This window comes from Methylobacterium sp. NEAU K (assembly GCF_030700285.1).
GTDB lineage: Bacteria > Pseudomonadota > Alphaproteobacteria > Rhizobiales > Beijerinckiaceae > Methylobacterium.
Map to the genome: position 1 here is coordinate 115,344 of NZ_JAUYZJ010000004.1, position 55,056 is coordinate 170,399.

Annotated in this window: 54 protein-coding genes (2 of these 54 running past the window's edge); 29 read left to right on the plus strand and 25 right to left on the minus strand. The window is 71.3% G+C overall.

Going from position 1 to position 55,056, the window contains the following annotated elements:
* On the minus strand, positions 1–204 hold the 5' end (the start) of the coding sequence (locus Q8W67_RS04895; protein WP_305541564.1) for a DUF1489 family protein. 237 nt of this gene lie to the left of the window's left edge; 204 of the gene's 441 nt are visible here — the first part of the coding sequence; the start codon lies at positions 202–204; its stop codon lies off the left edge, out of view.
* Between the two features lie 70 nt (positions 205–274).
* Complete coding sequence (locus Q8W67_RS04900) at positions 275–1,207, minus strand: hypothetical protein (protein ID WP_305541567.1); 933 nt, start codon at positions 1,205–1,207, stop codon at positions 275–277.
* A gap of 231 nt (positions 1,208–1,438) precedes the next feature.
* Here Q8W67_RS04900 and Q8W67_RS04905 point away from each other — a divergent pair, with 231 nt between their 5' ends.
* The 5 genes from Q8W67_RS04905 (at position 1,439) to Q8W67_RS04925 (ending at position 6,521) form a co-directional block, all read left to right on the plus strand.
* Positions 1,439–2,623 (plus strand): MFS transporter, encoded by a 1,185-nt coding sequence (locus Q8W67_RS04905; RefSeq protein ID WP_305541570.1) that lies wholly within the window; start codon positions 1,439–1,441, stop codon positions 2,621–2,623.
* A gap of 51 nt (positions 2,624–2,674) precedes the next feature.
* A complete protein-coding gene (locus Q8W67_RS04910; protein ID WP_305541854.1) occupies positions 2,675–3,814 on the plus strand; it encodes an MlaE family lipid ABC transporter permease subunit in 1,140 nt (379 codons plus the stop codon).
* A gap of 10 nt (positions 3,815–3,824) precedes the next feature.
* Positions 3,825–4,637, plus strand: coding sequence for an ABC transporter ATP-binding protein (locus Q8W67_RS04915; protein WP_305541572.1), 813 nt, complete (start codon positions 3,825–3,827; stop codon positions 4,635–4,637).
* Between the two features lie 98 nt (positions 4,638–4,735).
* Positions 4,736–5,818, plus strand: coding sequence for an MlaD family protein (locus tag Q8W67_RS04920; protein WP_305541575.1), 1,083 nt, complete (start codon positions 4,736–4,738; stop codon positions 5,816–5,818).
* A gap of 121 nt (positions 5,819–5,939) precedes the next feature.
* A complete protein-coding gene (locus Q8W67_RS04925; protein WP_305541577.1) occupies positions 5,940–6,521 on the plus strand; it encodes an ABC-type transport auxiliary lipoprotein family protein in 582 nt (193 codons plus the stop codon).
* An 18-nt stretch (positions 6,522–6,539) separates the two neighbouring features.
* Here the strand turns inward: Q8W67_RS04925 and Q8W67_RS04930 are convergent, their stop codons facing one another.
* The 3 genes from Q8W67_RS04930 to thiE form a co-directional block, all read right to left on the minus strand.
* The gene (locus tag Q8W67_RS04930; RefSeq protein WP_305541580.1) at positions 6,540–7,166 is read right to left on the minus strand and encodes a helix-turn-helix domain-containing protein; all 627 of its coding nucleotides are present in this window, start codon (positions 7,164–7,166) and stop codon (positions 6,540–6,542) included.
* A 99-nt stretch (positions 7,167–7,265) separates the two neighbouring features.
* Entirely contained in the window at positions 7,266–8,081 is an 816-nt protein-coding gene (gene thiD / locus Q8W67_RS04935) for a bifunctional hydroxymethylpyrimidine kinase/phosphomethylpyrimidine kinase (RefSeq protein ID WP_305541582.1), read from the minus strand.
* Positions 8,078–8,788: a thiamine phosphate synthase gene (gene thiE / locus Q8W67_RS04940; RefSeq protein ID WP_305541586.1), complete on the minus strand. Its 711-nt coding sequence runs from the start codon at positions 8,786–8,788 to the stop codon at positions 8,078–8,080. The genes thiD and thiE overlap by 4 nt, the downstream gene beginning before the upstream one ends.
* A gap of 312 nt (positions 8,789–9,100) precedes the next feature.
* Between thiE and Q8W67_RS04945 the strand changes: the two genes are divergently transcribed.
* A complete protein-coding gene (locus tag Q8W67_RS04945; RefSeq protein WP_305541589.1) occupies positions 9,101–10,096 on the plus strand; it encodes a hypothetical protein in 996 nt (331 codons plus the stop codon).
* A 186-nt stretch (positions 10,097–10,282) separates the two neighbouring features.
* On the opposite strand, the gene panB is transcribed toward Q8W67_RS04945, so the two are convergent.
* The 4 genes from panB to Q8W67_RS04965 all read right to left on the minus strand — a co-directional run bounded on the left by panB (position 10,283) and on the right by Q8W67_RS04965 (position 13,812).
* Positions 10,283–11,101: a 3-methyl-2-oxobutanoate hydroxymethyltransferase gene (panB, locus tag Q8W67_RS04950; protein ID WP_305541592.1), complete on the minus strand. Its 819-nt coding sequence runs from the start codon at positions 11,099–11,101 to the stop codon at positions 10,283–10,285.
* Positions 11,102–11,357: 256 nt separating this feature from the next.
* Entirely contained in the window at positions 11,358–11,954 is a 597-nt protein-coding gene (locus tag Q8W67_RS04955; protein ID WP_305541594.1) for a rhodanese-like domain-containing protein, read from the minus strand.
* A gap of 2 nt (positions 11,955–11,956) precedes the next feature.
* Positions 11,957–12,796, minus strand: coding sequence for a quinoprotein dehydrogenase-associated SoxYZ-like carrier (locus Q8W67_RS04960; protein WP_305541858.1), 840 nt, complete (start codon positions 12,794–12,796; stop codon positions 11,957–11,959).
* Positions 12,797–12,840: 44 nt separating this feature from the next.
* A complete protein-coding gene (locus Q8W67_RS04965) occupies positions 12,841–13,812 on the minus strand; it encodes a quinoprotein relay system zinc metallohydrolase 2 (RefSeq protein ID WP_305541598.1) in 972 nt (323 codons plus the stop codon).
* A 129-nt stretch (positions 13,813–13,941) separates the two neighbouring features.
* Between Q8W67_RS04965 and Q8W67_RS04970 the strand changes: the two genes are divergently transcribed.
* Positions 13,942–14,508, plus strand: a complete 567-nt coding sequence (locus Q8W67_RS04970) for a TetR/AcrR family transcriptional regulator (RefSeq protein WP_305541601.1) — start codon at positions 13,942–13,944, stop codon at positions 14,506–14,508.
* Here Q8W67_RS04970 and queC read toward each other — a convergent pair.
* The 3 genes from queC to cobT form a co-directional block, all read right to left on the minus strand.
* Positions 14,495–15,214 (minus strand): 7-cyano-7-deazaguanine synthase QueC, encoded by a 720-nt coding sequence (gene queC / locus Q8W67_RS04975; RefSeq protein WP_305541604.1) that lies wholly within the window; start codon positions 15,212–15,214, stop codon positions 14,495–14,497. The two genes, Q8W67_RS04970 and queC, sit on opposite strands and share 14 nt — an antisense overlap.
* On the minus strand, positions 15,204–15,560 hold the full coding sequence (gene queD, locus Q8W67_RS04980; protein WP_305541608.1) for a 6-carboxytetrahydropterin synthase QueD: 357 nt from the start codon (positions 15,558–15,560) through the stop codon (positions 15,204–15,206). Before queD ends, queC begins: the two co-directional genes overlap by 11 nt.
* A 232-nt stretch (positions 15,561–15,792) precedes the next feature.
* Entirely contained in the window at positions 15,793–16,830 is a 1,038-nt protein-coding gene (cobT, locus tag Q8W67_RS04985) for a nicotinate-nucleotide--dimethylbenzimidazole phosphoribosyltransferase (protein ID WP_305541611.1), read from the minus strand.
* A 141-nt stretch (positions 16,831–16,971) separates the two neighbouring features.
* Here cobT and cobS point away from each other — a divergent pair, with 141 nt between their 5' ends.
* Genes cobS through Q8W67_RS05000 form a run of 3 tightly spaced genes read left to right on the plus strand, consistent with a single transcriptional unit; the run spans position 16,972 to position 18,750 of the window.
* The gene (gene cobS / locus Q8W67_RS04990) at positions 16,972–17,796 is read left to right on the plus strand and encodes an adenosylcobinamide-GDP ribazoletransferase (RefSeq protein WP_305541614.1); all 825 of its coding nucleotides are present in this window, start codon (positions 16,972–16,974) and stop codon (positions 17,794–17,796) included.
* A gap of 52 nt (positions 17,797–17,848) precedes the next feature.
* A complete protein-coding gene (locus Q8W67_RS04995; protein ID WP_305541625.1) occupies positions 17,849–18,061 on the plus strand; it encodes a DUF1289 domain-containing protein in 213 nt (70 codons plus the stop codon).
* Positions 18,058–18,750 carry a TIGR02281 family clan AA aspartic protease gene (locus Q8W67_RS05000; RefSeq protein WP_305541628.1) on the plus strand — a complete coding sequence of 231 codons (693 nt, stop codon included), beginning with the start codon at positions 18,058–18,060 and terminating at the stop codon, positions 18,748–18,750. The genes Q8W67_RS04995 and Q8W67_RS05000 overlap by 4 nt, the downstream gene beginning before the upstream one ends.
* Before the next feature lie 15 nt (positions 18,751–18,765).
* On the opposite strand, the gene dusA is transcribed toward Q8W67_RS05000, so the two are convergent.
* The gene (dusA, locus tag Q8W67_RS05005) at positions 18,766–19,767 is read right to left on the minus strand and encodes a tRNA dihydrouridine(20/20a) synthase DusA (RefSeq protein ID WP_305541859.1); all 1,002 of its coding nucleotides are present in this window, start codon (positions 19,765–19,767) and stop codon (positions 18,766–18,768) included.
* A gap of 639 nt (positions 19,768–20,406) precedes the next feature.
* On the opposite strand from dusA, the gene Q8W67_RS05010 reads away from it, so the two are divergent.
* Positions 20,407–21,984: a methyl-accepting chemotaxis protein gene (locus Q8W67_RS05010; protein WP_305541631.1), complete on the plus strand. Its 1,578-nt coding sequence runs from the start codon at positions 20,407–20,409 to the stop codon at positions 21,982–21,984.
* A gap of 80 nt (positions 21,985–22,064) precedes the next feature.
* Here the strand turns inward: Q8W67_RS05010 and Q8W67_RS05015 are convergent, their stop codons facing one another.
* Complete coding sequence (locus Q8W67_RS05015; protein ID WP_305541634.1) at positions 22,065–22,940, minus strand: SDR family oxidoreductase; 876 nt, start codon at positions 22,938–22,940, stop codon at positions 22,065–22,067.
* A gap of 527 nt (positions 22,941–23,467) precedes the next feature.
* On the opposite strand from Q8W67_RS05015, the gene Q8W67_RS05020 reads away from it, so the two are divergent.
* Positions 23,468–23,680, plus strand: a complete 213-nt coding sequence (locus Q8W67_RS05020; protein WP_305541637.1) for a hypothetical protein — start codon at positions 23,468–23,470, stop codon at positions 23,678–23,680.
* A gap of 139 nt (positions 23,681–23,819) precedes the next feature.
* Here Q8W67_RS05020 and Q8W67_RS05025 read toward each other — a convergent pair whose 3' ends face one another.
* The gene (locus Q8W67_RS05025; RefSeq protein WP_305541640.1) at positions 23,820–24,629 is read right to left on the minus strand and encodes an outer membrane protein; all 810 of its coding nucleotides are present in this window, start codon (positions 24,627–24,629) and stop codon (positions 23,820–23,822) included.
* Between the two features lie 357 nt (positions 24,630–24,986).
* Positions 24,987–25,571, minus strand: a complete 585-nt coding sequence (locus Q8W67_RS05030; protein WP_305541642.1) for an urease accessory protein UreE — start codon at positions 25,569–25,571, stop codon at positions 24,987–24,989.
* 210 nt (positions 25,572–25,781) lie between these two features.
* On the opposite strand from Q8W67_RS05030, the gene Q8W67_RS05035 reads away from it, so the two are divergent.
* From Q8W67_RS05035 to Q8W67_RS05045, 3 genes are all read left to right on the plus strand, one after another.
* Complete coding sequence (locus Q8W67_RS05035; RefSeq protein ID WP_305541645.1) at positions 25,782–26,051, plus strand: hypothetical protein; 270 nt, start codon at positions 25,782–25,784, stop codon at positions 26,049–26,051.
* 258 nt (positions 26,052–26,309) lie between these two features.
* Positions 26,310–27,050: a TerB family tellurite resistance protein gene (locus tag Q8W67_RS05040; RefSeq protein WP_305541648.1), complete on the plus strand. Its 741-nt coding sequence runs from the start codon at positions 26,310–26,312 to the stop codon at positions 27,048–27,050.
* Entirely contained in the window at positions 27,047–27,808 is a 762-nt protein-coding gene (locus Q8W67_RS05045) for an N-acetylmuramoyl-L-alanine amidase (protein WP_305541651.1), read from the plus strand. The genes Q8W67_RS05040 and Q8W67_RS05045 overlap by 4 nt, the downstream gene beginning before the upstream one ends.
* A 7-nt stretch (positions 27,809–27,815) precedes the next feature.
* Here the strand turns inward: Q8W67_RS05045 and Q8W67_RS05050 are convergent, their stop codons facing one another.
* The 3 genes from Q8W67_RS05050 to Q8W67_RS05060 form a co-directional block, all read right to left on the minus strand.
* Positions 27,816–28,850: a TerC family protein gene (locus Q8W67_RS05050; RefSeq protein WP_305541654.1), complete on the minus strand. Its 1,035-nt coding sequence runs from the start codon at positions 28,848–28,850 to the stop codon at positions 27,816–27,818.
* Between the two features lie 158 nt (positions 28,851–29,008).
* Positions 29,009–29,329 carry a multidrug efflux SMR transporter gene (locus Q8W67_RS05055; RefSeq protein ID WP_305541657.1) on the minus strand — a complete coding sequence of 107 codons (321 nt, stop codon included), beginning with the start codon at positions 29,327–29,329 and terminating at the stop codon, positions 29,009–29,011.
* Positions 29,330–29,339: 10 nt separating this feature from the next.
* Complete coding sequence (locus Q8W67_RS05060) at positions 29,340–30,851, minus strand: MDR family MFS transporter (protein WP_370693815.1); 1,512 nt, start codon at positions 30,849–30,851, stop codon at positions 29,340–29,342.
* A 341-nt stretch (positions 30,852–31,192) separates the two neighbouring features.
* On the opposite strand from Q8W67_RS05060, the gene Q8W67_RS05065 reads away from it, so the two are divergent.
* The gene (locus Q8W67_RS05065) at positions 31,193–32,410 is read left to right on the plus strand and encodes a TIGR03862 family flavoprotein (RefSeq protein WP_305541660.1); all 1,218 of its coding nucleotides are present in this window, start codon (positions 31,193–31,195) and stop codon (positions 32,408–32,410) included.
* Between the two features lie 15 nt (positions 32,411–32,425).
* Here Q8W67_RS05065 and Q8W67_RS05070 read toward each other — a convergent pair whose 3' ends face one another.
* Positions 32,426–33,325, minus strand: coding sequence for a collagen-like protein (locus Q8W67_RS05070; RefSeq protein WP_305541663.1), 900 nt, complete (start codon positions 33,323–33,325; stop codon positions 32,426–32,428).
* Between the two features lie 232 nt (positions 33,326–33,557).
* Here Q8W67_RS05070 and Q8W67_RS05075 point away from each other — a divergent pair, with 232 nt between their 5' ends.
* The 6 genes from Q8W67_RS05075 to Q8W67_RS05100 all read left to right on the plus strand — a co-directional run bounded on the left by Q8W67_RS05075 (position 33,558) and on the right by Q8W67_RS05100 (position 41,490).
* Positions 33,558–34,337: an ImuA family protein gene (locus tag Q8W67_RS05075; protein WP_305541665.1), complete on the plus strand. Its 780-nt coding sequence runs from the start codon at positions 33,558–33,560 to the stop codon at positions 34,335–34,337.
* The gene (locus tag Q8W67_RS05080) at positions 34,264–35,862 is read left to right on the plus strand and encodes a DUF6504 family protein (RefSeq protein WP_305541667.1); all 1,599 of its coding nucleotides are present in this window, start codon (positions 34,264–34,266) and stop codon (positions 35,860–35,862) included. The genes Q8W67_RS05075 and Q8W67_RS05080 overlap by 74 nt, the downstream gene beginning before the upstream one ends.
* Positions 35,859–39,179 (plus strand): error-prone DNA polymerase, encoded by a 3,321-nt coding sequence (locus Q8W67_RS05085; protein WP_305541670.1) that lies wholly within the window; start codon positions 35,859–35,861, stop codon positions 39,177–39,179. Before Q8W67_RS05080 ends, Q8W67_RS05085 begins: the two co-directional genes overlap by 4 nt.
* A gap of 234 nt (positions 39,180–39,413) precedes the next feature.
* Entirely contained in the window at positions 39,414–40,535 is a 1,122-nt protein-coding gene (locus Q8W67_RS05090; RefSeq protein WP_305541673.1) for a histidine kinase dimerization/phosphoacceptor domain -containing protein, read from the plus strand.
* Entirely contained in the window at positions 40,532–40,981 is a 450-nt protein-coding gene (locus Q8W67_RS05095; RefSeq protein WP_305541676.1) for a response regulator, read from the plus strand. Before Q8W67_RS05090 ends, Q8W67_RS05095 begins: the two co-directional genes overlap by 4 nt.
* Positions 40,982–41,025: 44 nt before the next feature.
* Positions 41,026–41,490, plus strand: a complete 465-nt coding sequence (locus Q8W67_RS05100; protein ID WP_305541679.1) for a hypothetical protein — start codon at positions 41,026–41,028, stop codon at positions 41,488–41,490.
* On the opposite strand, the gene fae is transcribed toward Q8W67_RS05100, so the two are convergent.
* A complete protein-coding gene (gene fae, locus Q8W67_RS05105) occupies positions 41,491–42,030 on the minus strand; it encodes a formaldehyde-activating enzyme (protein WP_305541682.1) in 540 nt (179 codons plus the stop codon).
* A gap of 355 nt (positions 42,031–42,385) precedes the next feature.
* Between fae and Q8W67_RS05110 the strand changes: the two genes are divergently transcribed.
* Complete coding sequence (locus Q8W67_RS05110; protein WP_305541863.1) at positions 42,386–42,601, plus strand: hypothetical protein; 216 nt, start codon at positions 42,386–42,388, stop codon at positions 42,599–42,601.
* Positions 42,602–42,639: 38 nt separating this feature from the next.
* Here the strand turns inward: Q8W67_RS05110 and Q8W67_RS05115 are convergent, their stop codons facing one another.
* Positions 42,640–43,095, minus strand: a complete 456-nt coding sequence (locus Q8W67_RS05115) for a hypothetical protein (RefSeq protein ID WP_305541865.1) — start codon at positions 43,093–43,095, stop codon at positions 42,640–42,642.
* A gap of 252 nt (positions 43,096–43,347) precedes the next feature.
* On the opposite strand from Q8W67_RS05115, the gene lexA reads away from it, so the two are divergent.
* Positions 43,348–44,067, plus strand: a complete 720-nt coding sequence (gene lexA / locus Q8W67_RS05120; protein ID WP_305541685.1) for a transcriptional repressor LexA — start codon at positions 43,348–43,350, stop codon at positions 44,065–44,067.
* Here lexA and Q8W67_RS05125 read toward each other — a convergent pair.
* The gene (locus tag Q8W67_RS05125) at positions 44,061–46,334 is read right to left on the minus strand and encodes a ComEC/Rec2 family competence protein (RefSeq protein WP_305541687.1); all 2,274 of its coding nucleotides are present in this window, start codon (positions 46,332–46,334) and stop codon (positions 44,061–44,063) included. The two genes, lexA and Q8W67_RS05125, sit on opposite strands and share 7 nt — an antisense overlap.
* A 175-nt stretch (positions 46,335–46,509) precedes the next feature.
* On the opposite strand from Q8W67_RS05125, the gene gltX reads away from it, so the two are divergent.
* From gltX to Q8W67_RS05140, 3 genes are all read left to right on the plus strand, one after another.
* Positions 46,510–47,937, plus strand: a complete 1,428-nt coding sequence (gene gltX / locus Q8W67_RS05130) for a glutamate--tRNA ligase (protein WP_305541690.1) — start codon at positions 46,510–46,512, stop codon at positions 47,935–47,937.
* Positions 47,938–48,158: 221 nt separating this feature from the next.
* On the plus strand, positions 48,159–49,448 hold the full coding sequence (gltA, locus tag Q8W67_RS05135) for a citrate synthase (RefSeq protein WP_305541693.1): 1,290 nt from the start codon (positions 48,159–48,161) through the stop codon (positions 49,446–49,448).
* Positions 49,343–50,404: a DNA-3-methyladenine glycosylase gene (locus tag Q8W67_RS05140; protein WP_305541696.1), complete on the plus strand. Its 1,062-nt coding sequence runs from the start codon at positions 49,343–49,345 to the stop codon at positions 50,402–50,404. Before gltA ends, Q8W67_RS05140 begins: the two co-directional genes overlap by 106 nt.
* A 261-nt stretch (positions 50,405–50,665) precedes the next feature.
* Here Q8W67_RS05140 and parC read toward each other — a convergent pair whose 3' ends face one another.
* Together parC and recO are read right to left on the minus strand one after the other, a co-directional pair.
* Positions 50,666–52,912, minus strand: a complete 2,247-nt coding sequence (gene parC / locus Q8W67_RS05145) for a DNA topoisomerase IV subunit A (RefSeq protein WP_305541699.1) — start codon at positions 52,910–52,912, stop codon at positions 50,666–50,668.
* Between the two features lie 251 nt (positions 52,913–53,163).
* On the minus strand, positions 53,164–53,883 hold the full coding sequence (recO, locus tag Q8W67_RS05150; RefSeq protein WP_305541701.1) for a DNA repair protein RecO: 720 nt from the start codon (positions 53,881–53,883) through the stop codon (positions 53,164–53,166).
* Positions 53,884–54,029: 146 nt separating this feature from the next.
* On the opposite strand from recO, the gene Q8W67_RS05155 reads away from it, so the two are divergent.
* The gene (locus Q8W67_RS05155) at positions 54,030–54,431 is read left to right on the plus strand and encodes a hypothetical protein (protein ID WP_305541703.1); all 402 of its coding nucleotides are present in this window, start codon (positions 54,030–54,032) and stop codon (positions 54,429–54,431) included.
* A 19-nt stretch (positions 54,432–54,450) separates the two neighbouring features.
* A protein-coding gene (locus Q8W67_RS05160; protein WP_305541706.1) for a gamma-glutamylcyclotransferase crosses the window boundary here: on the plus strand, positions 54,451–55,056 show its 5' portion. Its footprint extends 90 nt past the window's final position; 606 of the gene's 696 nt are visible here — the first part of the coding sequence; the start codon lies at positions 54,451–54,453; its stop codon lies off the right edge, out of view.

Sequence of the window (55,056 nt, forward strand, 5' to 3'; positions counted from 1 at the left end):
GCAGGACAGCGTCCCGCGGATCACCCAGTAGATCGAGCCGCGGCCCGCGATCTCGCGATGGCGCTTGGGCAGCGTGCGCGTGACGTGGAACGGGTCGGCCGGCCGGCCGTCACGGAGCGCCTCGGTCCGGAACCGCTCCTGCCGCACTTCGAGATCGGCGATGGAGGCGGGGCCGACACAGAGCTTGATCAGGTGCAGGGCCACGGAAGCGCTTGTCTGGAGGCCCTCGGGGGGCGGGCGCCCCTGATAGCAGGGTCCGGGACCGTGCGCGCGGTCAGGCGAACAGGGCGAGCCGCCGCTCCGGCGGCAGCGCATCGATCTCGGCGAAGCCCAGGATAGGCCTCTCCGGCTCCCCCGGCGTCCGGGCGCGTTCGGCGACGGCGGCGACGAGGCCGGCCCAGTCATCCGCGGCCGCGTCGTCCGCGGGCAGATCGTCCGCCGAAGCGACCGCCTCGGACGCGTCGGCTTCCGCGACCGTCTCACACCCCTCCCCGTCCGAGGCGGGCAGGAACATGATGTCCTCGTGCAGCGCCGGGCTGCCGGGGCGGGCGACGAGGGCCGCCGCCGTGACGGCCGGAACCTCCATGGCGATGTAGCGGTCGATGTCGCTCTGGCAGAGATCGAAGGGCGGGGCATCCCGGCGCGTGCCGGCTGCCCGCTCGCCCGGCATGGGCGGGATCCGCTCGGCTTCGCTGCCCCAGATCGCGATCATCGCCGAGAGGCGATCCTCCAGGTAGCGCAGGGTGTAGACGATCCGGGCGGTGCGCTGGGCGGTGAGATCCTGGAACGAGCAGGCGGTGTAGATCGCCGTCGCGTGCCGGTCGAGGGTATCGCAGGTCGCCGCGTCGCAACCCCGCTCGCGCAGGGTCCAGGCCGCCTCCTGGATGGCCTCGGCCGAGCCGAGGATGTCCGATGTCGCCTGCTCGGTCTCCCGCACGATGGCGTCGAGGGCGAGCGAGGCCTGGGAGAGCCTGGTCTGCTCGTTGTCCGGAGCGTTGATCGCCGCGATCTCGTCCTTGGTCCGGCTGATCGCCTCGGCCATCTCGACGAGGTTCCCGCGCAGGTGCCCGAACGCACCCGCGCTCCGGTCGGCGGTCATCGTGTTCTCGAGCCGCGCGATCGCCCCGAGCAGCATCTCAGTGTCGGCGGCCCGGTTGCGGCGGGCATATTCGGCCAGGAACCAGCGACCGCGTTCGCTGGCGCACATCGTCGCCTCGATCGCCTCGTATTCGGCCGAGGCGTTCGCGCTCAGGGAGGCTGAACCCTACATCGAGACTCTTCCCAACGCCGATGGCCGGCGCGGCGACGGCCGGCACGCGGCGCGACCCGGACGCAGTCAATTTGACAGGGACGGTTTAACGGGCGCTTACGGCGTCCAGGCCCCGCGCTCCGGACGCCCCCGAATCCGCTCCGCCGCCCCTCCCGGAAACCTCCGTCCTTGCACCGCCCCTCCGGCCCGGCGCGCCTGTCGCTGCTCTACGCCGTCGTCTTCACCGAGATCGGCATTGCGATGCCGTTCATGCCGGTCTGGCTCGACGCCCTCGGCCTCGAAGCCGGGGTGATCGGCGTGCTGCTGGCGCTGCCGATCGCCACGCGGATCGCCGCGACGGCGCCCCTGATGAGCCTGCTGGACCGCGGCCTCGGCCCGCGTCGCCTGATCCTGCTCGGCAGCCTCGCCCTCAGCCTGACCTACGCGCTGATGCCCGGCGCCGCGGGGATCGGCTGGCCCTGGCTCGCCGTGCTCGTGGTGCTCAACGCGGTCGCCGGCGCGCCGCTGGTCCCGTGCATCGACTACCTCACCCTGGCGGCCGTCCGCCGCGACGCCCGGCTCGCCTATGCGCGCATCCGGATGGCAGGCTCGATCGCCTTCCTGCTCGCCAACCTGGCGGGCGGCCTCCTGCTCTCGGCCCTGGGCGGGCGGCTCGCCGTGCCGCTGCTGCTCACCGGCCTCGCCCTGGCGGCGGGCCTCGTGGCCTGGCGCAGCCGCGCGGTGGCGACCCCGCCGCAGATGGCGGCGGGCGCTGTGCGGCCACGGCTGCCTCTGACGCTGTGGCTGTGCATCGGCGCGGCGGCCGCGATCCAGGCGAGCCACGGTGCCATCTACGGTTTCGGCAGCATCTACTGGACGAGCCACGGTATCTCGGCGGCCTGGGTCGGATCGCTCTGGGCCACCGGCGTGCTCGCCGAGATCGTGCTGTTTGCCGGCGTCTCCGCCCTGCCCGCGTCCTGGCGCAGCCCGGTGCGGCTCCTCGCGATGGGCGCCGGCGCGGCGATCCTGCGTGCGGTCGGCTTGTACGTCCTCGGCGACCGCCTCGCCGCCCTGGTGCCGCTTCAGTGTCTGCACGGCCTGACCTTCGGGGCGACGCAGCTCGGCGCCATGGCGGCGGTCTCGGCCTTCGCCCCCGAGGGCGCCCGGGGCCGGGCGCAGGGGACGCTCAGTGCGGTCAACGCGGGCATCTCCGTGGTGGCGACCCTGGTCAGCGGACTGGCCTACCAGGCCGGCGGCCCCCTCGCCTTCCTGCTGATGGCGCCGCTCGCCGCCTGCGGCCTGGGGCTGGCGCTGGCCTCCGGGCGCACCGGCCTCTTCCGCGGGGTGACGTTGGACACGGATCGTCAACCGTAATGTCGACATAACCGCACCTCAGGGTGGTGCCTCGATCGAGGAGTGAGGGTCTTGCTGAGCGAGGGCATCGCCGCCGGCGCATCGCTGCGGGACCGGTCGGCCGACGGTCGGCTGGCGCTCGACGGGCGCTGGACGGCCGATCAGGCGCCGACCGTGGAAGCCGCCGCCGCGCGCATCGCGGCGGCCGGGCTTGCCGGTCCCGTGGCGGTCGATCTGTCGGGGATCGAGCGCCTCGATACGCTGGGCGCCTGGGTGCTGGAGCGGACCCGCGCCGAGGTCGAGCAGGCGGGAAGCACCCTCACGTATCTCGGGGCGCGACCGGAGCACCGCACCCTGCTGGGCGAGGTCCGCCTGCGCGAGCCCGAAACGGCGGCGGCGCCTCGGCACGGTCCCGTCGTCGGCTTCCTCGATGGGGTCGGCCGCCAGATGGTGCGCGGGAGCCAGGAATGCGTCATCGCCCTCGCCTTCCTGGGCGAGGTGATCGCCGCGTGCGGGCGCGTCGCCCTGCGGCCGGGTACCTTCCGGGGCACCGCCCTCGTCAACCAGATCCAGCAGGTGGCGTTCAACGGCACGCCGATCATCGTGCTGATCTCGTTCCTGGTCGGCGGAATCGTCGCGCAACAGGGCATCTTCCAGCTCCAGCGCTTCGGCGCCCAGACCTTCGTGGTGAACCTGATCGGGCTCCTGATCCTGCGCGAGATGGGCGTGCTGCTCACCTCCATCATGGTCGCCGGCCGGTCCGGCTCGGCGATCACCGCCGAGATCGGCTCGATGCGCATGCGCGAGGAGGTCGATGCCCTGCGGGTCATGGGCCTCGACCCGGTCGAGATTCTGATCGTGCCGCGGGTGCTCGCCCTGATGGTCGGCCTGCCGATGCTCACGCTGATCGGCGACTTGGCCGCGCTCACCGGCGGCGGTCTCACCGCGATGCTCTACGGCGGGCTGACCCTCGATCAGTTCCTGGCCCGGCTCCAGGCGGCGGTGGGCGTGCACCACGTCATGGTGGGTCTCATCAAGGCGCCGTTCATGGCGCTCATCATCGGAATCCTCGCCACCATCGAGGGCTTCGCCGTCGAGGGCTCTGCCGAATCGCTGGGCCGCCACGTCACCGCCTCAGTCGTGAAGTCCATCTTCATGGTCATCGTCCTCGATGGATTGTTCGCGGTGTTCTTCGCTGCGATCGACTTCTGAGCCCGTCCTGATGATCGACCCCGCACTTCCCGAGACCGCCCCCGCGGGCCCAGCACCCATCATCCGCGTGCGCGATCTCGTGGTCGGATTCCGCGACCGGAACATCCTGAAGGGTCTAAGCCTCGACATCAGGCCCGGCGAGATCCTGGGTTTCGTCGGGCCGTCCGGCCAGGGCAAGTCGGTGCTGACCCGGACGATCCTCGGCCTCAACCCGAAGCGGGCCGGCACGATCGAGGTGTTCGGCCGCGACGTGGACGGCATGACCTACGCCGAGCGGCGTCGGATGGAGCAGCGCTGGGGCGTGCTGTTCCAGCAGGGCGCCCTGTTCTCGGCCCTCACCGTCAAGCAGAACATCCAGGTGCCGATGCGCGAGCACCTGAACCTGTCCGAGCGCCTGCTCGACGAGTTCGCCCGGCTCAAGATCGAGATGGTCGGGCTCAAGCCGGATGCGGCCGACAAGCTGCCCTCGGAACTGTCCGGCGGCATGATCAAGCGCGCGGCGCTCGCCCGCTCGCTGGCGCTCGATCCCGAGATCCTGTTCCTGGACGAGCCGACCTCGGGCCTCGACCCGATTGGCGCGGGCGAGTTCGACGACCTCGTCTCGACGCTCAAGGAGACGCTGGGCCTGACCGTCTTCATGGTCACCCACGACCTCGACAGCCTCTATACCGCCTGCGACCGCATCGCGGCTTTGGGCGACGGCCAGATCATCGCCGCCGGCACGATCGACGAGATGCTGGCGAGCGACCATCCCTGGCTGCGCTCGTATTTCCACGGCAAGCGGGCCCGCGCCATGACGACGGGCGTGCCGGCGCATGCCTGACCGTTTCACCTTTCTGATCCCATCTCCCTCCCGCCCGGGAGCGGGGACCCGAGGCTCGGCCGGACCCCGTCCGCCGAGCGGAACCGCAGGCTGACCGCATGGAAACCCGCGCGAACTACGCCCTCATCGGGGCCTTCACCCTCGCCGTGATCCTGGCGGGCTTCGGCACCGTGCTGTGGCTCTCCGGCGGCTCGTCGCGGCAGGTAAGCCAGACCATCCGCATCGTGTTCTCCGGCTCCGTCGGGGGGCTCTCGCGCGGTTCGAGCGTGAACTTCAACGGCATCAAGGTCGGCGAGGTCACCGATATCCGCCTCGCCCCGCAGGACCCGCGCCGGGTGCTCGCCCAGATCAAGGTCGATCCCTCGACGCCGCTCCGGGCCGACACCCGCGCCCGGCTCGATTCGGCGATGCTCACCGGCGTGTCGGTGATCTCCCTGTCGGGCGGCAACGCCGACGCGCCCGTGCTCGTCCCGATGGCCAACGGCGAGCCGCCGACGATCTTCGCCGATTCCTCCGACATGCAGGACATGATGGCGCTGGCGCGCCAGGTGGCACAGCGGGCCGACGACATGATGGCCCGTCTCGACCGGCTCGTCTCCGGCAACGAGGGCGCGATCAATCGCGCGCTCGCCAATGTCGAGACCTTCTCGAAGACCCTGGCCGATGCCGGCCCGAACATCGCGACCCTGGTCAAGGCTGTGGACGGGGCGAAGCTCGGGCGCGTGATCGACAACGCCGACCGTTTCTCGGCGGCCCTGTCCCACGCCAGCCCCGACATCGAGGCCGGCCTGCACGATGCCCGCTCGCTGGCGGCCAAGCTCAACGCCTCGGCCGACAAGATCGATGCTGTACTCAACGGCGCCGAGGGCTTCCTGGGCTCCGCCTCCGGTCAGGAGGGCTCCAGCACCTTCACGGAGATCCGCGCGGCGGCGGTCTCGGTGCGCGACGCCGGCAAGGCCTTCCGCACCATGTCGGAGAATCTCGACAAGCGCACCGCCAGCATCTCGGCCAATTTCGGCCGCCTCAGCGGCACCGGCCGCCGTGAGGTGGAGGCCCTGTCGGGCGACGGGCAGCGGACCCTCAACACCCTGAATCGCACCGTGCGCAGCCTGGAGCGCGACCCGAGCCAGGTGATTTTCGGCGGCAAGCCGTCGTTGCCCGAATACAACGGCAGCCGCTGAAATCGCCGCCCGCCGGGCCGATGTGTCCCGGCGCACGGCACGGATACGGGCGAGGCATAGTTTCTGCTGCATAGCTTTTACAGCTCCGCCGCCCGTCGGCGGGGCTCCTCAGGTTGTGCGTATGGCCCGTTCGTCCCACCTCGTAGCCGCCACGCTGCTCGCCGCCGTTCTCGGCGGCTGCGGCGGTGGCGCCACACCCCTCACCTTCGATCTCGCGGCGCTCCCCCCAGCCGGGCGACCGGTGACCGCGGGCCGCTCGATCGCGGTCTCGGAGCCGGTGGGCATCCAGCCGTTCGAGGCTGACCGGATCATCGTGCGCGAGCCCGGGGGCGCCCTCTCCTTCCTGGGCGGCGGCCAGTGGGCCGACCGGCTGCCGCGGCTGATCCAGACGCGGCTGATCCAGAGTCTGGAGAATTCCGGGCGGCTCCGCTCGGTCAGCCGACCCGGCGACAAGGTCATGGCCGACTACCAGCTGATCAGTGAGATCCGTGCCTTCGACCTCCAGGCGGGGACCGGCGAGGCGGTGGTCGACCTCTCGATGAAGCTCGTGGCCGACGGCACCGGCAAGGTGGTGGCCGCCCGGATCTTCACGGCCCGCGTGCCGGTGGCCAAGATCGACGCCGGCAACGGTGCCAGGGCCCTCGATCAGGCGCTGATCACCGTGCTGGCCGACGCGGTGCGCTGGGTGAACACGGGACGGTGACCTCCGGCCCCCGCAGCCTCACTCCATCACGGCAGCCTTCATGATCACCACCATGGTGGCCCGGGCCGGGCCTTCGGTGCAGCGCACCAAGTGGGGCCGGTCGCAGCGGTAGCGCAGGGTCTCGCCGGCCCGGGCCCGCTGCACGCTGCCGCCGATCTCGACCTCGAACGCCCCTTCCGAGACCGAGAGCGATTCCACCGAGCCGCGCTGGTGCGGGTCCGAGTCGAGCACGCCGCCGAGATCGGCCGTGACCTCGTACCATTGCAGCCACTCGATCGTCTTGACCCAGCCGATGATCGCCAGCCGCACCTTGCCGTCATCCGAGACCAGGATCGGCGTGTCCGCCCGGGAGGTCTTCTCGATGAACGGCTCCTCGTCGCCCGCCGCCAGGACCCGCTCGATCGACACGTCCAGCGCCTGGGAGAGCCGCCAGATCGTGGCGAGCGTCGGGTTGGTCTCGTTGCGCTCGATCTGGCTGATGATCGACTTGGCCACGCCCGACTGCTCGGCGAGTTCCGAGAGCGACAGATTGTAGGCCTTGCGCAAGCGCTGGATGGTCTTGCCGAGCTGGCCGGAGAGCACCTGCGCTCCGGTCAGCAGGTCGCGCCCGCGACCCCGTTCGGCCCGTTCCGCCTGATCCTGCATCGTCCCAGATCCACTGACGCCGTTCCGTTATCCGAACGAACGTGCGCTTCTTCAAACGCAATCGCCGCCCGGACGCAAGACGGACGCCCGCCCCAGAGCCTAGCGCCAGACGGCGTGGAAGTGGTGGACCGGGCCGTGGCCCGCGCCGATCGCGAGCCGATCCGCCGCCCCGAGCGCCGCCGTGAGGTAGGCCTTGGCGGAGGCAACCGCCTCGGGCAGCGGCCGGTGCATCGCGAGTCCCGCCGCGATCGCAGCCGAGAGGGTGCAGCCGGTGCCGTGGGTATTTTGAGTGGCGATCCGCGGGGCGGAGAAGGTCCGCGCCACGCCGTCGGCCGTCACGAGGTGGTCGACGCTCTCGGCACCGATCCCATGGCCGCCCTTGATCAGCACGGCGCGGGCGCCGAGCGCCACGAGCCGCCGGGCCTGGGCCTCGGCCTCCGCGTCATCCGCGGCCAGACCCTCCCCGAGCAGCACGGCGGCCTCCGGCAGGTTGGGGGTGATCAGGTCGGCGCGCGGCAGAAGCCGGTCCCGGAGCGTGGCCACGGCGTCGTCCGAGATCAGCCGGTCACCGCTGGTGGCGACCATCACGGGGTCGAGGACCACCGGGATCGTCCCGGCATGCCGCGACAGTCCGTCCGCCACCGCGGCGATCACCGCGGCCCGGGACAGCATGCCGATCTTCACGGCGTCGACCGCCAGGTCGGAGAAGACGCTGTCGATCTGCCGGGCCACGAACTCCGCCGGCACGTCGTGAATGGCCTGGACCCCGAGGGTGTTCTGGGCGGTGAGCGCCGTGATCACGCTGGCGCCGTAGATGCCGAGCGCCGAGAAGGTCTTGAGGTCGGCCTGGACGCCGGCGCCGCCACCGGAATCCGAGCCGGCGATCGTCACGGCGATCGGGCTGCGGGCACTCACCGGGTGCCCGCCCGCGCCGCCAGGGCGGCGTCGATTCCGGCGCGCAGCTCGCGGGCGCGCTGCCGCACCGGCTCCGCGCCGAACAGCGCGGTGATCACCGCCACGCCGTCCGCCCCCGCGGCGATCACCTCGGCAGCGTTGTGCAGGCCGATGCCCGCGATGGCGCCGAGCGGTAGGTCCGCACCCCGAGCGAGCCGGGCCCTGAAGGCGATGCGGGCGAAACCGTCGAGGCCGACCGGCGGGTCGGGATTGTCCTTGCTGGTGGTGGCGAACACCCCGCCGATGCAGGCATAGTCGATCGGGAGCCGGTACAGTTCGTCCGCCTGGGCGGCAGTCTTCACGGTCAGGCCGATGATCGCGCCCTCCCCCAGAAGCCGACGCGCATCGGCCGGGTGAAGATCGCTCTGGCCGAGATGCACGCCATCCGCGCCCGCCGCCAGGGCGAGATCGACCCGGTCGTTGACCAGCACCGGCACCCGGCCGCCCACGGCGGCCTGGATCGCCCGGATCCGGACGAGGGCGGCGCGGGCATCCGGGATGTCCTTCTCGCGGTACTGGAGCAGGGTGGCGCCCCCGGTCACCGCGTCGGCGGCGAGCCGTGCCAGATGCTCCCCGTCCGCGCCGCAGATCCCGACATCGAGGAGGCCGTAGAGCCGCAGGTCGACCGCCCGGGTCCCGGCCGTCGCGGAGTTCGCGCTCGCTGCCATCGTGGTCGCCTGATCCGCCCCGGCCGGCCCCGTGCCGGCCCATCTCGGGCGGCCCTGTTTGGGCAGCCGCGGCTTCGTTGGCAAGCGCGCCGCATTACCGGCCGCCCCCCCGGGCCGCGCCTGTCACGCGGCTGCGGGTCGAAACGCCCGGCCGCCCGTGCTGGGTCGCCGCGCTCCGCTCGAGAAGACGGCGAGCCCCCTCAACCGGAAGCCGGATCACACCGCCGCGTTGACGCGCGGCGATCCTGTGCCCCTATAGGCCGTGATCCGCTTTGGGACCCCGCCCCCGGCGGGAGAGGTTTTCGAGGGACGATGACGGTCGGCGAGGCGCAGACGGGTGCGCGCGGGGCGCAGGCCCTGCCGGAGCGCTCCTCCGTGGGCCTCGTCGCGGTGATCGTCGCGGCGACCAAGGGAGAGCCGCGCGCCCTGACGATTCGGGTCCCGGACCAGGCGCCGGGCCGCGGCGACGGCCTGCCGGCGGGGCCCCTCGTGCCCGAGCACGCCACCCTGGAGCGCGGCCTGCGCGCCTGGGTTGAGCGGCAGACGCACCAGCGCCTCGGCTACGTCGAGCAGCTCTACACCTTCGGCGACCGCGACCGCTCCGGGAGTTCGGACATGTCGGGCGTGCACTCGCTCTCGGTGGCCTATCTCGCCCTGGTCCGCGAGGAGCGCCCGGCCGGCCTCGCCGAGGCCGCGTGGCAGAACTGGTACCGCTACCTGCCCTACGAGGATTTCCGGCAGGGCCGGCCGCCCCAGCTCGACGCCATCGAGCCGCGGCTCGCGGCCTGGGCGGCCGAGCCCGCGGATTGCGCCACCCGGACCCGCCGCCTCGACCGTCTCGGCCTCACCTTCGGGATGAACGGCGGCACCTGGAACGAGGAACGCGTGCTGGAGCGCTACGAATTGCTGTTCGAGGCCGGCCTGATCCCCGAGGCCCGGGGCAATGCCGGTCCGGCGGTGCCGAACGACCCGGCCGGCGTGCCCATGGCCTTCGACCACCGCCGGGTGCTGGCGACCGCGATCGGGCGGCTGCGCGGCAAGATCAAGTACCGCCCGGTGGTGTTCGAGCTGATGCCGCCGGCCTTCACCCTGCTCCAGCTCCAGCGCACCGTCGAGGCGCTGTCGGGCACGCAGCTGCACAAGCAGAATTTTCGACGGCTCGTGGCCCAGCAGGGGCTGGTGGAGGAGACGGAGGCGATCACCAGCGGCACCGCCGGCCGCCCGGCGCGCTTGGTGCGCTTCCGGCGGGAGGTTTTGCTGGAGCGCCCGGCGCCGGGGCTGCGGCTGCCGTCGCGGCGGGTGGGGTGATGCGGAGCGGTTGAGGATCGGGAGCGGCTTCTAAAGTGCCGATCGGCAGCTCGACGGTGCCACGGCTGCTATGGGCGGGTTTCGGACCGTCTGCCGCAGCCGCTTTGCGACCTGTAGCAGGCCCCGGCTTACGCACCGATCCGCGTCGACGACGGCGGATCGAATACGAGCGTCGCCCGGCCGCCCCTAACCATACGTATGATCCTCAGCAGGGAACCGCCCGGCCCGCACCTCGTCCGCGTAGGCCTTCACGGCCTCCTCGATATGCGCCCGCAGCGACCCGAACTGCCGGACGAATTTCGGCGTGCGCTCGGAGAGGCCGAGCATGTCCTCCAGCACCAGGATCTGCCCGTCGCACACCGCCGAGGCGCCGATGCCGATGGTGGCGGCGGTGACCCGCGGCGAGGTCGCGATGGCCCGGGCCACCGGCTCGACGATGCCCTCCAGCACGATCGCGAAGGCCCCCGCCTCGGAGATCGCGCGGGCATCCTCCAGGAGGCGGCGCTCGTCATCCGGCGCTCGGCCCTGCACCTTGAAGCCGCCCATCGTGTTCACCGCCTGGGGGGTGAGGCCGATATGGCCCATCACCGGCACGCCGCGCTGGACCAGGAACGCCACCGTCTCGGCGAAGTGGGCACCCCCCTCCATCTTGATCGCGCCGGCGCCGGTCTCCTTGAGGACCCGGGAGGCGCTGAGAAAGGCCTGCTCCCGGCTTGCCTCGTAGGAGCCGAACGGCATGTCGACCACCACCAGCGCCTTCTCGGTGCCGCGGATCACCGCCTGGGCCTGCAGGATCATCATCTCCAGGGTCACGGGAATGGTCGATTCCATCCCGTGCATCACCATGCCCAGCGAGTCGCCCACGAGGATGAAGTCGCAATAGGGATCGACGATGCCGGCGGTGTGGGCATGGTAGGCGGTGAGCGCGATGATCTTGCGCCCCTCGGCCTTGCGCTTGCCGATATCCACCGCCCTCAGCCGGCGCGACTGAACGACCTGCGACATGCTTCAGTCCTCTTTCGGCTCATCGGGGTCGGGCGCGGGGTCACTCTCCCGTTCGAGCCACCGGATTCACACACCGGGTTCGGCAGCGAGCGTCTGAAGCCACCACGCCGTTTCCTCCCCCGAGAGGCCGGACGGAGACGCGCGTGTTCGGCCGCTGTGCCTATCCGTCGACGGCGTGAGACTCCGCTGTCCCGCACAGGAGAAGGCGGCACGTCCCGCCTCTTGAGCCCTCTCTTACAACGCCCAGACCCGCGGGTCAGCGCCCCGTCTGCGGATCGGCTCCCACCTTCCAGGCTGGATCCTCGCGCAGGTTCGCAGTCTCGCGCTTGTCCTGCCAGCCCTCGACGCCCTCGGGGAACCAGCGCACGCCGGTATACCCCTTCCGCACGAGCCGCTTGCCGGCGTTCCAGCTGCCCCAGCACTCCACATGGCAGAACACGACGACCGGCCTGCCCGTGTCGCCGCCGGTCAGCTGGGCCACACGGGCGTAGAACAGGGCCTCGCGCTCCGGGGCCAGCGGCTCGGCCCCGGCCTCCGGCATCCAGACCGCCCCGGGGATCGAGGGATGCACCGGCAGCCAGAGGCGGCCGGCGGGGAAGTTCGACGGCTTGCGGTCGGGTGCGGCCACGTCGATCAGCACCGGCTTGTCCGGCCCCGCGACCAGGGCGGCCAGCGCCTCGGCATCGATCACCGCGGCACCCTTCAGGGTCGCCGGCGTGTAGCCCTTCGGCGGCCCGGCATAGAGCCCCTCGGGCTCCGGCACGTTCACGGGGGAATCGGCCGGCGCGGCGGCGAGGCAAGTGGCGGCGGCCAGCGCCGCCGCGAGCCGGCCGATCAGGGACGCGCGTCGCATGCTCAGTTCGTCGGGCTCGGCGGGTTGAAGCTGTGCTGCCAGCTCCCCCCGGCATTGTCGCTCGCCGAAACCCGGATCGGCTTGCCGTCGGGCTTGAACGCGAAGTTGATCACCGGGTTCGAGGCGATCGAGATGTCGCCCGTCATGGTGAACACGGTCCGGTCGCCCGCCGACACGGTCAGCTTGTCGATGTAGCGGGCCGGCGTGTAGTCGCGGGTGACCTGGTTCATCTGCATGCCCGAGAAGTTCGGGTGGCGGATCATCAGCGTCGCCTCGACGGGCTTGCCGGGCTGGGAGTCGGCGAACTTCATGCGCATGTCGCCCATGCCCTTCATGGCCTCCTCGTCGCTCATGCCCATCGGGGCGGAGCAGCCGCCCGACGCCTTCACGAACTGCTTGGCCTCGTAGAGCTTGCCGTCCTGGGTCTCCACCACGGCGTGCATGTCGGTGTAGTTGTTGACCCGCACGCGCAGCTTCAGCTCCGCCGGGTCGGCGGCCGGGCCGAACTCGAACTTCGCCGCATAGGGGGCCGGGTTGTCGTCGATGATCAGCGACACCGCCTTGATCCGCCCGTCATCCGGCATGGTCAGGGTGATCGGCACCAGGGCGGCGTCCAGTGCGCGGCCCGGCGCGTCGATCTTCACCAGGCTGTCGGTGGTCTCGATGCGGCGGTCGCCGAAGATCGACTTGGCGATCTCCTGCCAGCGGGCAGCCCGCTCCTGGTCGGAGTCGGAGGCGCCGGCGGCCCGCGCGGCTCCGGCGACGGACCCGGACAGGGCGGCCGTCGCGAGGGCGAGGGCGAGGGCGAACGTGGGGGCTGCCTTGCGGTCTGTCCTGGTCATCATGGCGTTTCTCCCGGTTCGATCTGATATGGAGTTTCGAAAACCTATTCCCACTCGAGTTCCTGGTAGGCCACGGTGACGTTGCGGCCGTTATAGGTGTCGAACAGCGCCCACTTGTCCCGCTGGTCCTGGGCGACGCTGGCCACCGCCTTCTCGATCGGGACATCCTTGGCGATCGCCGCCCGGGTGCCATCGCGCAGGGCGATCAGGTAGCCCGTGAGGTCGGCGAGCGCCGGGGCGAGATCGACCGCGACCGGCCCGTGGCCCGGCACCGCGCGGGTCGCCCCCATGGCCTTCAGCCGCTCGGCCTCCTTGAGCCAGCCCCTCAGGCTGCCGTCCAGCGACGGGATGCGGTTCACGAACAGCAGGTCGGCGGGAAACAGTAATCCGCTGCCGGATTCGATCATCGACAGGTCGCAGGTGGTGTGGGCCGGCCCGTGTGCCGTGACGGTCAGGCGGCGGTCGCCGAGGTCGATCTCGGCGGTGTCGGCCACGCTGAGCGTCGGATAGACCACCGGCCCGGTGCGATCCTCGCCGAGCAGGTCGACCAGGCGCTTGCGGTAGAACTCGCCCCGAGCCCCCAGGGCCTCGGCGAGCTTGGCGTGGCCGATGAAGACCGGCTTGTCCTGCACGAACGCCCCGGCCCCGAAGACGTGGTCCGGATGAACGTGGCTCAGGACCACGTGGGTGATCGGCTTGGTCGTGCGCTTGGCGATCTCTGCGCGCAGCCATTGCCCGTCGGCCAGGCTGCCGCCGGACTCGGTGACGAGCACGCCGGTGCGGCCGATCAGGAAGCCGATATTGGCGATGGCGTCGGCGTTGTCGGGCGTGGCGTCGGCGATCAGGCCCTTGCGCACGAAGATGCCGGGCCCGACCTCATCCATCGTGAAGGCGTCGGCGGCGCGGCCCAGCGTGGGCAGGCAGCAGAGACAGAGGCCGGCGAACAAGGCGTGACGCCGCGACAGGGGCCGGCCCGGGGCGACATATTCCCCTGGACGGACGGCGGATGCCGTCATACCGGAACCTCCCTGTTTTCGTTGCCTACCATTAAGTAGGTAGATCTTTGGTCCGTCAAGTGGCAGACAGACGAACGGGCGCCGGCCGGTCACACGTTCGCGCGAGCCCGAAGAGACGATTTTCGTGCGATGCGAGACACCCGCGCCGAGCTGCTGAGTCAGGCCGAGACCCTGGTCCGGGGCCGCGGCTATGCCGGGTTCAGCTACGCCGATCTCGCCGAGGCGGTGGGCATCCGCAAGGCGAGCATCCACCACCATTTCCCCACCAAGGTCGATCTCGGCGCCGCCTTGGTGGCGGCCTACGCGGCCCGCTACGCCGCCGCCCTCGCGGCGATCCGCGCGGAGGTGCCGGACGGGCCGGGCCGGGTAGCGGCCTATGGCCGGCTCTATCTCGGCGGGGTCGAGCAGGGACTCGGCTGCCTCTGCGCCGCATTGGCCATCGAGGGCGCGGCGCTTCCCGAACGCCTGCGCGGGGATATCGCGGCGTTCTTCGAGGGGCACCTGGCCTGGCTGGAATCGGTCCTGCGCGCGGGGCAGGCCGACGGCAACGTGCGCGCGGGCCCGGATCCGGCGGCGCTCGCCCGTTACGTCATCGCCACCCTGGAGGGGGCGCTCCTGATGGAGCGCCTGTTCGCGAGCCCCACGGCGTTCGAGGGAACGCTGGCGGTGCTGGTCGACGGACTCAGGCCGCGGTGAAGCGTGCGAAGCCCTCCGCGCGCAATTTGCAGGCCGGACAGGTGCCGCAACCGTAGCCCCAGGAGTGGCGCTCCCCGCGTTCCCCGAGATAGCAGGTGTGGCTGTCCTCGACGATCAGGTCGACCAAGTCCCGCCCGCCCAGCGCCTCTGCGAGGCTCCAGGTCTGCGCCTTGTCGAGCCACATCAGCGGGGTGTGCAGCACGAACCGGCGCTCCATGCCGAGGTTGAGCGCGACCTGCAAAGCCTTGATCGTGTCGTCCCGGCAATCGGGATAGCCGGAATAATCGGTCTCGCACATGCCGCCGACCACGTGCCGGATGCCGCGGCGATAGGCGAGCGCCGCCGCGAAGGTCAGGAACACGATGTTGCGGCCGGGCACGAAGGTGTTGGGCAGGCCCGAGGCCTCGAAGCCGATCGCGGACTCCCGGGTCAGCGCCGTCTCGGAGATTTTTCCCAGGGCGTCGAGCGCGACCGTATGGTCCTCGCCGAGGCGCCCGACCCAGGCGGGATCGATGCGGCCCATGCCGTCCCGGAGGACGGCCCGGCGGTCGAGCTCGACCCGGTGGCGCTGGCCGTAATCGAAGCCCAGGGTCTCGACATGGTCGAACCGGTCCAGCGCCCAGGCGAGGCAGGTGGCCGAATCCTGGCCGCCGGAGAACAGCACCAGCGCCGCGCCGTCGCCCAGGATCGCGGCCTCAGTCGCCATCGTATTCGGCCCAGGACATCGGCGTCTCCGCCACCCGCACGCGAGCGAGCCCCGGCAGGTCCGGCTGCAGGCGATGCCAGATCCAGGCCGCGATGTTCTCGGCAGTCGGGTTCTCCAGGCCCTCGATCTCGTTGAGGCAATGGTGGTCGAGCCGCGCCAGCAGCGGGCCGAAGATGTTTTCGATGTCGTAGAAGTCGATCACCCAGCCCGTGTGGGGATCCACCGGCCCGGCGACCGTCAGCTCGACCCGGTAGGAATGGCCATGCATCCGGTGGCAGCGATGCGTCGCGGGCACGTTCGGCAGCCGGTGCGCCGCCTCGAAGGTGAAGGCTTGGGTGATGTTCATCGGTTTCGTCGCAGCGATCCCACCCGCACCCTCATCCTGAGGTGCCCGCCGATCGGAGATCGCCGGGCCTCGAAGGAGCCTTCCAGCGCCCGCCGCGAGTTCTGGAGCCCTCCTTCGAGGGCTCCGCTTCGCTGCGCCACCTCAGGATGAGGTGATCTGGAGGGCGGATGCGGGATCGACGGATCCGTTATCGGTTCGCACGGATCATAGCATCGAATCGCGCCCCGCGCGCCTACCCGACGCTCTTCTCGGAGACACCCGCCTGCGCGAAGGTCGCCATGCCGGTGTGGCAGGCGAGCGCACCCTTGAGCAGGCCGATCGCCATGGCGGCGCCCGATGCCTCGCCAAGCCGCATGCCGAGCGCCAGCAGGGGCACGAGGCCGAGCCGCTCCAGCACCTCCGCGTGGACGCCCTCCGCAGAGACGTGGCCGGCCAGGCAATGGTCCAGGGCGGTCGGGTCGACGGCGTGGAGCACGGCCGCCGCTGCGGTCGCCACGTAGCCGTCGAGCACCACCGGGATGCGCTGCAGCCGCGCCGCCAGGATCGCCCCGGCCATCGCGGCGATCTCCCGGCCGCCGAGCCGGGCGAGCACCTGGAGCGGGTCGCCGAGCTGTCCGGCATGGTGGGCAAGCGCCGCCTCCACGGCCGAGACCTTCCGGGCCAGCCCGTCCCGGTCCACGCCGGTGCCGCGTCCGACCCAATGGGCGGGGTCGCCGCCGAACAGGGCGGCGTAGAGGGCGGCCGCCACCGTGGTGTTGCCGATGCCCATCTCGCCGATGCCGAGACAGTCGGTGCCGGCGGCCACAGCCTCCATGCCGAAGGCCATGGTCGCCACAGTGGCACGCTCGTCGAGCGCCGGGCCCTCGGTGATGTCGCCGGTCGGCATGTCGAGGGCGAGGTCGAAGACCTTGAAGCCGAGTCCGTAGGCCGCGCAGATCTGGTTGATCGCCGCCCCGCCGGCCGCGAAGTTGTCGAGCATCTGCCGGTTGACCGCATCCGGGAAGGCCGAGACGCCCTTGCGCGTGATCCCGTGGCTGCCGGCGAAGACGCAGACCAGCGGCCGATCGAGGCTCGGCGGGGCCTTGCCCTGCCAGGCCGCCAGCCACGATACGAGGCTCTCCAGCCGTCCGAGGGAGCCCGCGGGCTTGGTCAGGGTCGCGTCCCGGGCGGCCACGGCGGCCTGCGTGTCCCGGTCGGGACCCGGCATCGCCTTAAGCAGGTTGCGGATGTCGTCGAACGGGCCCGGGTTGGCCGGGGCGGAGTCGGTCATGGCGACGATCATTTCCTGTGGGCACCCCGAGACCGGGAGACGGAGTCGTATCGGGGCGACTATAGTGGATGCCCGCCGTCTTACCGTTCGAGATCGGCTCGCTCCACCGGAGCGCGGTGGCGGGGGCTGCGAGAGACCGCGATGGACAGGCAGACCGGCGGTGAAGCCGACTGGCCCGGGCGCGGCGCCCTCTACGACCTCGCCGGGTGCCTCCGTTTCTACTCGCGCCTGCCGGTGCCGCAACTGCCCGGCGAGCCCGACCCACACCGGAGCCCCGATTTCACCACCCTGCCGCGGATGCTGCCGCTGGCCGGCCTGATCCTCGCCCTTCCCGCTGCTCTCATCCTCGCGGCCGCCTGGTGGATCGGGCTCGGGCCGTTCCTCGCCGCTACGCTGGCGGTCACCGTCATGGTGGTGGCGACTGGGGCGCTCCACGAGGACGGGTTGGCCGACGTGGCGGACGGTTTCGGCGGCGGCACGACGCGCGAGCGGCGGCTGGAGATCATGCGTGACAGCCGCATCGGCGCCTTTGGCGGAGCGGCCCTGGTCCTGGCGCTGGCCCTGCGCATCGGTGCGCTGGCGACGCTCCTCGACCGCACAGGCCATGCCGCGGCCACCGCACTCCTCCTCGCCGCCGCAGTGTCGCGGCTCGCCGCGCTCGCCCCGATGGTGCTCCTGCCGCCGGCGCGGCCCGGCGGCCTTTCCGCATCGGTAGGCCGTCCGAACCGGGCGAGCCTGACGGTGGCCCTCGGAATCTGTCTCGTGGTCGCGCTCTTTGCCGTGCCTCTCGGCCTGCCGGTCCATGGCGTCGCGCTGATGATCCTGTTCGCCGGCCTCGCCGCCCTCGCCCTCACCCGGCTCGCGCGCCGCAAAATCGGCGGCCAGACCGGCGACGTGATCGGCGCCTGCCAGCAAGTCTCCGAGATCGCCGCCCTGCTGGCCCTCGTGGCCGCGGTCGCGGATTGATGCGGCATCCGGGGCCTTGATCGGGCCACGATCCGGCGGCCATGGATCGGCGATGCCGCCCGCGACAAAACCATCCTCCCCCTGCACCAAGCTCTGCGTGCTCGACGCGGCGACCGACCTGTGCCGCGGTTGCGGGCGCAGCCGCGACGAGATCGCCGCCTGGGGCTCGATGCCGGAGGCCCGACGCCGCGCCATCATGGCCGGGCTCGAAGTCCGGATGCGCGACGCCCATCTGATTCCCCGGGAGGAGCCTCTGCCGTCATGATCTATCTCGGGGTCGCCGCCGTCGCGCTCGTCGCCGCCGTGCTGGTCCTCACCGACGGCAGCGACAGCATCGGCGGTGTGATCGAGCCCGACCACCTCGCCGGCCTCGCGTGGACGGGCGGCATCCTGATCCTCGTGGTCGCCGGGTATTGGCGGCAGTTCACCGCCTCCCTCGGCCCGAACCTGCGCGCGCTGCTGGCCTGGGCGCTGGTCGGCCTCGCGCTCGTGATCGGCTACAGCTACCGCGACCGGATCCAGGGCGTCAGCGCCCGGGTTCTCGGCGATCTCCGGCCCGGCTCGGCGGTGTCCGGCGCCGGCGGCGTCGTCACGATCACCCGGCGGGCGGACGGCGACTTCCGGGTCGACGCGGAGGTTAACGGGCGCGTGCAGCCGTTCCTGTTCGACACCGGGGCGAGCAGCGTGGTGCTGACCGCCGAGAATGCCGCGTCCCTCGGCATCACGCCGGAGCCCTCCGCCTTCACCGCCCGGGTCTCCACCGCCAACGGCATCGCCTATGCGGCGCCGATCCAGCTGGATTCGCTCGGCGTCGGCACGATCACCGAGCGGCGCGTCAACGCCATGGTGGCGCGGCCCGGCACGCTCGCCGGCAACCTGCTGGGCCAGACCTTCCTGACGCGCCTGTCCGGCTACGAGGTCCGCGGCGACCGGCTGATCCTCAGCCCGCCCTGAGGGCGGTCGCGCGCGTCAGGCCGCCCGCGCCTCCGGTGCCTCGCGGGAGACCCTCGCCACCGCGTCCCGCAGGGTCGCGAGGTCGGCATCCGGCCGCATCCCGTGGGTCGAGAGGTGGCGCCGGTAGGCGCGCGCGCCGGGCCGGCCGTTGAACAGCCCGAGCATGTGGCGGGTCACCGCGTGCAGGCGCTCGCCGCGGGCCAGCACGGCGGCCACGTAAGGCTCGAACGCCTCGACCGCCGCGAAGGCGTCGGCCACCGGAGCCGGCGCGCCGAACAGGCCGGGATCGACGCCGAGCAGCAGCGCCGGCTCGGTATAGGCGGCCCGGCCGATCATCACGCCGTCGACCTCGGTGAGCCGCGCGCGCGCGGCCTCGAGATCGCGCAGGCCGCCGTTGACCGAGACCGGCAGCCCGGGGAGCCGCCGCTTCAGCCGCGCGGCGCGGCCGTAATCGAGGGGCGGCACATCGCGGTTCTCCTTCGGCGACAGGCCCTGGAGCCAGGCCTTGCGGGCGTGGACGATCAGCCCGTCGACGCCCGCGGCCACCACCGCATCGGCCAGGGCGTCCAAGGCCGCCTCCGGATCCTGGTCGTCGACGCCGATCCGGCACTTGACCGTCACTGGCACGGAGACCGCCGCCTTCATGGCCGCCACGCAGTCGCCCACGAGGGCCGGCTCGCGCATGAGGCAGGCGCCGAAGCGGCCGTCCTGCACCCGGTCGGAGGGGCAGCCGACGTTGAGGTTGACCTCGTCGTAGCCGAACGCTTCCGAGATCCGCGCGGCCTGCGCCAGCTCCGCCGGGTCCGACCCGCCGAGCTGGACCGCGACCGGGTGCTCGGCCGCGCAGAAGCCGAGCAGGCGCTCGCGCGGCCCGTGCATCACCGCGCCCGTGGTGACCATCTCGGTGTAGAGCCGGGCGCGCGCCGACAGGGTGCGGTGGAACGCCCGACAATGGCGATCCGTCCAGTCCATCATCGGGGCGACGGAAAACCGCCATCCCGGTAGTGCGCCGCCCATGTCCGCCGTCGTCACGTGTGCCGGTTCCGTGCTGTCCCGTGTTCCGCCGGCGCGCCGCGCAGGACGATGCGGCGCCGGTCATCCGGTGGCTCGAGTTGAAGAGGCCCCCGATATCACGCGAGGGCGATCCGCGAAAAGGCGGGGCCGAACCGGGGCTGCGCCCGAACCGGTCCGCCGCGCGGCTTGCCCGTGGCGCGGCCCCCGCCCGGATGGGCCGCGCCGGCGCCGAATGGCGTCCTGTCGGCTCACGCTCGCTCCGGTCCGGCCGGACCAAGGGTGACCCGACGGTTCCTTCGATGCGGAAGATCGTCCTGAGGTCCGGAGACCCATTTTTGCACCGGATTGTCCGGCCTCGCTGGTCCAAGCGTCAATCCCGGCACGTAGGAGTTGAGACTGGCGTGACCGCTTCCCGTTTTTGTAAATATCTGGAGTCATTTGAAAACTTGAGCGATAATGTCGGCCCCGGGGAGGTCTGATTTGGCCGCCCGATTCCTGAGTATGCCGAGGATCCGCCGCGGTATATCAGGCCGAGGAACTTCGACGATGACTGTTAGTAGGAAGATTTTCGCGTTGCTTGGCGGCGTTCTGTTGGCATTCGCGACAATATTGACCTTCGAATTCCGTGCCTTGGAGGGTGTGATGATGGATGACCGCAGGGCCGTCGTCCGCCATCAGGTCGAGGCCGCCCACAGCATCGTGGTGGCCCTCGCCAGGCAGGCGGAGACCGGGACGATCACCCTGGATGAAGCGAAGCGGAGGGCTGCCGACGCCCTGCGGGCGATCCGCTTCAACGGCACCGACTACGTCTTCGTGTACAGTACGGCTCCGGGCCATCTGGGACGCAATATCGTCCACCCGAATCCCAAGATCGAAGGTACCAAGAGCTACGATGACGAGAGGATGAAGAAGTCCTTCGTCGGGAGCATGATCGAGCGCGGCAGGGAAGGCGGTGGCTTTACCGAATATCGCTGGCCGCGGCTGGGCGAGACCGAGCCCGCACCCAAAGTGGCCTACTCTCTGGCATTCGAGCCCTGGCAGTGGAACATCAATGCCGCGCTCTACGTCGATGACGTCTACGCGGCGAGCCGCGCGCGGATCGTCACGATCCTGCTCTGGGTGGTCCCGCTCTGCCTCTTGATCGTGGGCTGCGGGATCCTGCTCGCCCGCAGCATCACCACGCCGTTGGCCGCCTTCACGCGGGCGATGCGCCGGCTCGCCGGCGGCGAGATCACCATCGTGATCCCGGGGATCGGCCGAGGCGACGAGATCGGTCATATGGCCGCCGCGGCCGGGGTGTTCCGGGACAGCATGATCCACGCACAGACGCTCTCCGCCGACCAGCGCGCCGAGCAGACGCGACGCGAGGAGCGCGCCCGCTGGATCGAGGACCTGACCCGCGGCTTCGATCAGAACGCGAGCGATCTCCTCAAGAAGGTCGATTCCTCGGCAGCCGGGATGCGGGAGGCCTGCCGGGCGATGTCGGAGACCGCGGTCACGGCCGCCCGGCAGGCCGGCTCGGCCGCGGGCGAGGCGCAACAGGCCTCGGCCAACGTCCAGACCGTGGCGGCCGCCACCGAGGAGCTGTCGGCCTCCATCGCGGAGATCGGCGAGCAGGTCACCAAATCTGCGGCGATCGCGACCCAGGCCGTTGCCGAGGCCGAGCGCACGGATCGCCAGATCCAGGGACTGGCCGCCATGTCCGAACGGATCGGCGAGGTCGTGCGCATGATCGCGGCGATCGCCCAGCAGACAAACCTGCTGGCGCTCAACGCCACCATCGAGGCGGCCCGGGCCGGAGAGGCGGGGCGCGGATTCGCGGTCGTCGCCGCCGAGGTCAAGGGCCTGGCCGGCCAGACCGCGAAGGCCACCGAGGAGATCACCGCCCAGATCGGCGCGATCCAGAGCGAGACGACGGTCGCGGTCGAGGCCGTGCACTCGATCGGCAAGACCGTGGACACGATGAACGCCATTTCGAGCGCGATCGCCGCGGCGGTGGAGCAGCAGCGCTTCGCCACCGGCGACATTTCCCGCAACATCGACGAGGCCTCGCGGGGGACCGGGGCAGTCAGCGAGAACGTGGTATCGGCCTCGACGGCTGCCGAAGAGACGCGCCGCGTCGCCGACGGCGTCGGCGAGGCGGCCGGCGATGTAAGCCGCAGCGCCGAAGCGTTGCGCGCCGAGGTGGTGCGCTTCCTGGCCGACATGCGCGCCGCCTGACCGGCTCGATCGCGCCGCGCTGGCATGGACCCGTGCCGGCACCCGGGACCTGACGCCGCCCCGCCCGAAGCCGTCGCCGGTCAGAAGACCGGCATCGCCCCGGCGACTGTGACGAGCGCGCCCGACGTGTAGCTGCTCTCCTGGGAGGCCAGCATCACGTAGGCGGAGGCGAGTTCGGCCGGCTGGCCCGGGCGGCCGAACGGCACCTGGCTGCCGAACGATTTCACCGCATCCTGGCTCATCCCGGACGGGATGAACGGCGTCCAGATCGGGCCGGGCAGGACGCCGTTCACGCGCACGCCCCTCTCGGCCAGCAACTGCGCGAGGCTCAGCACCATGTTGCTCAAGGCGCCCTTGGTGGCGCTGTAGGCCATGAGTGACGGCATGGGGTGCTTGGAATTCACCGACGAGGTGAAGATCACCGAGGCGCCGGGCTTCAGGTGTGCGAGCGCCGCCTTGGTCACGTAGAACGCCCCGAACACGTTCGTGCGGAAATGTTCCTCGAAGATCGCGTCTTCGATCTCGGTGAGGTCTTGGTTCGGCTGCTGGAAGGCGCCGTTGTTGACCAGCACGTCGAGGCGCCCAAAGGTCTCGGCGGTGCGGGCGACGATCGCGCGGCCGTAGGCGGCATCCTTGAGGTCGCCCGGCAGGAGCAGCGCGCGACGGCCCGCCTTCTCGATCCAGCCGCCCACCGCCTCGGCGTCCGCCTGCTCCTCCGGCAGGTAGGAGATGGCGACGTCGGCGCCCTCGCGCGCGAAGGCGATCGCGACGGCCCGGCCGATGCCGCTGTCGCCTCCGGTGATCAGTGCGGCCTTGCCGGCAAGCTTGCCCGCGCCCGTGTAGCTCGCCTCGCCGTGATCGGGCTCGGGCGCCATGCGGCCGGTCATGCCGGGGAAGCTCTGCGGCTGCGCCTCGAAGGGCGGTCGGGGGTACTTGTGCAACGGGTCGGTGGTCACGCGTCGTCTCCGGTTGGGGTGCCGGTCCAACCGCGCGGCATCCGGGGTGTTCCGACGCCGCGCCGCCGCACCTGGACCGGTCGTCCCGTGGGGGAGAAGACGCATTTACGGCGCGGAAACATAAAACGCGCACCGCGGAGAAGCGCCGACACAGGTCGGCAACAGGCACCGGTCAGTCTTGGGGAAAGGAGGCGCCGCGATGGTCGAAATTCAACCGGAGGATCGGATCGCCCGCGTGATTGATCGCGCCCTGCTCGGTGCGGCGATGCTCTCGCTTACCTTCGGCCTGGTCACGGGTCTCTGGGGCCTGTTGCAGTGAGCCGCGCGCGGGCTGCCGCCCTGGGCCGCCGCCTCGGGCCGCGAACATCGATCCGACCCGGTCGCACTGCCCTGCGTCGGTCCGGCCTCGATCGCACCGCCCTCGTGTTGATCTGCACGGGTCTCGCGGTTCTCGCGCTAGCGCTTCTGCTGGTGGGTGTTCCGTGACGGGCCGCCGTGCATCGCCTCGCGGCCGGGAATCGGATGCGATGCTGAACCGTGTCGTGATCGCGGCCCTCGTCCTCGTGATCGCCGCGTTCCTGATCGGTTTGGCAAAGCTTGCCCGCGACGCGCTATCGCCGAACGAACCCTACGCGGCCAGCATCGGGCTGACCCTCGACCAGTGTGTCGCCGCCCAGGATGGTTTTTCGCCCGAGGAGGCGCGCGCCTACTGCCGACGGCCCGTGCCGAAGCGGCTGTGAATCGGCTCCGATCGCGACGCGATCGGGAGCGGAGCTTCGAACGCGGCCCCCCCTAGGAGCTGGCTCCTGGGGGGCCTTCGACGGGACAGCCAGTTGGATCGAGCTGGGGATGCTCAGCCGAAGTCGAGGACAGGACCGCTCAATAGCTGCCGAACTCGTAGTTCAGGCCCACACGGCCGAGCACGCCCTCGTTCTGGAAGCGCGTGGCGAAGGTGCCGATGGTCCGGACGGTCGGCAGGAGCGGGATCGTGCGGCCGCCGAGATCGTAGTAGAGCGCCTCGCCCTTCACCGTGACCGCGTTGGAGTGGAAGACGTTCAGGAAGGAATCGGTGGGCAGGGCATACTCGATGCCGCCGCCGACCGCATAGCCGGTCTCGATGCGCGAGCGGCTCCCGAGGAAGACGGGCGGTCGCGCCGCCGTCTGGAAGAGGCCGCCGCGGTAGGTCTCGCCTGCATAGGCGAAGCCGCCGGTCCCGTAGAACAGGGTGCGGTCGATGGCGTAACCGACGCGCCCGCGCACGGTCCCGAGATAGTCGCCTGACTGACGATAGGTGTTGGTGCCGACAAGTCTGCTTTGGAAACCGTAGCCGCGGCGCAGATCGGTATAGGCCGCATCGGTCTCGACGCCGACCACGAAGCCTGAGCCGGGCGTGAGCTGATAATTGTAGCCAACTTGGCCGCCACCGGTGAAGCCGTCCCGCGGCAGCCTGACCGTGCTGGTGTAGGGACCTCTCGTGGTCCCATCACTCCACCGGAACACGCCCGCCGTGTTCGCCACGTCCCTGGTCGAAGTGACGTAGCCGGCGTTGATGCCGAAGTAAGCGCCCGTCCATGTGAAGACTGGCAGTGCGATCGGCGCCGGCGGTAGCGCGCGTCGGGGCAGGTCTGCAGCAGAGGCGGCGGCTGTCAAAGCAGCCAAGGCAGCCGGTGTCAGAATGGTCTTGTTCATGTCGGATCGGTCCAAGAATACGAAGCCAGAACCGACCTAACAAAATCTCATTTACCGATCCGTATCGTCGTAGCAACACATAAAAGCAAGCATATTTGTCAAATAATTAAATAAAATAGGTGAGTTTGTAACTCAATGTCATAAAAAGTTTTGAGTTTATTATAAAGATATATCTGATAAATTGCGCATTTTCAACATGAAACTTAAGAATTGACGTCCTCTTCTGTGCCGAAGGCTCTGCCGCCGGCCCGCTTCGACGCAAAGCGAAAGCGGCGCCCGATCGGGCGCCGCTTTCAAATCCTGAGCTTCGATGCGCTGCCTCGCGCCGGAACGGGATTCGCTCCGGTGGCGCGTCCTCTAATGGTCGTGATTGCAGCCGGGGCCGTGGACATGACCGTGGTGATCATGCCCGTGGTCTTGATCATGCTCGTGGGCGTGATCATGCCCATGGGCATGACTGTGGCCGTGATCATGGCTCTGGTCGTGACTGTGATCGTGGCCGCAGGTGCTGTGGTCGTGCGCTGCGCGCTCGGGGCGGAAGGTGCGGGAGACCGGGGTCGCGACGCAGCCCTGCCCGCGCACCAGCTCTGCGGTGGCCGGGGAGGCCAGGACGTAGAGCACGTCGGCGGCGATCTCGGCGGGCACGTGGCTGCCGCCGAGCTGCCAGGCCAGTCGCATCAGCCGGGCCGGGTTCTCGGCGCGCACCTCCATGAGGTCCTCCGCGGCGGCGCGCACCGCGACGAGGCGGCCGTCCTCGAGGCGCAGGGCATCGCCGTCCTCGAGGGGCGCGGTGTTGGCGAGCGCCACCTCGAAGCCGAGGCCGCCCGCCGCGATGAGGGATCCGGTGGCCGCGGTGCGGGCGGCGTGATCGAGGATCACCGTGTCGGCGACGCGGTCGGCGCGAACCGCCGCCCGGCGGACGATCGTGGTGGCTCTCGGCATGGGACCCTCGGGGATGGTGCCGCGGCGCCCCCGGCCGGAGCGCCGCCTCTGGCCGGTGGCATAGGGCGAGACGGGAAGCGGGCGCAACTCCTGCCGCCGGGCATGGAACCTTAGCCGTATGGCGGGCATTCTTTTGCTGCTAAGCTCACGACCATCCGCGACGATCACGGCCGAGGGCCGGACCGGATGCACAGGGGAGATCTGGGGACCATGAAGAAGCTCGCTGCCGCCGCCCTCGCCACCATCGCTGCCCTCTCGCTCGGCGCCTGCAACACCCCGGAGGATCGCGCGCTGGGCGGTGCGGGCCTCGGTGCGCTCACCGGTGCGGCCATCGGCGCCGCCGCCACGGGCCGTGCGGGCGGCGCCCTGGCGGGTGCCGCGATCGGAGGCGCCGGCGGCGCCATCGTGGGCGCCTCGACCGCGCCGCGCTGCCCCTACGGCACCTACCGGGACGCCTACGGCAACATCTACTGCCGCTGAGGCGTAAGCCGTGCCCGACCGCCGCGCGATCGGGCACGGCGCTGAGGGTTTGTCGTGACGCGCTCTCGTCCGCCGAACCAGCCTCGACTTCGGCGGACAGCGCTCTGACAGGCCAGAGGCCGGGGCGCGTCCCGGCCCTTCCGCACTGCGCGAGGAGCGGCTATCCCGGCGCTCGGCCGGGCGCGTCCCCGGTGCCGGACGCAAGCCGTCTCCCATGAGAGCACCGAGTCCACGATCCGCCCGAGGGTCGGTCCGCCCATGACCCAGGGGGCCAAACCTCAGGGCCCCTGGGGCAAGATCGGCGGCGCCGGGCTCGGGCTCGCCATCGGCGGTCCGCTCGGGGCGCTGATCGGCGGCGTCGCGGGCCATTTCCTGATCGATCGGATCGGCGCGCCCTTCGGCCCGACACCCCGCGACGTGGTTTTCACCACCGGGCTGGTGGCGCTCGCCGCCAAGATGGCCAAGTCCGACGGCGTGGTATTGCCCTCAGAGGTCGAGGCGTTCGGCCGCGTCGTGCGCGTCGAGCCGTCCGCGCGTCCTGGGGTCGAGCGCCTGTTCGATCTGGCGAAGAAGACCACGAATGGTTTCGAGGCCTACGCGCGCCAACTCGCCGCGACGTTCGGCGAAGAGCCCGCCTTGCTCGAGGACGTGCTCGACGGCCTGTTCCAGATCGCGGGTGCCGACGGGGCGCTCCACGAGGCGGAGGAAAGGTACCTGCGCGCCGTCTCGGGCATCTTCGGCTTCGACGAGACCGCCTTCCAGCGCATCGCCGCCCGGCACGTGCGGCTGCCGGACGATCCCTACATCGTCCTCGGGCTCGACCGGTCGGTGGACGACGCGACCGTGAAGGCGCGCCACCGGGCGCTGGTCGCCGAGCACCACCCCGACCGGGCCCTGGCCCGGGGCCTGCCCGCCGAGGCCGTCGCGATCGCCACCCGGCGGCTGGCGGCCATCAATGCGGCCTACGACCGGATCGCGCAGGAGCGTGGCTTGCGGTGAGTCTCGTTCCGGACAGTCCCCTCGCCCGCCGCGTCGCGCCGTCGCCGAACCACGGCGAGCGCCGCGGCCAGCGCCCCGACATGCTGGTCCTGCACTACACCGGCATGGAGAGCGGGGCCGCCGCCCTGGCGCGCCTGCGCGAACCGCTGAGCGAGGTCTCGGCCCATTACCTCGTGTTCGAGGATGGCGGCATCGTCCAGCTCGTGCCCGAGGCCCGGCGCGCCTGGCACGCGGGCGCGGGCGCCTGGAAGGGCGTCACCGACGTCAATGCCCGCTCGATCGGGATCGAGATCGTCCATCCGGGCCATGCCGGCGGCCTGCCGCCCTATCCGGACGCGCAGGTGGCGGCGGTGATCGCCCTGGCCCGGGACGTCCTCGGGCGCTGGCCGATCCCGAAGGAGCGGGTGCTGGCCCATTCCGACATCGCGCCCGAGCGCAAGGAGGATCCCGGCGAGACATTCCCGTGGGACCGCCTCGCGGCAGCGGGGATCGGCCATCACGTGCCCCCCGCCCGCCTCCGGGACGGCCGGTTCTTCGCGCAGGGCGATGCCGGCCAGCCAGTGGAGGCGCTGCAGGCGATGTTCGCCCTCTACGGCTACGACCTGCCGGTGACGGGCGTGTTCGACCCGCGCACGCACGCGGTGGTCGCGGCGTTCCAGCGCCATTTCCGCCAGGAGCGGGTGGACGGCGTCGCCGACGCCTCGACGATCACCACCCTGCGCGACCTGATCGCCGCCCTGCCCACGACGGCGGCCTGAGGTGCCCTCAGGCCCGGTGGGCCCGGGCCTCGTGCCGGGGCACCGGCGCCGAGACCTCCTGGGCGGGCGCGTCCGTGCGGGTGCGCCACAGGCTGTAGACCACGCCGATCGCCAGAAGCGATAGGGTCACCACCAGGGAGACCCACGGCGGCACGTGGACGAGCCCGAACGTGTCGGCGACCACGATCTTGGCGCCGATGAAGATCAGGATGAAGGCGAGCGCGGTCTTGAGATAGGCGAACCGGTCGACCATCGCGGCCAGGGCGAAGTAGAGGGCGCGCAGCCCGAGGATCGCGAAGATGTTGGACGTGTAGACCACAAAGGTGTCGGTGGTGATCGCGAAGATCGCCGGCACGCTGTCGACCGCGAAGATCACGTCGGCGCCGTTGACCAGCACCAGGGCCAGGGCCAGCGGGGTGAACCAAAGGGCCTTCCGGCCGGTCGCCGGGTCCGGCCTGCGCACCGCGAAGTGCTGGCCGTGCAGCTCGGGCGTGACCCGGAAGGTCTTCTTGATCCAGCGCACGGCGGCGCTGTTCTGGAAGTCGCCCTCCTCCTCGGACCCCGAGAACAGGATCTTCAGGCCGGCGAAGATCAGGAAGGCGGCGAACAGCGACAGCACCCAGTGGACCTGGTGCACCAGGGCGGCACCGAGCCCGATCATCAGGCCGCGCAGAAGCACGGCGGCCAGGATGCCCCAGAGCAGGACCCGGTGCTGGGCGGCGCGCGGGATGCCGAGCGCGGCCAGGATCATGGCGATGACGAAGACGTTGTCCATCGACAGCGACTTCTCGACCACGAGGCCGGTGACGTATTCCTCGCCTGCCTGCGGCCCGAGATACCACCAGATCCAGCCGCCGAAGGCGAGGCCCAGGCTGAGGTAGAAGCCCGTGAGCAGCAGGCTCTCCCGCACGCCGATCTCGTGCTCCTTGTCCCGGTGGAGTAGCCCGAGGTCGAAGGCGAGCAGGCACGCGATCAGGACGTGGAAGCCGAGCCACATCCACAATGGCTTGCCGAGCCATTCGACGGTGAGAACGTCCATCATGTACGGGACCTGATGCGATTCCGGAAGGAAGGCATCGGCTCCGACATCACGGGCGCTGAACAGCGCCCGCCAGAGGGGCCCGCAGCCGATGAGGGCGAGTTAAGAGGGCGAACCGGGCGAATCAAGGGCACGGCCGAGACGGCCGGACGGCTCACCGCTCATGCGTCCCCGGATAGCTTCATCAGCACGAGGCCTGAGACGATCAGTGCGGCCGCGGCGATCCGCAGGGGGCTCGCGCTCTCGCCGAGCAGCAGGATGCCGAGCACGAAGGCGCCCACCGCCCCGATCCCGGTCCAGGCCGTGTAGGCGGTGCCCAACGGTAGGCTGCGCATGGCCAGCGCCAGCAGGACGAAGCTGCCGAGCGCGGCCGCCACCGTCACGGTGCTGGCGATGGGCTGGGTGAAGCCCTCGGAGCGCTTCATCGCGTAGGCCCAGACCACCTCCAGCAGGCCGGCCGCGACGAGGATCAGCCAAGCCACGGCCGGGCCCTCACGCGTGGGTATCTGCGGCCGGCTTCGTCGCGGGGCGCTCGCCCAGGGGGCGCTCTTCCATGAAGGCCAGGAACGCGAAGGCCGCCCCCAGGCCGAGGCAGGCGGCCAGGAACACGGAGCGGAAGGTCAGGGCGAGCTGCGCGGGGTCCGCGCCGCGGATAAGGCTCTCGACGTCATGGGCCGTCCCCGCTGCGCCCCCGAGTACGATCGTGCCGAAGGCCGCCACGATCAGGGCGCCCCCCAGGGAGCGGAAGAAATTCATCGCCGCGGTGGCGATGCCGAGCTGGTGCGGCTCGACCGCGTTCTGGATCGCGATTGTGGAGAGCGGCAGGATCGTCCCGATCCCCATGGAGAGCAGCGCGAACATCGCCTCCAGCAGCCAGAACGGCAGCGCCCGTCCCTCCGCGGCGATGCCGGCGCAGCAGGCGATGCTGACGCTCATCATGGCGAGCGGCACGCGCTTGTAGTGCCGGAAATAGATCATCGACCGGCCCGACAGCGTGGCCCCCGTGACGGTGCCGACCATCAGCGGCACCAGGGCCACGCCGGACTCGCTGGCCGTGAGCCCGATCACCCCTTCGAGGAAGATCGGCACGTAGATGGTCAGGCCGATGAATGTGCCCATGGCGAAGCAGGCGGCCAGCGTGGCGCTGTAGACCACCCGGTCCTTGAGCACCTCCGTGGGGATGAGCGGCTCGGCCGCGGTGGCGAGCCGCGCCGCGAAGCCGCCGCCCAGAACGGCCGCCACGGCGAGCAGGCCGAGCACCGGCGTGGAGCTCCAGGGGTAGCGCACGCCGCCCCAGCTCAGGGCCAGCAGCAGGGCGACCGAACCCAGGACCAGCAGGACGGCCCCGGGATAGTCGAGCCGGTGGCGGCGCTCGTTGCGCGGCAGGAGCTTCAGCTTGGCGTTGGTCAGCGCGAAGGCGAGGCCGCCGATCGGCAGGTTGATCCAGAAGATCAGCGACCAGTGCAGGTGCTGGGCGAACAGGCCGCCGAGCAGGGGGCCCGCCACCGAGGCCGCCACGAACACGCCCGCGATCACCACCTGGTAGCGCGCCCGTTCCTTGGGCGCCATGATGTCGGCCAGGATGGTCTGTGACAGGGCGATCAGCCCGCCGCCGCCGATGCCCTGCAGGCCGCGGGCCAGTGCCAGCGTCACCATCGTGGGGGCCAGCGCGCAGGCGAGCGAGCCGAGCACGAAGGTCGCGATGGCGATCAGCAGCATGATCCGCCGTCCGTGGATATCGGAGAGCTTGCCGTAGAGCGGGGTGACCGCCGTGGAGGCCAGCAGGTAGGCGGTGACGATCCAGGGCAGGTTCGCGGCGTCGCCGAGATCGAGCCCGATGGTCGGCATCGCGGTGGCCACGATGGTCTGGTCGAGGGCCGCGAGCAGCATCGCGGTCATCAGGCCGAACACGATCGAGCGGATCTCGAGCGGACTGAGGCTGTCCTGCGCGGCGGAGGGGGCCGGCTGCGCCTGGATCCCGGGGACGACGATGGAGCTGGCCACGTCTCTCGAAAACCTCTGGTCCGGGCTGCAGGCCTGCCCGGCATCCGGGGCGGATGGCGGCTCGGTGCGGCAAGGAGGGATGCGTCGACGGGCCCTCGACCCGGAGGTCGCCGATCTACGCAGGGCGGAGAATGGAGAAGAACTTATCTGCGGTTGGTGCGGGTTCCTACCGCATCGCCCGCGCGCCTGCACAGCGCGCAGTGCAACCCGCGCGCCTATCCCTCCCCGCAGAGGGGGGAGGGATAGGCGTGTGCGTCCGGCCGCGGCCCTCATCCGGTGACGATGTGTGAAGACCGTGGCTTCCCTTGACAGGCACCGGCCGCCTGCCGCTCTGCAGGCGGATGCCGGGTGACACGAACGATATCGCCATCGTGGGCGGCGGGCCGGCCGGGCTGGCCGCGGCCGAGGTGCTGGCCCAGGCCGGCCGCGCGGTCACGGTCTACGACCGCATGCCGTCGGTCGCCCGCAAGCTGCTGATCGCCGGGCGCGGCGGCCTCAACCTCACCCACAGCGAGCCGCGCGCGGCCTTCCTGGCCCGCTACCATCCTGCCGGCCACCTGGACGCCGCCATCGCGGCGTTCCCCCCGGAGGCGCTGCGGGACTGGTGCGCGGATCTCGGCGAGCCGACCTTCGTGGGGTCGAGCGGGCGGGTGTTTCCGGAGAGCTTCAAGGCGTCGCCGCTGCTGCGGGCCTGGCTTGCGCGGCTCGACCGGCTCGGGGTCCGCATCCGCACCCGCTACCGGCTCACCGCGATCGCCGAGGGGCTCCATTTCGAGACCCCGGACGGCCCGGCCGAGATCCGGCCCAGGGCAGCCCTGCTGGCGCTCGGCGGGGCGAGTTGGCCGCGGCTCGGCTCGGACGGGCGCTGGGTGCCGCTCCTCGAAGGGCTCGGCGTGGAGGTCGCGCCCCTGGAGCCGGCCAATGCCGGGTTCGCGGTGGCGTGGTCCACCCTGTTCCGGGAGCGCTTCGCCGGGGTGCCGCTCAAGCGCGTGGCGCTCGCCTGCGACGGCACCACCGTGCGAGGCGAGGCCGTGATCACCGCCTCTGGGATCGAGGGCGGGGCGGTCTACGCCCTGTCGCGGGTTCTGAGGGAGGCGATCGCCGCGCGGGGCCGCGCCCGCCTCGTCGTCGACCTGCGCCCCGACCTGGCCCGGGAGGCCCTGGCCCGCCGTCTCTCCGGCGCCCGGCCGGGGGACTCGGCCGCGACCCGGCTGCGTAAGGCCGCGGGGCTCTCGCCGGTGGCCGCGAGCCTGCTGCGGGAGGCGGCGGGCGCCGCCCTCCCGGCCGAGCCCGAGGCGCTCGCCGGGCTGATCAAGGCCGCCCCCCTCGACCTCACCGCCTCGGCCCCGATCGAGCGGGCGATCTCGACGGCGGGCGGGGTCCGGCTCGACGCCCTCGACGGGCGTGCCATGCTGCGCGCCCGCCCCGGCCTGTTCCTGGCCGGCGAGATGCTCGACTGGGAGGCCCCCACCGGTGGCTACCTGCTCCAGGGCGCCTTCGCGGGTGGCCGGGCGGCGGCCGCCGGGATGCTCGACTGGCTGCGCGAGACGGCCGGTTGAGGCGCGCGGCCCCGCTCAGGGCCGCGTGCAGAACCCGACGATCCCTGCGGCCTCCGCCGGACAGGTGGCGCCCTCCCCGTCATAGACCGGCGTGCCGGCCTTGAGGCAATGGGCGGTGACCAGCGTCTCCTCGGCCGGGCAGGTCACGGTGCAGCCGCCTGTGCAGTCGGACTTGCGCAAGGCCCGGAGGGCGGACGCGCCGGCTTCGCCCCGGGGCCCTGCCCCGCCCCCCGGGCCGGGATCCCCCTTCGGTCCCTGCTCACCCTTCGGTCCCTGCTCACCCTTGGGACCCTGATCCCCTTTGAGCCCTTGGTCTCCCTTGGGACCCGGGGCTCCCGGAAGGCCCGGCTCGCCCTTGAGCCCGGGTTCTCCCTTCGGGCCCGGCGCGCCTTGAGGGCCGGTATCGCCCTTTGGACCCGCATCGCCCTTGGGGCCGGTATCGCCCTTTGGACCCGCATCGCCCTTGGGGCCGGTATCGCCCTTGGGTCCCGCTTCGCCGGCCGGCCCCGCCGCCCCCTGGGGGCCGGGCGGGCCCGGCGGGCCTTCGGCGGCGCAGTTGGCGATCACGGCCTCGCGTTCGTCCGGGTCGACCTTGAGCGTCACCACGCAGGTCGGCGGCCGATAGGGCAGCCGGAAGGTGAACCGCCCGCGCCGGTCGGCCTGGATCGAGATGTCGTCGTCCATCACCACGATCGCGCCCGGCTTGCGCACCGAGCCCGAGAGCCGCAGGTCGCCCCCCTCGATCCGGGCATCGTAGACCATGATCGGCTGGCTGGGGGTCTGCAGCTGCCTGGCCCGCGGCCGGGCCGGGCGTGCCTGGACGGACGGGTCGGGGACGGGACCCGAGTCCGGCTGCTGCGCGAGCGCCGCCCCGGAGAGGGCGAGCAGGATCGTCAGGGCAAGGGCTGGGCGCATGCTCGGTCCGTGTCGGCCGCGTCTGGCGCGCGGCCACCGACATTGGTCTCGCTCTACGGTTGGGGTCAACCGCGACTGTCAGCGCGTGGCGGTCCGGGCCGATTCCACACGCGTCCACATCCATCCACAGGCCAAGCCGCTGCCGGGGCGAGCAATTCCGGTCCGGTCCTGAAACGGTTTGAATATGTTCATGTTATGTTCCTATCGTCCGACATGATCGGAGCAGACGGAGATGGGGCTGGACCCTGCGGACGAGACCGAGCGGGCTCGCGGACCCGGCAGCTCCCGGGAGCGGCTGGCGGCCTTGCGGGCCCGCCTGTCGGGTCCGGGCGGGCCGGCGGTCCCGCACCCGGTCCTGCCGCTGGGGCTGCCCGGGGTCGACACCCACCTGCCCGGCGGCGGCCTTGCGCTCGGCCCGCCGCACGAGATCGCCCCGGCCGAGCCTGCCGATGGTGTCGCGGCCTTCGGCTTCGCCCTGGCGCTCTGCGGCCGCCACCTCGCCCGCATCCCCGGGGCGGCGCTGATCGCCGCCGCCCCCGGCCAGCCGCTGCCCCACGGCCACGGCCTGGCCGGGCTCGGCCTCGATCCGGCCCGGCTGCTGCTCCTGGAAGCCGGGGGCGACGCGGAGGTGTTCCGCGCGCTGGAGGCGGCGCTACACGCGCGCACCCTGCCGGTGCTCATCGGCCTCTTGGGGGGCGGCCTGCCGTTGAAGCCGGGGCGACGTCTGCAGCTCGCCGCCGAGGGGGCCTCGCCCCCGCTGGTGTTGATCCTGCGGCCCGCGGAGGCCGGGTTGCCCAACGGGGCCGCCACCCGCTGGCGGATCGCCTCCGCCCCGGCGGCCCGGGACCGGTTCGGCGGCCTCGACAATCCGCGCTGGCGGGCGCGGCTCGAACGCTGCCGCAACGGCCGGGGCGGCGACTGGCTTCTGGAGTGGGATCATGCCGCGCATCGTCTGCGTCTGCCTGAGCCACTGGCCCGTGACGCGGCTGCGGCGGGCCGGGCTCGCGCCTGAGCGGGGCCCTCTCGCGGTGGCGGCCGAGGGGCCCGGAGGCCTGAGGCTCACCGCCCTCGACCCGGAGGCGAGCGCCCTGGGCCTGCGGCCCGGCGAGCCCCTCGGCCGGGTCCGGGCGCGGATCGGCGTCCCGCTCCGGGTCCACCCGGCCGATCCCGCCGCCGACCGGGAGGCCCTGCTGCGTCTCTGCCGCTGGGCGGGGGGCTACGCGCCCATCGTGGCCCCGTTCGGACCCGCCGAGGCCGCGGACGGTCTTTACGTCGACGTCGCCGGGGCGAGCCACCTGCGCGGGGGCGAGATGCGCCTCGTGGACGATCTGGCCGGGCGCCTCGCGCGGGCGAGGATCCCCGCCCGGATCGCCCTGGCCGACATCCCCGGCGGCGCATTCGCGCTGGCGCGCTACGGCGCGACCGACCGGGTGGTCGTGCCCCCGGGCGGGGCCGCGGAAGCCGTGCGCGGGCTGCCCGTGGAGGCCCTGCGCCTCGATCCCGGCACGGTCTCGGGCCTGAGGCGGCTCGGCCTGCGCCGGATCGGTGAACTCGATGCCCTGGCCCGGGGACCCCTGGCGCGCCGCTTCGGCGAGGCCCTGTTGCTGCGCCTCGACCAGGCGGTGGGACGCCGGCCCGAGCCGCTGGCGCCCCTGACGGACGCTGCCGACTACAGTGCCGCCCGGGGCTTCCTCGACCCGATCGACGGCCAGGCCGACCTGGTCGCCACCGCCCGGGCCCTGATGGCGGAACTCGCCCCCCGGCTGGAACGGGACGGGATCGGCGCCTGCGGCCTACGCCTCGTCCTGCACCGGGTCGACGGGGTGGTGCGTGCCCTCGACATCGGCCTGTCGCGCCCCGAGCGCTGTCCCGGGCGGGTCGCAGCCCTGGTGTCCCTGCGCCTCGACCGGCTGGGCGCTGCCCTCGATGCCGGCTTCGGCTTCGAGACCGTGGCGCTCGCCGTCACGGTGACGGGGGCCATGCCGGCCCGCCAGACGGATCTCGGTGCGGCGCCCGCGGGCGACGGGATCGGCTTCCTGGCCGACGCCCTGGCGCAGCGCCTCGGGCGCCCGCTCCTGTGCCTCGGGGCGCGGGCGAGCCACATCCCGGAGCGGGCGGCCCGCCCCTTCCCCTGGGCCGCCGCCACGCCCGATTCCGTGCGCCCCTGGCCCGACCATCTGCCGCCCCGGCCCCTGGTGCTGTTCCCCCGGGGCGAAGCCGCCCTCGATGTGCTCTCCATCGTGCCCGAGGGGCCGCCCCGGCGCTTCCGCTGGCGCGCGCAGGTCCACCGGGTCGCCCATGCCGAGGGGCCGGAGCGGATCGCGGCCGAGTGGTGGCGCGAGCCCGGAGCGCGCTCCGCCGAAGCGGCCGCCGGTCCGGCGCAAGGGCACGCGTCCCGGCAAGGCGCCGGCTCGGGTCAGGCCCGGGACTATTACCGCGTCGAGTGCGAGGCCGGGCGCCGCCTCTGGCTCTATCGGGACGGGCCGCACGCCCCCGGCCGCCCGGCCGCGTGGTTCGTCCACGGGCTGTTCGCGTGAGCGGCCCTGCCGATCCCGGGTTCCGGTACGCCGAACTCGCCCTCACCACGAACTTCTCGTTCCTTCACGGTGCCTCGCACCCGCAGGAATACGTCGTACAGGGGGCGGCCTACGGGCTCGCGGCGATCGGGATCGCCGACCGCAACACGGTGGCGGGCGTGGTCCGGGCGCACGCGGCGGCCCTGGCGCTCGACCCCGAGGGCGCGCCGATCCGCATCCTGCCGGGGGTGCGCCTCGTCACCGAGGACGGGTTCGAGGCCGTGACCTACCCGATGGACCGGGCCGCCTGGGGGCGGCTCTGCCGGCTGCTCACCGCAGGCAACCGGCGCGCCCGCAAGGGAGACTGCCACGTCACCTTCGCCGAGGTGCTGGAGGCCTCCGAGGGACAGGTGTTCATCGCCATGCCGCCGGGCCGGCGCCCCCGCCCGCCCGACGGATTCCGCGCGCGGCTGGAGGCGCTGGCCGAAGCCGCCCCGGGCCGGACCTGGCTCGGGGCGAGCCATGCGCGGCGTGGCGACGAGCGGCGCCGCCTCGGCCTGCTCGCGGAGCTGGGGGCGGCGTCGGGTGCCCCGATGGTCGCAGTCTCGGATGCGCTCTACCACCATCCCGACCGGCGCCCGCTCCAGGACGTGGTCGCCTGCATCCGCGCACGCTGCCGGATCGCCGAGGCCGGCTATCGCCTGGAGGCCAATGCCGAGCGCCACCTCAAGCCTCCGGACGAGATGGCCCGGCTGTTCGCCGACCATCCGGAGGCGCTCGCCCGCACGGTCGAGATCGCGGAGGCCTGCGGCTTCTGCCTCTCGCAGCTGCGCTACGAATACCCCGACGAGCCGGTGCCGCCCGGGCGCACGCCGCAGGAATACCTGGAGGAGAAGACCTGGGAGCGGGCGGGCTGGCGCTATGCCGGAGACATCCCGGCGTCCGTCGAGGCCACGCTCCACGAGGAGCTGCAGCTCATCGCCAAGATGGACTATGCCCGCTACTTCCTGACCCTGTTCGACGTGGTCGAGTTCGCCAGGGCACGCGGGATCCTCTGCCAGGGCCGCGGCTCAGCGGCAAATTCGGCGGTGTGCTTCTGCCTCGGCATCACCGCGGTGGACCCCTCCAAGCACCGGCTGCTGTTCGCCCGCTTCATCTCCGAGAACCGGGGCGAGCCCCCCGACATCGACGTCGATTTCGAGCACGAGCGCCGCGAGGAGGTGATCCAGCACCTCTACGCACGCTACGGGCGGGAGCGCGCCGCCCTCTGCGCCACGGTGATCCACTACCGCCCGCGCATGGCGATCCGCGAGGTCGGCAAGGTCCTGGGACTCACCGAGGACGTGACCGCGGCGATCGCCGACACGGTCTGGGGCTCCTGGGGCAAGGGCCTGCCGGACCAGCACGTGCGCGAGGCCGGCCTCGACCCCCACAACCCGATGCTCCGGCAGGCGCTCGATCTCGCGCACCAGCTGATCGGCTTCCCCCGCCACCTGTCGCAGCATGTCGGCGGCTTCATCCTGACGAAGGCGCGCCTCGACGAGACCGTGCCGGTGGGCAACGGCGCGATGGCGGACCGCACCTTCATCGAGTGGGACAAGGACGACATCGACGCCATCGGCCTGATGAAGGTCGACGTCCTGGCGCTCGGCATGCTGACCTGCCTCAAGCGCGGCCTCGATTTTCTAGAGCGGGATTATGGCCTGTTCTACGAAACCCTGGCCGACCTGCCGCAGAACGATTCCGAGACCTACGCGATGCTGGCCAGGGCCGATTCCGTGGGCGTGTTCCAGGTCGAGAGCCGGGCGCAGATGTCGATGCTGCCCCGCCTCAAGCCCCAGGAGTTCTACGACCTCGTGGTCCAGGTGGCGATCGTGCGCCCCGGCCCGATCCAGGGCGACATGGTCCATCCCTACCTGCGGCGGCGGGCCGGGATCGACCCGGTGGAGTATCCGGCTCCCCATCCGGCCCACGGGCCCGCGGACGAACTGCACGCGGTGCTGCACAAGACCTACGGCGTGCCGCTCTTTCAGGAGCACGCGATGCAGATCGCCATCACGGCGGCGGGCTTCACCCCGGCGGAGGCCGACGGCCTGCGCCGGGCGATGGCGACCTTCCGGCATGTCGGATCGATCGGCGGATTCGAGGAGAAGTTCGTCGGCGGGATGGTCCGGCGCGGATACGAGAAGGCGTTTGCCGAGCGCTGCTTCGCGCAGATCAAGGGGTTCTCCACCTACGGCTTCCCGGAGAGCCACGCGGCGAGCTTCGCGCTGCTCGTGTACGCCTCGGCCTGGATGAAGTGCCGGCACCCGGACGTGTTCCTGGCCGCGATCCTCAACGCCCAGCCGATGGGCTTCTATCAGCCGGCCCAGCTCGTGCGCGACGCCCGCGCCCATGGGGTCGAGGTGCGGGGCGTCTGCGTCAACGCAAGCGACTGGGACTGCACCCTGGAGCCGGCCGCCGACCCGCCCCCCGATGCGCCCCGGCGGCTTGCGGTGCGGATCGGTCTGCGGCAGGTGCGCGGCCTGCCCGAGGCCGCCATGCGCCGGCTCGTGCGGCTGCGCGCCAACGGCTATGCCACCATCGAGGGCCTGCAGGCGGCCCTCGCATTGCCGCGCAACGCCCTGGAGCGGCTGGCCGAGGCCGACGCCTTCCGGTCGCTGGGCCTCGATCGGCGCGCCGCCCTGTGGATGGTGCGCACCCTGGAGGGGACCTCCGCCCGCAGGGCGTCTCGAGCGGATGGGAGCGAGCGCCGCGCCCACCTGCTGGACGCGCCGCTGCCGCTGTTCGCCTGGCACGCCGACGACGGCCTGTTCCGGCACGAGCCGGCGGTGGACCTGCCGTCGCTGCCCCTGCCAGAGGCGGTGGCCGAGGATTACGCCGCCACCGGTCTGTCGCTGCAGGGGCACCCGGTCGCCTTCTTCCGCGGGCGCCTCGCCCGGATCGGCGCGATCCCGGCCCGCGCCCATCTCGACCCGGCGCTGCCCCAGGGCGCCCGCGTCACGGTGGCGGGCCTCGTGCTGATCCGCCAGCGGCCGGGCACCGCCAAGGGCGTGGTCTTCCTGACCCTGGAGGACGAGACCGGCACCGCCAACGTGATCATCTGGAAGACGGTGTTCGAGGCCAACCGCCGGGTCGCCATGCAGGCCCGCTTCCTCGCCGTGCGCGGCCGGGTGCAGCGGGCAGGCGATGTCGTCCATCTCGTGGCGGAGGGGTTCCGCGACCTCACGGAGTCGCTGCGCGACCTGCGCGCGGCCGGGATGCGGCTGCCGCCCGAGACCACGGATTTCAGCGCTCCCCCGGATCGGCGCGTATATCCCAGCCGGGATTTCCACTGAACCGCCGCGGCGGTTCTCCCAGCCTGAACCACCCTCACCTCCGGTTCCTCCTCGGAGGCGATCAAGTCGCGTCCTGGCACCCCGGGTGCGGCATTCTGTCTCTCGGAATCTGGTGCCAAACGGCGCCGGTCCTGAACCCTTGCCGTGGATCGGCCGTTAGGTCGCGGTCTGCAACAATGCAGCTAGAGCCGATTGCCGGAGGTGACGAGCGCCTGGCACGGAAGAGCAGGTTCAATGGAACAGCCCGACGCTTGGCATCAGACTAACCGGCTCGACGCCGAGCAGGGTAAGGGTGACCCGTTCGCCGCCGCGGTCCGCGCCACGCGGATGTCCATGATCATCACCAATCCGCGCCTGCCCGACAATCCGATCGTCTACGCCAACGATGCGTTCCTCCGGATGAGCGGCTACGACAGGTCCGAGGTGCTCGGCCGGAACTGCCGCTTCCTGCAGGGCGAGCACACCGACCGCGGCGCCGTGGCGATGATCCGCGAGGCGGTCAAGGCGCAACAGGACATCGCGATCGACGTGCTGAACTACCGCAAGGATGGGACGGCATTCTGGAACGCGCTGTATCTCAGCCCGGTCGCCAACGAGGCGGGCGAGGTGCTATTCTTCTTCGCCTCGCAGCTCGACGTGACCGACCGCGTGGACGCACATCTCCGGATCCAGCAGGAGAAGGATCACTTCGAGGCCGAGGTCGCCCGGCGGACCCGCGACCTGACCGAGGCATTGGCCACGCAGACCATGTTGGTCCATGAGGTTGATCATCGGGTCAAGAACAACCTGCAGATGATCGCGGCCCTCCTCGCCATGCAGACCAAGACCATCACCGATCCCGCCGCGCGCACCGCCATGGAGGCGATGCTGACCCGGGTGGAGGCGCTCGGCACTGTGCATCGACGGCTGTACCAATCCAACAACGTCGAGCGGTTCGACGTGGCCGAGTTCGCCCGCGACCTCGCCGGCGATCTGGTCCGCGGCTCGGGTGGAGACCGTATCCGCCTGCACCTGGACCTGGAGACCGTGGAGGTCCCGGTCGCCATGGCTCCCCCGGTCGCGCTGATGATGAATGAATTGATCACCAACGCCCTCAAGCATGCCTTCCCGGATGAGCGCGCCGGCCGACTCTCCGTGACGGTGGCGCCGGACGACACGTACTTCACCATCCGGATCGCCGATGACGGCGTCGGCATGCCCGTACACCTCATGGAGCAGCGCTCGTTCGGGAAGCGGTTGATCGGCACCCTCTGCCGCCAGCTCAGTGCGAGCATCGCCTGGCAGGCCAACGACCCGGGTACGATCGTCAACATCCGCTTGCCGCGCGAGAAGGCGAGCAGTCTGGAGACATCGTGAGTGAACCGCTGCGGATACTCGTCGTCGAGGATGAAGCCCTCATCCTGATGCAGATCGAGATGATCCTGGAGGATGCCGGCTATCGCGTCGTGGGGACGGCCACCACCGCGGGCGAGGCGATCGCCCTCGTCCACGAGACCCGGCCCGAACTGGTGCTGATCGATCTGCGCCTCGGCGACGGCTCCTCGGGGGTGGACGTGGCGCACGCCGTGCGTGACATCGGCGGCATCACCGCCGCGTTCATGACCGCCAACGCCCGGGCGCTGTCCGAGGACCTCGAGGGGGCCACGGCGGTGATCGCCAAGCCGTTCACAGGCACGGGGCTGGAAGAATCCCTGGCCTACCTGGAGGAATGCGTGCGCCGGCCGCCGCCGGCCGAGTTGGTCCCGCCGGGGATGCGCGTCGCGGCAAGCTGGCTCAAGAGCTTCGCCGAGATGCGGGCCTGACCCGGCCTCTCGACAGGCCCTGCGCGTTGCGTAGAGTGCCGGCCATGCCAGACTTCGCCGTTCCGCGCCCGGTCCTCGCCGCCCTCGTGGGCCTGCTGCTCCTGCCGACCGCCGCTCGGGCGGACCCCTGCGACGACCTCGCCCGCCAGATCGCCGGGGCGATCGGCGGCCGAGTGGGCAAGCGCGCCGGCCCCAGCATCGACATCCGCGTGGCCGGCCCGATCACGTTCGACGTGACTTGCCGGGCCGAGCCGATCGTGCAGGCCATCTCCGCCGAGCCGAGCCCCTCGGCGGCCTTCTTCCACGACCTCTCGACGGCCTCGGAAATCCTGGTCGGCGAGCCGGCCGCGCGCGTCGAGCCGATCATCGCCAACGCCTACCGGACTGCGCTCTCGGAGCGGCGCAAGTCGTTCATCCAGCAGAACGGCTGGTCCGCCTCCTGCTACACCGACCCCGGCAGCAGCACGATGCGCACCCTCTGCTCGGTGGGGCGCATCCCGCCGCGCTGATCAATACTCGACCACGTCCTCCAGGGCGTAGTGCTTCACGGTCTTCCGGTTGGCGATCAGCTCGTCCACGGTCGGCTCGCCCTTGAGGGCGCGGGCGATGGCGAGCTTCGTCGCCTCGTAGTTCGTGCGGTAGAGGTCCTTGCGGTCGAGGTTGTCGTCCTCGGCGCAGCGCGGGTCGAGCCAGATCATGATGATCATGCAGAGCTCGTCCAGTCCGTCCTTGGGCAGCACGCCCTCGATGATGCAATCCACGATCGCATCGCCGGTGGCCGCCTGCACCACGCCGCCGAGCAACTCGACATACTCGGCCGTGTGGATCGTTGCCTTGGTGGTCATCATCGTGGCCGGACGCACCAGCTGGTTGAGGTCGCGAACCACGAACATCCGGGTGTGTCCCTGGACCTGACCCATCATCGACGCGAAGGCCTGACCGACAGGCCCGCGCACCGAACCGATCAGCACCTCCGGCATCGCGTCGGTGTATTGGCCTTCGGCCGCCAGCACGGTGGCCTCGCCCGTGCGGAACCAGATCTCTTGCATGTGTCGCGACTCCACCGCCTGCGGAACCCGGGGGAGACATCATCGGGGGCCCCGCGTCAATCGGTTCAGAGCAGGCCTCGCCCGTCGAGGGGACGGGTGGGGATCGGCACGATCGGGATCCGGAGCAGCGGCAGCGAGTCGCCCGAGTGCGCGCCGCTCTGCGCCGCCGTGATGAGGCTGCATCCGCAGCGGCGGCATCACCACAAGACTGGGCCTGCGGTCTTGAGGAACGTGGACAGGCGGGGCAGGGAGTCTGTGGTCGGCCCGGCTCGGGAACAGTCCCGGACCGGGGCCGTTCCGGCGGGAGCCCGCGGCGTTTCCACGGGCCGCGCACGGTCAAGCGCGAGGGGGCATGATGGCGGAGAGTCCGGAACGGGGAGGCGGCTGGAGCCTCCAGGCGAGTGCCGTGCCCGACGGGGTGCGGCTCGAACTCGCCCTGCCCGACCTCGGCGGCAGCCCGGTCACGGCCGCGATCGTGCTGGACCGGTCGGAGGCCCGTGCCTTCGCCCGCGCCCTGCTGGCGGCGGCCGGGGACGCGGCCGAGCGCACCTTCCCGAAGCCGGGCGCCTGACGGACCTGACCCTCAGGCCCGCCGTAGACCCCCGAGGATCATTGCTGGTTCAAGCCCGGATTGCGGCCGGGCAGGCGCGGCACCACCGTGCCCCGCTTCTCGATCGGGGCGTCACACGCATAGGCGAACTCGCTTTTCAGCGGATCGAACACGGTCTCCCCGGTGATCCGGCAATCCTCCCGCACGGTCTCGTCGAGATAGGCGCGGGCGGCGGTGCGGAAGCGCTTCACGCGGGTCGCCTCCGGCACGGGATCGATCCGGACCTCGCTGAGATTGCAGCCGGCATATTCGCGCAGGGCGTCGGAGACGATCAGCATCCGGCGCAACTGCCGATTATCGTAGACCTCGTAGGGCTCCTTGCAGCCGATGGTCACCACCTGCGGGGTGAGCGCGACGTAGTTTCGCGAGATGTATGAGAACCCGGTGGTGCAGCCGGCAAGCGCCAAGCCGATCACCCCCAAGCCGATGGGCAGCAGAGCCGCGAGCCGTCGCATCCTCGTCACCCCAGCTCCGAGTCCCGATCCCGCCGGCCGGGCATCCGTACCCGCCGCGACGTCCGGCGGGAACACCGTGGCGCATTGAAACGGCCCCGCTTGCGCAGTCAATTCGTTTGTGACCTGAGGCGGTCGTCCGAGCCCGAGCGTGGCCGTACCGCACTTGCGGAACACTTGCGGAACGTTTAACCTGTTCGTGATTTGTTTTCGAGGCCGTCCCGAGGCGGCCCGCCAAGCCGCGAGTCCCCGTCGATGCTCACGCGCAAGCAGCTGGACCTCCTCCGTTTCATCCAGAGCCGGATGCAGGAATGCGGCGTCCCACCGTCCTTCGACGAGATGAAGGACGCCCTCGACCTCAAGTCCAAATCCGGCATCCACCGGCTGATCACGGCCCTGGAGGAGCGCGGCTTCCTGCGGCGGCTGCCGAACCGGGCGCGCGCCATCGAGGTGATCCGCATCCCCGAGAGCCTGGCCCAGGCCGCCACGCCCCCCGCGGAGCCCCGCCGCTTCACGCCGAGCGTGGTGGAGGGCGGCAAGTCCAAGCTGCCGTCGGCTCCCGCTTCCACCCGGATGCTCGACGAGGCGGGGCGCGCCGTCTCGATCCCCGTGATGGGACGGATCGCGGCCGGCACGCCCGTCTCGGCGATCCAGAACCAGAGCCACGCCATCACCCTGTCGCCGGATTTCCTGGCCGGCGGCGAGCATTACGCCCTGGAGGTGCGGGGCGATTCGATGGTCGATGCTGGCATCCTGGACGGCGACCTGGTGGTGATCCGCAAGCAGGACACCGCCAATACCGGCGACATCATCGTGGCCCTGATCGACGATGAGGAGGCGACGCTCAAACGGCTGCGCCGCCGCGGCTCCTCGATCGCCCTGGAGGCCGCCAACCCGGCCTACGAGACCCGCGTCCTCGGTCCCGACCGGGTCCAGATCCAAGGGCGGCTCGTCAGCCTCGTGCGCCGCTACTGAAGCGGCTCGGCCGGCGCGTCCCCGGGCGTGACTTCGGGACCCGACGGTTCGGTCTCCGGCGTGATCGTCGCGCCGGACGTGTCCGGCGTATCGCGGTGCGGCGTGGCCGGTGAGTGGGCGGTGGAATGCGGCCGCCACGGTACGGATCGATCGCTGCCGCGGGCGTAGCTCGCCGTGAAACCCGAGCGGGTGGCCTGCAGTGCGACAGCGCCGTGGGCGGTGAGGACGCGACGGTCGATTAACAGGGGCCCCAGGCAGGTCGGCGGTGCGGCGAGCGCCGTGATCAGCACGGCGGCGCGGGTGCAATCCTCCGGGAAGGCGCGCCGGTCGCGGACCAGGGCGACGGCGCGGCCATCCGGCAGGCGCGCGGTGCAGCCCAGTCGGTCGCAGTGTCCGCCGGCCGAGGTGCCGGTCACTTGATCGGCGCGACGCCCGTCGCCATCCGCCTTCAGCCACTGCTCGAGCACGAAGCGCGAGGGGCTGCCCAGGGCCCACAGGCGGCCGTCCGCGCCGCGCACGGCGGCACCCCCGCCCTGGCGGTCGACGTAGAGATCGTAGCGTTCCGGTGCCGCCGCCAGACCGAGCCCGAGCAGGACGGGCGGGAGGGCCAGCCAGCGCAGGCGCGAGGCCGGGAGCGTCGCCAGAAGCAGCCCCATGGCCAGCAGCGTCAGCGCCCCGGTCCCGAAGGCCGGCATCACGAGGGTTGCCCGATCGAAGCCGGCGATCCACCGGGAGATCGCCAGCATGCCGCCCACCGCCTGCCCCATCAGCCACCAGACCGGCCGGTCGAGGGCGAAGGGATAGGCCAGGATCCCGATCACCGCCGACGGCATCACGACCAGGGACACGAGGGGCAGGGTCAGGGCGTTGCCGATGAGCCCGAACGGCTGGATCGTCTGAAAATGGTAGGTGGCGAACGGCGCCGTCGCGACCTGCGCCACCAGGGTCGTCCCCAGGGTGCCGGTGACGGCCGAGAGGCCGGTCCCGAGGAGCCGCTCGAGCCGCCCCGCCCCCGGGCGCACGAACAGGTGTCCATCGATCAGCCGGGCGCAGGCGATCAGCCCGGCCACAGCCCCGAACGACATCTGGAAGCTCGGGCCGAGCAGTCCCTCCGGCTCCCGCGCCAGTGCGATCAGCGCGGCGAGCGCGAGGTTGCGCATCGACAGGGCCGGCCGGTCGACCAGGATCGCTCCGAGCATGATCAGGGTCATGATCAGCGAGCGCTCCGCGGCGATGTCCCAGCCCGAGAACGCGCAGTAGGCGGTCACGCCCATCATCGCGAAGCCGGCCGCGATTTTCTTGATCGGCCAGAACAGCGCGCAGTACGGCACCAGGGCCAGCAGCGCCCGCACCAGCCAGAACACCACGCCGGCGGCCAGCACCATGTGCAGGCCCGAGATCGAGACCACGTGATAGATGCCTGCGGCGCGCAGCGCATCGTTGGTCGCCGGGCCGATCAGTCCGCGCTTGCCCGTCACCAGGGCCGCTGCGACCGCCCCCGCCTGGCCACCCTCCGCCTGCGCGATCCGGCGCGTCAGCGCGTTGCGGGCGTCATCCAGCATAGCGGCGAGCCGCAGCTGCAGGGGCGGCGGCGCGGGGGGCGCCTGGACGCTCACCGCGCCGACCAGCGAGCCCACGGCGCCGATGCCCTGGAAATAGGCGTCCCGGGCGAAGTCGTAGCCTCCCGGCCGTGCAGCCTCGGGCGGCGGCAGAAGCCGCGCGGTGGCGGCGACGAAGTCCCCGGGCCGCAGGGGCGGCGCCTTGCGGAACGAGACCCGCACCCGGAGTGGCCTCACCGCGGGGGCGAGCCCCGCGAAGCTCTCGACCCGGATCACCAGCCGAGCGCCGACCTCGCGCTCGTCCAGCGCTTCGATCATCCCGGTGAGCGGTCCGATGGTCGTGCGCGCGAGGATCGGTGCTGCCACCTGCGAGACCCGCCAAGTCGCCGCCGCGAAGCCCAGGAAACCGGCCGCCACCGCGAGGGCGAGGGCCAGGGCCGCCGGCCGCGCGCCCAGGAACGGCACGGTCGCGAGAGCCAGTCCCGCCCCGACAAGGGGGGCGGCCAGAAACGGCGTCCCGTCGGCGGCCGCGAAGTAGACCAGGATCCCGGTGCCGAACGCCACCGCCAGCCAGGGGAACAGGCGGCGCTGCTCGACCTCACGGGCGAGGCCGCCGGCGACCCGATCGCGGAGCGCGGGAAGCACCGCGGCGCGCCGGCCGACCAGCGCAAGCGCGCCGCCCGCCAGCCTCGCCCCGATCCGCTGCATCCGCCGCCGCGCCCCGATCCGCGCGACTCGTCGCCGCCGGTGCAGGGATTCTTAACGCATCCGGCTACCCGTGCTACAGCCGGCGCTTCGTGCTACGGGCGCCGCTCCGTGCGATGGGCCTGTCCGCGAGCCTTTCGCCGCCCCGTTGCCTTCCGTCCCCGAACATACCGGCCCGATGTCCTCAGCCGTCGTCACGCGCTTCGCCCCCTCGCCCACCGGCTACCTGCATATCGGCGGGGCCCGTACGGCGTTGTTCAACTGGCTTTACGCCCGCCATACCGGCGGCCGGATGCTACTGCGCATCGAGGATACCGACCGGGAGCGCTCGACCAAGGGGGCGATCGACGCGATCCTCGACGGTCTCTCCTGGCTCGGCCTCGATTGGGACGGGGACGTGGTGTTCCAGTTCGCCCGCGCCGCGCGCCACCGCGCGGTCGCCGAGGAACTGCTGGCGGCCGGCCGCGCCTACCATTGCTACGCCACGGCCGAGGAACTGGCGCAGATGCGGGAGACCGCCCGGGCCGAGGGCCGCGCCCCGCGCTACGACGGGCGCTGGCGCGACCGCGACCCGTCCGAGGCGCCGGCCGGGGTCAAGCCGGTGATCCGGCTGCGCGCGCCCACGGAGGGCGAGACCGTGGTCGACGACGCCGTGCAGGGTCGGGTCACCTGGGCCAACCGCGACCTCGACGACCTCGTGCTGCTGCGCTCGGACGGCACGCCGACCTACATGCTCGCCGTTGTGGTGGACGACCACGACATGGGCGTCACCCAGGTCATCCGCGGCGACGACCACCTCACCAACGCCGCGCGCCAGAGCCAGATCTTCTCGGCGCTCGGCTGGGACATCCCCCGGATGGCCCATATTCCGCTGATCCACGGGGCGGACGGGGCGAAGCTCTCGAAGCGCCACGGGGCGCTCGGCGTCGAGGCCTATCGCGATCTCGGCTACCTGCCGGCAGCCCTGCGCAACTATCTGGTGCGGCTCGGCTGGAGCCACGGGGACCAGGAGGTATTCTCCACCGACGAGATGGTCGCGGCCTTCGATCTCGGGGCGGTCGGGCGCTCGGCCGCCCGGTTCGACTTCGCCAAGCTCGCGAATCTCAACGGCCTCTATATCCGCGGCAGCGCCGATTCGGACCTCGTCGCGGCGATCGAGACCATCCTGCCGAGCGTCGGCCCTGAGCGCGGCCTCTCGGCGCCGCTCCCGGCCGATCTCAGGGACAAGCTGACGCTCGCCATGCCGGGCCTCAAGGAGCGGGCGAAGACGCTGATCGAGCTCCTCGACAGCGCCTATTACCTGTACGCGCAGCGCCCGCTGGGCATCGACGACAAAGCGCGGGCGCTCCTGTCCGACGAAGGCCGCGCGCGTCTCGCCGACGTGCTCCCGGCGCTCGAAGCGCTGCCCGAGTGGAGCGCGGCGGCGACGGAGGGCGCGGTGCGTGGATACGCGGAGGCCGCCGGCTGCAAGCTCGGGCAGGTGGCCCAGCCGCTGCGGGCCGCGCTCACCGGGCGCACCACCTCTCCGCCCCTGTTCGACGTGATGGCGGTGCTCGGCCGGAGCGAGACCCTCGCCCGCCTCGGTGATCAGGTGCCGCAGGGCTGACGGCACGGCCTCCCGGGCGGGCAGGAACCGCGCGTGCCGGCCCGGATTTCGCTTGGCGATGGGGTCCGGTTGTCACCGACCCCGTTGCTGCTGCAGTGCCGTTTGGGTAACCCATGCGTGTGAGCACCCGCAGCATAAGGCGGCGTGCTCCGGCCCCGAGGGTCGCCTCGGGCAGCCCGAGGCCGGCATCCGCCACGTCGCCAGAGAAGGGTCCACGATCCATGAGCGCATCCAGCACCATCACCGTGGACGGCAAGGAGATCGAGCTGCCGGTGAAATCCGGCACGATCGGGCCGGACGTCATCGACATCGGCAAGCTCTACGCCAAGACCGGCGCCTTCACTTTCGACCCGGGCTTCACCTCGACGGCCTCGTGCGAATCGAAGATCACCTACATCGACGGCGACGAAGGCGTGCTGCTCTACCGCGGCTACCCGATCGAGCAACTCGCAGAGAAGGGCGACTTCCTCGAGACCTGTTACCTGATGCTGTTCGGCAGCCTGCCGACCGCGGCCCAGAAGGCCGATTTTGACTACCGGGTCACGCGCCACACCATGGTGCACGACCAGATGAACCGCTTCTTCACGGGCTTTCGGCGCGACGCGCACCCGATGGCCGTGATGGTGGCCTCGGTCGGCGCGCTCTCGGCCTTCTACCACGACTCGACCGACATCACGGACGAGAGCCAGCGGATGATCGCGTCGATCCGCATGATCGCCAAGATGCCGACGCTGGCCGCGATGGCTTATAAGTATTCCATTGGCCAGCCCTTCGTGTACCCGAAGAACGACCTCGACTACACCTCGAATTTTCTGCGGATGTGCTACGCGGTGCCGTGCGAGGAGTACGAGGTCAACCCCGTGTTCTCGCGGGCCCTCGACAAGATCTTCATCCTGCACGCCGATCACGAGCAGAACGCCTCGACCTCGACGGTGCGGCTCGCCGGCTCGTCCGGCGCCAACCCCTTCGCGTGCATCGCGGCCGGCATCGCCTGCCTGTGGGGCCCGGCCCATGGCGGCGCCAACGAGGCGGCACTGAAGATGCTGATGGAGATTGGCACGCCCGAGAACGTCGGAAAGTACGTCGCCAAGGCCAAGGACAAGAACGACCCGTTCCGCCTGATGGGCTTCGGCCACCGGGTCTACAAGAACTACGACCCGCGCGCGCGGATCATGCAGAGCACCACCCACCAGGTGCTCAAGGAACTCGGCAAGACCGAGGATCCGCTGCTGCACGTCGCCATGGAGCTGGAGCAGATCGCCCTCAAGGACGAGTACTTCGTCGAGAAAAAGCTCTACCCGAACATCGATTTTTACTCGGGCATCACCCTGAAGGCGATGGGCTTCCCGACCGACATGTTCACCGTGCTGTTCGCGGTGGCGCGCACGGTCGGCTGGATCGCGCAATGGGCCGAGATGATCGAGGACCCGATGCAGAAGATCGGCCGTCCGCGCCAGCTCTATGTCGGGCCGGCGCAGCGCGACTACGTGCCGGTGGACCAGCGCGGCTGAGCCGGGCCATCGGAGACGACACGACCCCGGGAACGGCCGACGGGCCGCCCCTCTCGTTTCCGGCGACGCCGGGCGTCACGTTCCGCCTTCCCTGCCGGCTGCCCTACGATTGGGCGGCGATCCGCGCCTTCCTGGTCAAGCGCGCGATCCCCGGCGTCGAGGCGGCTGATCCCGGCGGCCGGGCCTATGCGCGCACGGTTAGCCTCGCGGGCCGGCCCGGCATCCTGGCGGTCGAGCCCGGCGGCGACGGCCTGCGCGTCGCGCTCTACGGGCTCGATCCGGGCTGCGCCCGGGAGGTGGCGGAGCGCCTCCGCCGCCTGTTCGACTGCGACGCCGACCCGGCCGCAATCGCGGCCTGCCTGTCCGGGGAGCCGGCGCTGGCCGGCCTGGTGGCGCAGAGACCCGGATTGCGGCTGCCGGGGGCCTGGGATCCGTTCGAGACCGCTTGCCGGGCGATCCTCGGCCAACAGGTCTCGGTGGCGGCCGCGATCCGGCTCGCCGGACGGCTGGTCGCGGCGTTCGGCACCAGGCTGGCGGAGCCGGTCGGCGGCCTGACACACGTCTTTCCCGCTCCCGCGGCGCTGGTCGAGGCGGATGTGTCCCTGGCGCTGAACATGCCACGTTCCCGCGGCGCGGCGATCCAGGCGATGGCGGCCGCCGCCCTCGCCGACCCGGATCTGTTCGCCCCGGCCGCCACCTTGGAGGCCGCGGTCCTGCGGTTCACCGCGATCCGCGGGATCGGGCCGTGGACGGCGCAGTACATCGCCATGCGGGCGCTCAAGCTGCCCGACGCCCTGCCGGTAGGCGATGTCGGCCTGCTGCGGGCGCTCGATGTCGGCGCTGGCCGCCCGAGCCCCGCGGCGCTGCTCGCCCGAGCGGAGGCGTGGCGCCCGTACCGGGCCTACGCGGCTCAGCACCTCTGGACGGCGGACGAGGCGGCGGCGCGCACCTGGTGATCCGAGCGATTCTCACCGAGCCTCGCCGATCCCGCGCGACGACCCGTCTTCCGCGGGCTTGGTCATCGTTCATGCGTCAGAGACCATCGCGGGGTCGGGGATCGATCTCATTCCCGAGACAGCCCAGATGCTCCGCCTCCTCGCGGTCCCAGCCGGCGGCGCCGCGTCGGCCTTCGGCGCGCTCCGGCTCAGCCGCCGCGCGCTGACGGTGCGGGCGCCCGGACCACGACCGCAGCTACGGTCCGGCCCGGGCAGCATCCGTCAGCGCCCGAACCGCTCGAATTTCGGGAAGCTGCGCGCCATCATCAGACCAACTTCCGCGCGGTGCCCGAGCCACTTCTCGAGAACCGACGCGTTGGCAAGCCGCCCCTCCGTCGAGCCATCCTGCCAGGGCAGGCCGTCCGCCATCCGGAAGACGTGCGCGTCGCTGAGCCGGCCGCCGCGGCATCGCTGGAGCCGGACGCCCTTGCCGCGGGCGAGTTCGGCCACTTCCGAGATCGGGAAGATCAGCAGCAGCTTCTCCGTGTTCACCACCGCGACGTGATCGCCGTCAGCAGGCACGAGCACGACCGCCGTCGCGTCGCCGTCCAAGCCCAGCACGCCTTTGCCCTTGCGGGTGTTGGCCACCAGGGCGTCGGACGGCGCCACGAAGCCGCGTCCGTCCGAGCCGGCGATGAGCAGCTTGGTCTCGGGTCGGTAGGGCAGAGCGGCCACCACCTCGGTGCCGTCGTCGAGATCGACCATCAGCCGCACCGGATCGCCGAAGCCGCGGCCGCCCGGCAGCTTCGAGGCCTCGATGGTGAATACCTTGCCGTTCGAGGCGAGCAGCAGGATCTTCGCGGTGGTCTCGCTCGGGAAGGCGATCTTCAGGGTGTCGTCGCCCTTGAACGCCACCCCCGAGAGGTCGGCGACGTGGCCCTTGAGGGCCCGGATCCAGCCCTTGTTGGAGACGATCACGGTGATCGGCTCGCGCTCGACCAGAGCCGCCGTGAAGTCGATGCCGCCCACATCCGGCGGGCTGGCGAGCGTCGTACGGCGCTTGCCCAGCTTGGTCTCGGGCCCGAAGGTCTTCTTCACGGCGCGGATCTGCGCCTGGATCGCCTTCCACTGCGCCGGCTCGGAGGCGAGCAGCGCGTCGATCTCGGCTTTCTCGGCAGTGAGCGCGTCGAACTCGCGCTTCAGCTCCATCTCCTCCAGCTTGCGCAAGGAGCGCAGGCGGGTGTCGAGGATCGCGTTGGCCTGGATCTCAGTCAGTTCGAACCGGGCCATGAGGGCGGCCTTCGGCTCGTCCTCCTCGCGGATGATGCGGATCACCTCGTCGAGGTCGAGATAGACGATGAGCAGGCCGCCGAGGATCTCCAGGCGGCGGTCGATCTGCCCGAGGCGGTGACGCGAGCGGCGCTGGAGCACCACGCGGCGGTGGTCGATCCATTCCCGCAGGCACTCGGCGAGCCCGATCACCCTCGGCACGAGGCCGCCGACCAGGACGTTGAGGTTGAGCGGGATACGGGCTTCGAGTTCCGTCAGCCGGAACAGGGATTCCATCAGGATGACGGGATCCACCGTGCGCGAGCGCGGCTCCAGCACGACGCGCACGTCCTCGGCCGATTCGTCGCGCACGTCGGCGAGCAACGGCAGCTTCTTCTCCTGGAGGAGCTCGGCCATCTTCTCGATCAGCCGGCCTTTCGGGATGCCGTAGGGGATCTCGGTGACGACGATGTTCCAGGTGCCGCGGCCGAGATCTTCCTTGGTCCAGCGGGCCCGGACCCGGAAGGCGCCCCGGCCGGTGCGGTAGGCCTCGGCGATCGACTCGGCCGAATCGACCAGGATACCGCCGGTGGGGAAATCCGGCCCCTGGACGAAGCTGTTGAGCTGGGCCGAGGTCGCTCCCGGGTGGCTGATCAGGTAGAGCGCCGCGTCGCAGAGTTCGGCCGCGTTGTGCGGCGGGATCGAGGTCGCCATGCCGACCGCGATGCCCTGGCTGCCGTTGGCCAAGAGGTTCGGGAAGGCGGCCGGCAGCACCACCGGCTCCTCCTTCTCGCCGTTGTAGGAGGGGCGGAAATCGACCGTGTCCTCGTCGATCCCGTCGAGGAGCAGCCGGGCGACCTCGGTGAGCCGCGCCTCGGTGTAGCGGTAGGCGGCCGGGCCATCGCCGTCGATGTTGCCGAAATTGCCCTGGCCGTCGACCAGCGGATAGCGCTGCGCGAAGTCCTGCGAGAGCCGCACCAGCGCGTCGTAGATCGCCTGGTCGCCGTGCGGGTGGAAATCGCCCATCACGTCGCCGACGATCTTGGCGCATTTCTTGTGCGCGGTGTTCGGGTCGAGGCGCAGCAGCCGCATCCCATAGAGGATGCGTCTGTGCACGGGCTTCAGCCCGTCGCGGGCATCCGGCAGCGCCCGATGCATGATCGTGGAGAGCGCATAGGCGAGGTAGCGCTCTTCCAGCGCGGATTTCAGCTCGACGCTCTCGATCCCGTCGCCGGACGGCGGCTCGAAGGGCTGGCCCATGACGGCTCCTGTCTCAGGGCGGGGCCGCCGACCGGCAGCGCCGCCTCATTGGCGGTCCGTCAGTCCGAGGCGCCGCAGGCGAGCCCGGAATCCGAAAGCCGCCGACCGCGCCGGATCAGACGGACGTATCCTGCCGGTCGGCGCACGCTTCTGGATTCCGGGCTCCGCTGCGCGGCCCCGGATGACGGGATTGGCATCCACCGGGCTGAGCCACATTCAAGCCCGGCGATGTTTAGAACATAACGCGAACATTACCCGGCCTCACGGCCGAGCGCAACGAATCGCGCCCGCTCCTCCGGCATGCCGAGGCCGCGCGGACCCCAGACGTGCCTGTCGAGGAAGTACCCCGTCAAGGTAAACCCTTGCGCAACGCCGTCCGGGCCGGGGGATCCACCCGCGTGCAGGAAGCTCGGCAGCGCCAGCAGGCGATCGCGAAATGGCTCGCCCGCGGAGGCGCTGACCGCGCGCCCGGTCTTGGGCGACACGTAGGCCAGGGCGTCGTTGCCCCCGGTGGCGGCGCAGGCGGTCAGGTCTAGGCCGAAGCCGAGTTCCGACAGGATCGCCAGCTCGAACCGTACCATCAAGGGCGGCGCGACGGCCGGATCGTCCAGGTGCTCAACCAGCACGCCGGCCGCCTCGTAGAGCGCCGGATGTGGATCGCGCTCGGGTAGGAGCCGCAGCAGGGCCGCCATGTGGCTGAGCCCGTAGAGGGCGAGGCTTGAACCGATCATCCGCGAGACCTGCGAGTCGAGCGGCTCCACCGCATAGGCGCCGAGGCCCTCGTCGAGGCGCGCCCGCCAGGTCAGCCGCACCCGGTTGCCGGGCTGGAGCACCGGCTGCATCCGGCGCGAGCGCCCACCATGCACGAGACCGAGATGGCGCCCGTGACCCTGGGTCATCGCCTCCAGGATGACGCCGCTCTCGCCGTGTCGACGCAGGCCGAGCACCAGGGCGTCGTCGGTCCATTGCATGCGGGTTCACGTCACCGGCGGGAGTGGTGCGCAACGCGACGCCCGCGCTCCGCTTCGATCCCCCGCATATAAGGGCTCCGGGGCCGCGGCGCCGCCTTTGCGTGCCTGCCGGGCGACGGTAGCTTGGCCGGGAAGGAATCACCTGCATGCGTCGCGCCGCCCTGGTTCTTGTCCTGGCCCTCGCCAACGCCGGCGCACAGGCCGCCCCCAGGACGGCGAAGAGGGCCGCCGCCTTTGAGGCGCCATCCCCGGCCCTGAAAGAACGGATCGCCGCGCTCGCCCTGAAACAGGTCGATTTCGGCGCAGTGTCGCTGCTGCCGGTGCGGTTCGAGGGCAGCCGGCTCGCGGGGCCGATCGAGGATGGGGGCCGGACACTCTATTGCGTGTCGAGCCGTATGAGCGGCCGGACCTTCGGCAAGCCTGAGCGGCCCAAGGCGGTGATGCGCCATCAGGCCGACCGACTGGAGGTGATCGACGACGAGGAGGTTTGCGCCGGCCACCGCAGCCAGCCCTTCCCCGAGCTGGACGCCCTCGGAAACGCCCGGTGAGGCAGCCGCGTTGACGGCCATGGCCTCCCTGCCCACGCGCACCCTCGATCTCAACCTCGACCTGATCGCCCGCGCCCATTCCGTCCCTGTGCCCGACGACCCGGGTGGCCTCGCGGTGATGTCCGACGCGGAACTGCGCCCGGGCCTCGAGGAGATCGTCGCGGGTCGCGAGGGCAGCGACCTCTGGGTCTTCGCCTACGGCTCGCTGATGTGGCGGCCGGAATTCCCGGTGGCCGAACGCCGGATCGGCACGGTGCGCGGCTTCCACCGCCGCTTCTGCCTGCTCCAGCGCCGGTTCCGCGGCACGCCCGAGCGGCCGGGCTTCGTCCTGGCGCTCGATCGCGGCGGCCTGTGCCGGGGCGTCGCGTTCCGCCTTCCGGACGCCGAGATCCGCGCGGCGCTGATGCCGGTCTGGCGGCGCGAGATGCGCGGCCGGGGCTATGTCGCCCGCTGGCTGCCGGTGGCGACCCAGGCCGGGAGCGTCCCGGCATTGACCTTCCTGGCCAATCGCGCCAGCGACCGCTACGCCGGCCGCCTTTCGGATGCCGAGATCGCCGACAAGATCGCCGCCGCCTGCGGGCATGCCGGCCCGAGCGCCGAGTATCTGTTCCGGACCGTCGAGGCC

Bases quoted from the DNA above. Each gene is read 5' to 3' on its own strand.
- Q8W67_RS04960 (WP_305541858.1), bottom strand. From the start codon at position 12,796: ATGACCAGGACAGACCGCAAGGCAGCCCCCACGTTCGCCCTCGCCCTC.
- Q8W67_RS05000 (WP_305541628.1), top strand. From the start codon at position 18,058: ATGATCTATCTCGGGGTCGCCGCCGTCGCGCTCGTCGCCGCCGTGCTG.
- recO (WP_305541701.1), bottom strand. From the start codon at position 53,883: ATGCAATGGACCGACGACGCCCTGGTGCTCGGCCTGCGTCGACACGGC.
- Q8W67_RS04945 (WP_305541589.1), top strand. From the start codon at position 9,101: ATGACGGTCGGCGAGGCGCAGACGGGTGCGCGCGGGGCGCAGGCCCTG.
- Q8W67_RS05075 (WP_305541665.1), top strand. From the start codon at position 33,558: ATGGGGCTGGACCCTGCGGACGAGACCGAGCGGGCTCGCGGACCCGGC.
- Q8W67_RS05010 (WP_305541631.1), top strand. From the start codon at position 20,407: ATGATGGATGACCGCAGGGCCGTCGTCCGCCATCAGGTCGAGGCCGCC.
- gltA (WP_305541693.1), top strand. From the start codon at position 48,159: ATGAGCGCATCCAGCACCATCACCGTGGACGGCAAGGAGATCGAGCTG.
- Q8W67_RS05030 (WP_305541642.1), bottom strand. From the start codon at position 25,571: ATGCCGAGAGCCACCACGATCGTCCGCCGGGCGGCGGTTCGCGCCGAC.
- Q8W67_RS05050 (WP_305541654.1), bottom strand. From the start codon at position 28,850: ATGATGGACGTTCTCACCGTCGAATGGCTCGGCAAGCCATTGTGGATG.
- Q8W67_RS04955 (WP_305541594.1), bottom strand. From the start codon at position 11,954: ATGCGACGCGCGTCCCTGATCGGCCGGCTCGCGGCGGCGCTGGCCGCC.
- Q8W67_RS05035 (WP_305541645.1), top strand. From the start codon at position 25,782: ATGAAGAAGCTCGCTGCCGCCGCCCTCGCCACCATCGCTGCCCTCTCG.
- dusA (WP_305541859.1), bottom strand. From the start codon at position 19,767: ATGGGCGGCGCACTACCGGGATGGCGGTTTTCCGTCGCCCCGATGATG.
- thiE (WP_305541586.1), bottom strand. From the start codon at position 8,788: ATGGCAGCGAGCGCGAACTCCGCGACGGCCGGGACCCGGGCGGTCGAC.
- parC (WP_305541699.1), bottom strand. From the start codon at position 52,912: ATGGGCCAGCCCTTCGAGCCGCCGTCCGGCGACGGGATCGAGAGCGTC.
- Q8W67_RS05080 (WP_305541667.1), top strand. From the start codon at position 34,264: ATGCCGCGCATCGTCTGCGTCTGCCTGAGCCACTGGCCCGTGACGCGG.
- Q8W67_RS05090 (WP_305541673.1), top strand. From the start codon at position 39,414: ATGGAACAGCCCGACGCTTGGCATCAGACTAACCGGCTCGACGCCGAG.
- Q8W67_RS05140 (WP_305541696.1), top strand. From the start codon at position 49,343: ATGGGCCGAGATGATCGAGGACCCGATGCAGAAGATCGGCCGTCCGCG.
- panB (WP_305541592.1), bottom strand. From the start codon at position 11,101: ATGTCGCAGGTCGTTCAGTCGCGCCGGCTGAGGGCGGTGGATATCGGC.
- cobT (WP_305541611.1), bottom strand. From the start codon at position 16,830: ATGACCGACTCCGCCCCGGCCAACCCGGGCCCGTTCGACGACATCCGC.
- cobS (WP_305541614.1), top strand. From the start codon at position 16,972: ATGGACAGGCAGACCGGCGGTGAAGCCGACTGGCCCGGGCGCGGCGCC.
- Q8W67_RS05020 (WP_305541637.1), top strand. From the start codon at position 23,468: ATGCTGAACCGTGTCGTGATCGCGGCCCTCGTCCTCGTGATCGCCGCG.
- Q8W67_RS05155 (WP_305541703.1), top strand. From the start codon at position 54,030: ATGCGTCGCGCCGCCCTGGTTCTTGTCCTGGCCCTCGCCAACGCCGGC.
- Q8W67_RS05125 (WP_305541687.1), bottom strand. From the start codon at position 46,334: ATGCAGCGGATCGGGGCGAGGCTGGCGGGCGGCGCGCTTGCGCTGGTC.
- Q8W67_RS04995 (WP_305541625.1), top strand. From the start codon at position 17,849: ATGCCGCCCGCGACAAAACCATCCTCCCCCTGCACCAAGCTCTGCGTG.
- Q8W67_RS04900 (WP_305541567.1), bottom strand. From the start codon at position 1,207: ATGTGCGCCAGCGAACGCGGTCGCTGGTTCCTGGCCGAATATGCCCGC.
- Q8W67_RS05070 (WP_305541663.1), bottom strand. From the start codon at position 33,325: ATGCGCCCAGCCCTTGCCCTGACGATCCTGCTCGCCCTCTCCGGGGCG.
- Q8W67_RS04920 (WP_305541575.1), top strand. From the start codon at position 4,736: ATGGAAACCCGCGCGAACTACGCCCTCATCGGGGCCTTCACCCTCGCC.
- fae (WP_305541682.1), bottom strand. From the start codon at position 42,030: ATGCAAGAGATCTGGTTCCGCACGGGCGAGGCCACCGTGCTGGCGGCC.
- gltX (WP_305541690.1), top strand. From the start codon at position 46,510: ATGTCCTCAGCCGTCGTCACGCGCTTCGCCCCCTCGCCCACCGGCTAC.
- Q8W67_RS04970 (WP_305541601.1), top strand. From the start codon at position 13,942: ATGCGAGACACCCGCGCCGAGCTGCTGAGTCAGGCCGAGACCCTGGTC.
- Q8W67_RS04965 (WP_305541598.1), bottom strand. From the start codon at position 13,812: ATGACGGCATCCGCCGTCCGTCCAGGGGAATATGTCGCCCCGGGCCGG.
- Q8W67_RS05100 (WP_305541679.1), top strand. From the start codon at position 41,026: ATGCCAGACTTCGCCGTTCCGCGCCCGGTCCTCGCCGCCCTCGTGGGC.
- Q8W67_RS05115 (WP_305541865.1), bottom strand. From the start codon at position 43,095: ATGCGACGGCTCGCGGCTCTGCTGCCCATCGGCTTGGGGGTGATCGGC.
- queC (WP_305541604.1), bottom strand. From the start codon at position 15,214: ATGGCGACTGAGGCCGCGATCCTGGGCGACGGCGCGGCGCTGGTGCTG.
- Q8W67_RS04930 (WP_305541580.1), bottom strand. From the start codon at position 7,166: ATGCAGGATCAGGCGGAACGGGCCGAACGGGGTCGCGGGCGCGACCTG.
- Q8W67_RS05025 (WP_305541640.1), bottom strand. From the start codon at position 24,629: ATGAACAAGACCATTCTGACACCGGCTGCCTTGGCTGCTTTGACAGCC.
- lexA (WP_305541685.1), top strand. From the start codon at position 43,348: ATGCTCACGCGCAAGCAGCTGGACCTCCTCCGTTTCATCCAGAGCCGG.
- Q8W67_RS04925 (WP_305541577.1), top strand. From the start codon at position 5,940: ATGGCCCGTTCGTCCCACCTCGTAGCCGCCACGCTGCTCGCCGCCGTT.
- Q8W67_RS05040 (WP_305541648.1), top strand. From the start codon at position 26,310: ATGACCCAGGGGGCCAAACCTCAGGGCCCCTGGGGCAAGATCGGCGGC.
- Q8W67_RS04915 (WP_305541572.1), top strand. From the start codon at position 3,825: ATGATCGACCCCGCACTTCCCGAGACCGCCCCCGCGGGCCCAGCACCC.
- queD (WP_305541608.1), bottom strand. From the start codon at position 15,560: ATGAACATCACCCAAGCCTTCACCTTCGAGGCGGCGCACCGGCTGCCG.
- Q8W67_RS05110 (WP_305541863.1), top strand. From the start codon at position 42,386: ATGGCGGAGAGTCCGGAACGGGGAGGCGGCTGGAGCCTCCAGGCGAGT.
- Q8W67_RS05065 (WP_305541660.1), top strand. From the start codon at position 31,193: ATGCCGGGTGACACGAACGATATCGCCATCGTGGGCGGCGGGCCGGCC.